This is a genomic window from Microbispora sp. NPDC049633 (assembly GCF_040675265.1).
Classification (GTDB): domain Bacteria; phylum Actinomycetota; class Actinomycetes; order Streptosporangiales; family Streptosporangiaceae; genus Microbispora; species Microbispora maris.
Map to the genome: position 1 here is coordinate 1 of NZ_JBFAOO010000007.1, position 55,704 is coordinate 55,704.

Here is a 55,704-nt window from a genome sequence, read left to right on the forward strand (position 1 = left end):
TGCTGGTCGCCGGCGCTCTCGGCGTACTCGGCGCGGTCACCGCGCTGGCGGCGACCACGCCCGCGGGCGCCGCCGCCGGCACGCTGGGCGCGGCCGCCGCCCAAAGCGGCCGTTACTTCGGCACCGCGATCGCGGCCGGCCACATGAACGACTCGACCTACGTGGCCACCTGGGACCGGGAGTTCAACTCGGTCACCGCGGAAAACGAAATGAAATGGGGCCCGATCGAGCCCTCCCGCGGCTCGTTCAACTGGGGACCCGCCGACCAGATCGTCAACCACGCCCTCAGCAAGGGCATGAAGGTCCGCGGCCACACCCTCGTCTGGCACGCCCAGCTGCCCGGCTACGTCAACTCCAACATGTCGGCCAGCGACCTGCGCTCGGCCATGACCAGCCACATCACCCAGGTCATGAACCACTACAAGGGCAAGGTCTACGCCTGGGACGTGGTCAACGAGGCCTTCGCCGACGGCGGCGCCGTCGGCAGCCTGCGCAGCTCGATCTTCACCCAGAAACTCGGCAACGGCTTCATCGAGGAGGCCTTCCGCGCCGCCCGGGCCGCCGACCCCAACGTCAAGCTCTGCTACAACGACTACAACATCGACGACGCCAACGCCAACAAGACCCGCGGCGTCTACAACATGGTCAAGGACTTCAAGGCCCGCGGCGTGCCCATCGACTGCGTCGGCCTGCAGTCGCACTTCGGCAACCCGCCCTCCAACTACCAGCAGAACATCGCCCAGTTCGCCGCCCTCGGCGTCGACGTCCAGATCACCGAGCTCGACGTCGGCGGCTCCGGCTCCACCCAGGCCGACGCCTACCGCCGCGTCACCCAGGCCTGCCTGGCCGTGCCCCGCTGCACCGGCATCACCGTGTGGGGCATCACCGACAAATGGTCCTGGCGCAGCGGCGACACCCCGCTGCTGTTCGACGGCAACTTCAACAAGAAGCAGGCCTACACCTCCGTCCTCAACGCACTCAACGCCGCCACCCCGAACACCAGCCCGTCTCCGAACACCAGCCCGTCCCCGAACACGAGCCCGAACACCAGCCCGTCCCCGCGTACCAGCCCGTCCTCGACGCCGTCTCCGGTGACCGGGGCGTGTTCGGCGACGATCGAGACGACCAACAGCTGGCCGGGCGGGTTCCAGTCGACGGTGACCGTGCGGGCGGGCAGCGCGCCGGTGAACGGCTGGACCGTGAAGTGGACCTGGCCGGGCGGGCAGACCATCAGCAGCGTGTGGAACGGCGAGCAGAGCGGGTCCGGCTCCTCCGTGACGGTCCGCAACGCCCCCTACAACGGCTCCATCGCGGCCGGCTCGTCCACCACCTTCGGCTTCACCGCCAACGGCAGCGCGGCCACCCCGTCCGTCACCTGCACCAGCCCCTGACCCTCTTCCTGGCGAGGATCGCCTCCGGTGCGGGCGGGGACCAAGGGCGGCCCCCGCCCGCGCCGGAGGCTCCGACGGGCTACCGCTTCGGCGGCGCGGTGCTGCCGCGTACGACGAGAGCCGTGGCGAACTCCTGACGGTTGTGGGGGAGGGGTTCGCCTCTGGCGAGCGTCACCAGCATCCTGGCGGCCGCCGCGGCCATCTCGCTCAGCGGCTGGTGGATCGTGGTCAGCGGCGGGATGGCCCAGCGCACCGGGGGCATGTCGTCGAAACCGATGACGCTGAGGTCCTCCGGGATGCGCAGCCCCATCTGATGAGCCGCGTGGTAGACGCCGATGGCCTGGCCGTCGTTGGAGGCGAAGACGGCGGTGGGCGGGTTCGGCAGGCGCAGCAGGCGGTGCGTGTGCGTCAGGCCGTCCTCGATCTGGTAGTCACCCGGGCAGATGAGGTCCGGGTCGACGGGCACGCCGGCGGTGTCTAGCGCCGCGCGGTACCCGTCGAGACGGGCCCGGCTGGACAACGCGTGCGACGGCCCGGTGATGATGGCGATCCGCCGGTGGCCCAGCTCCAGCAGATGGCGGGTGGCGCTGAGCCCGCCGTTCCAGTTGCCCGCGCCCACGGAGGGGGTCCGGTGGCCGGGGTCGCCCGTCGGGTCCAGGAGGACGAGGGGGATCTTGCGGATGGCGAGCCGTTCCCGCTGCAGGCCGGTCAGGTCGGAGAAGACCGCGATGACGCCGGTGGGGCGGCGCATGAGCACGTCCTCCAGCCAGTCGCCGCCGGGGGTGTGGCTGCCCTGCAGCTCGGAGATCGCCACGGCCAGGTGGTGCTCGCGCGCGACCTGCCCGACGCCCCGGACGATCTCGGTCGGGTAGTCGCCCGCCAGTTCGTGGAAGACCAGCTCCAGCACGGCCGCGGGGCTGGAACGCCGTCGCTGCCTGCGGAAGCCGTGCTCCCGGATGAGGCCCTCGATCATCGCGCGGGTCTCCGGCGCCACCGCGGAGCGGCCGTTCACCACCTTGGAGACCGTCGCCTTGGACACTCCGGCGAGCTCGGCGAGCTGCGCGAGGGTCAGCGGTTCTGGTTCTGATGCGGACGGCTCGTCGACAACGGTCACAAGGCGCAGTCTAACGGCGAGTCGCGCATATGGCTCTAAATGTTTCGGTCCTCGCGACAACGAAATCGGCGAACTGCCCGGCTGGCGGTTGCTAGCGCGCCCGAAAACTTTCGGAGCTCCGGCGTGCCGGCGTCACCCGGCGAGTGACTGGGTGCCGAGCACGGTGAGCAGCGCGAGGCGCTCGGCGTCCTCGGTCCCGGGCTCCGCGGTGTAGACCATGATGCGCAGATCGCTGCCCGTCACCGTGAGCACGTCGCAGTCCAGGGTCAAGGGGCCGACGTCCGGATGGTCGATGGTCTTGCGCCCGGACTGGTGCCGGCCGACGGCGCCGGAGTCCCACAGCTCGGCGAACCTGTCGCTGTTAGCGCGCAGATCCGCGACCAGCCGCCGCAGCCGCTGGTCGGCCGGGTAGCGGTCGCGGGTCGCGCGCAGGTCGGCGACCAGGGCCGTCTCGAACGCCCGCAGCGACTCCGGGGTGTGCCGGGCCCGGCTGCCGGGCCCGAGGAAATGCCGCCACACCGCGTTGCGCTGGTCGCCGCGCCACCCGGACGGATCGCCCATCAGCGCGGCGTACGGCGGGTTCGCGATGAGCAGGGTCCAGCACGCGTCGTAGACCGCGACGGGTGTGCCGGCCAGCCGGTCGAGCATCCGCTGCACGCCGGGGGTGACGTACGCCGACACCGTCTCCGGGCCGGGCGGCGCCAGCCCGGCCAGCCGGAACAGGTGCGCGCGTTCGGTGCCGGACAACCGCAGAGCCCGCGCCAGGGCCTCGACGACCTGCGCGGACGGGTGGGACGCACGGCCCTGTTCGAGCCGCGTGACGTAGTCGACCGAGATCCCGGCCAGCATGGCCAGCTCCTCCCGGCGCAGTCCGGCCGCGCGCCGGTGCCCGCCGCCTGGCAGCCCGGCGGCCTCGGGCGAGGCGCGGTCGCGCCAGCGGCGCAGCGCTCCGCCGAACTCCGTCGTCGCCATGCACCCAAGTCTGCACCGCCGGGCGCGGTCCTTCCTGGTACCGGGAGTCCCAGGAAGCGGAGGGCGCTGGCCGGCCGTACGGCCGGGGCGGACCCTGGAGACATGACGACGACACTGATCACCGGAGCGAACAAGGGACTCGGCTTCGAGACGGCCCGCCGGCTCGTCGAGGCGGGTCACACCGTCTACGTCGGCAGCCGGGACGCCGGGCGCGGGCGCCGGGCCGCCGAACGGCTGGGCGCGCGCTGGGTCCTCCTCGACGTCACCGACGACGCGTCCGTGGCCGCCGCCGCGAAGACCGTCGAGGCGGACGGCGGACTGGACGTGCTGGTCAACAACGCCGGCATCGAGGAGCGCACCGAGACGAACGCGGTCACCGGCGCCGCGGGGACCACCGCCGACATGATGCGGCGCGTGTTCGAAACGAACGTCTTCGGCCTGGTGCGCGTCACCCACGCGTTCCTGCCGCTGCTCGAGCGGTCCGCCGCGCCGGTCGTGGTCAACGTCAGCAGCGGCCTGGCCTCGCTCTCCGGCGCCACGACCCCCGGCTCGCCGGCGTACGCGTACCCGGGAATCGCCTACCCCGCGTCGAAGAGCGCGGTCAACATGATCACGGTCCAGTACGCGAAGGCGTTCCCGAACATGCGGATCAACGCGGTGGAGCCCGGATACACCGCCACGGACCTGAACGGGCGCACGGGCACGCAGACCGTCGAGGAGGGCGCCGAGATCATCGTCCGCATGGCGCGGCTGGGCCCGGACGGCCCGACCGGGGGCTACTTCGACGCCCGGGGCCGCCTTCCCTGGTGACCCGCGTCGGCGCCGGCCCTGCCGGAATGCCGTTGCCGGAATACTGGCGTGCATGGCGTCGGAATCAAGACACATCAGCGAGCGGATCGACCGGCCGGCGGACGAGGTCTACGACTACGCGTCGGACCCGGCGAATCTCCCCGTCTGGGCGCCCGGGCTCGGCGAGGCGGTGGAGAACGCCGACGGGCAGTGGTTCGTGGAGACGCCGTCGGGACGGGTCGGCTTCGCCTTCGTGGAGCGCAACACCTACGGCGTCCTCGACCATGAGGTCACGCTGCCCTCGGGCGAGGTCGTCCACAACCCGATGCGGGTCATCCCCGACGGCGAGGGCTGCGAGGTGGTGTTCACCCTGCGCCGCCTTCCGGGCGTGAGCGACGAGGACTTCGCCCGCGACGCGGGCCTCGTGCAGGCCGACCTCACCAGGCTGAAGCGGGTGCTCGAAGCGCCGGGAGCCTGAAGGGGCTCGTCGTGGCACGGTAGCCGATCGTCGTCTTGCGGGTTCCGCTCGATCGGGATTCATTGCTTACCATGCGCAGTCGCTCGCGAAAGCTCATGGTTCCGGCTCGTTTCGCGGACGGTTCTCTGGCGCGCAATCGCGAATTCCGCATGCTGTGGCTCAGCTTCACGATGTCGGTGGCGGCCGACCAGATCTTCCCGGTCACGATCACCATCGCGGCCCTCGACGCGGGCGGCACGGCCTCGACCGTCGGCGTGATCTTCACCTGCCGGTGGATCGCGATCATCGTGTTCGCGTTGCTCGGCGGGCTGTGGGCGGATCGGCTGCCGCGCCGTACGGTGATGGTCGCCTCGCTGGGTTTCCAATGCTGTGTGGCCGCCGTCGGGTTGCCCGGCGGCACCTCCACCTGGCTCCTCGGGCTCCTGGTCTTCCTCGTCGGAGCGGCGGAGGCGTTCCACCGGCCCGCCTACCAGGCGTGCCTGTCATCCGTGCTCACCCCCGCCCAGCGTCCGGCCGGCGCGGCGCTGACCGCCGTCTCCTGGCGGCTCGGCGCCGTCATCGGGCCCGGTCTCGGCGCGTACGTCGTGACGGCGTGGTCCGCCCGAATCGGATTCCTCGCCGTGCTGACGGCCTACCTGCTCGGTCTCGTCCTTCTCCTGCCGCTGCGCGAACCCGTCGTCAGGCCGGGGCCGCGGGCGTCGGCCGTACGGGAGATCGGCGAGGGCCTCGCGGAGGTCTCACGGCGACGGTGGATCCTGGGGGTCATCATCGCCGTCGCGCTCCAGCAGATGCTCACGATCGCGCCGGCGCAGGTCTTGTTGCCCCTCGTCTCCCGTGAGGCCTTCGGCGGCGACGCCGTGTACGGAACCGCCCTCGCCCTGCTGTCGGTCGGGGGCCTGGCGGGCGGGCTGATCGGCATGAGGTGGAGACCCGCCCGGCCGGGACTGGCCGCGATCACCGGACTCGCCCTCTACGGCGTCGTGCCGCTCGCGCTCGCCTGGCCGGTGTCGCCGGAGTTCGTGTACGCGTGCTACATCGCCGCGGGTCTCGGGTTGGAGATCTTCGCCGTGCAGTGGGTGGTGAACCTCCAGAGGGAGATCCCGCCGGAGCGCCTCGCCCGGGTCACCTCCGTCGACTGGCTGGCCGCCTCGGTCGTGACGCCCCTCGGCCTGACACTGACCGGTCCGGCCGGCGCGGCGATCGGCCGCCCGACGCTGCTGCTGATCGGCGCGGTCGCCGGGTTCGCCGTGCCGATGGCGACCGTCTTCCTGCGCGGGATGTCCCGCTTTCAGAGCGACGTCGCCCCACTCCGCGGGGATCCCACCTCGGAGGCGGCCTCCCCGGTCAGAACGCCGTGAGCTGTCACGGCACGCCAGCCGAAGGCGACGGCGCCGGTCAGCAGCACCAGTCCGGACAGCACTCCGCTGACGAGCGGCACCCAGGTGACGGCGGCGGTCGAGGCCAGGACAAGACCGACGACGCCGAGCACGGACAGGAGCACACCGGGTGCGGCGATGGCCCACTCCTTCCAGATCGGGGCGAGTGCGATGAAGTGAACGCCGACCACCAACGCCACCCAGGCCACGTTGGTCTCCTCGGGACGCCCCAGCATCGCCAGAACCCGGATTCCGCCGATGAGCAGGACCACCTCGGCGGCGACGACGATCAGGTAGCCGCGGCCGAACATCGGCCGCCGCGGCCCCTCGGCCGGCCGTTCCCTCCGGGCGGCGACGAACCACATGGCCAGGACGCCCGCGGCCGCCAGGCAGGCGGCCGCTTTCAACAGGTTCACGGCCACGGGATGGAGCGGATCCTGCGCGTTGACGATCACGAATACCGCGCCGAACACCGCGCCGACCAGCAATCCAGTCATTCGTTGCATGTGATCCATTGAAGTCGACGCGACATCGCGGACGCATGGGGGCCAAGCCGAGAACGAGGTATGCCTGGCACTACCTCGCCGTGCCGCGCAGATAGGCGAGCACCGCCAGCACCCGCCGGTTGACGTCATCGGTCGCCGGCAGCTCGAGCTTGGCGAACACACTGGCGACGTGCTTGCCGACGGCGGCCTCCGTGATCGACAGCGCGCGGGCCACGGCGCTGTTGGAACGCCCTTCCGCGATCAGTTCGAGCACCTCGCGCTCGCGCGCGGTCAGTCGCTGCACCGGCTCGGTGACGTCCCTGGCCTTGTGCCACATGTGCTCGAACAGGTCGACGAGCATGGTGATCAAGGTCGGGTGCCTGATCAGAAGAGCGCCCGGCGAGTAGGCGACGGGAGTCGTCCGTACGAACGCCACGGCACGGTCGAAGACGAGCAGTTGCTGGATCGGCTCGTCGACCACACGGTGCAGATCGCCGGAGGAGTGCAGCTCCCTGATGCGCGCCGCCTTGCCGGGATCGTCCAGCACGCTCGCGTGGACGATGGTGCGCATCTCCATGCCACGCTGCAGGGCGTCGAGCACCCTGCGCCTGCTCCTCTGCTCCTGGCGCCCCTTGTCCGTCGAGCCCACCGGGTGCATGGCGCGCAGCTCGCGAGCGGTGTGCACCGCCTCCATGATCCGCTGCTGGACGAGCTCGTTGTCGTCCACGAGCTCGACGCCGACGGGGATGCCACGCAGCTTGTCCACGGCATGCTCCAGCTGAAGGGTCAGCTGGGCCAACTCCGCCGTGCTCGCGTCCACGCGCCTCCTGTCACCCGGAAGTGTGCTTCCCGGCAGTGCCAGGTTACCGATCTCGCCCTGCCCGGCCGGAAGCGCCCGGCGTCAGCCGTGTCTCAGGGAGGCGTCAGGAAGCCGAAGTGGTCCTTGCCCACGACGACCTGGTTGCGGAGCTCTCCGACCTCCTCGATCGACACGCTGATCAGGTCGCCCGCGTGCAACCGGAAGTCGAGTTCGGGCACGAGGCCGGTCCCGGTGGAGAGCACGACCCCGTGGGGATGGTTCTCGGAGTGGAACAGGTAGGCCGTCAGCTGGGTGAACGGGCGCCTGATCTGGCTGGTGGAGGTCGTGCCGTCCCAGACGACGGCGCCCTCGCGGGCGACCGTCATGCGGATGGCGAGGTCGGCGGGATCGACCTCCCATGCGGGCCTGATGCCGGAGGACAGGGCGCACGCGCCGGCGTACGTCTTGGCCTGCGGCAGGTAGAGCGGGTTCTCGCCCTCCACCGACCGTGAGCTCATGTCGTTGCAGACGACGTAGCCGACGATCTCCTCGAACCGGTTCACCACGAGCGCCAGCTCGGGCTCGGGCACGTTGAGCGCCGAATCGGAGCGGATGGCGACGGGTTCGCCGTCGACGACCACTCGCCAGGCGGGCGACTTGAAGAACAACTCGGGACGCTCGGCGTCATAGACCAGTTCGTAGACCGATTTGAGCGCGCTCTCCTCAACTCGGGCGTCCCGGGAGCGCAGGTAGGTGACGCCCGAGGCCCAGACCTCCGTGGCGCCGTCCACGGGGGCGAGTAGACGCACCTCGCTGAGCAGGCCGTCCGGGGTGGCGTCGGCGCACATCCGTTCGATCTCCTCCTTCCGGTGCTGGAGAAGCTCGAACATGCCGGCCACCGGCAGGGTGGACAGGACGCCGTCATCCACCACCGCGATGTGCGGGCGGGGGTCGGCATGCCGCCGATACCTAATGATGTGCACTCCGGGTTCCCTTCCGCAGGTGAAGCGCATGACCTCAGGCGCCCTGATGTGAGCTCTGGACAAAGTCATTGTGATCGGCGACGGTGACGTTGTAAACGTTACCGATTACGTTTGCAAGAACGGATTGGGGTGATCGGGTGACCACTGTGGAGTCCGGGGCGATTTACACCGATCGGGCCGCTCCCCTAGGGGAGCGTGTGGCGGATCTGCTCGCGCGGATGACCCGGGAGGAGAAGCTCGCGCAGCTGGGCAGCGTCTGGGCGTTCTCGGTGCTGGACGGCGGCCGGTATTCGGAGGAGCGGGCACGGACGGTCCTGCGGCACGGCTTGGGACACGTGACCCGGGTCGCCGGAGCCACCAATCTCAAGGCCGTACAGGTGGCGCGGGTGGCGAACGCGATCCAGCGGTTTCTGGTGACGCGGACCCGGCTGGGGATTCCGGCGATCGTGCACGAGGAAGTGTGCTCCGGCCTGATGGCGCGCGAGGCGACCATCTTCCCCCAGGCGATCGGGGTCGCGAGCACCTGGGAGCCGGAGCTCAACCGGCGGCTGGCGGACGCGGTCCGTGCGCAGATGCGCGCGATGGGAAGCCACCAGGGGCTCTCACCGGTGCTGGACGTGGTGCGGGACCCGCGGTGGGGCCGGACGGAGGAGACCTACGGCGAGGACCCGTATCTGGTGGCCCGCATGGGCGTGGCGTTCGTCCGGGGTCTGCAGGGCGACTCTCCGGCGGAGGGCGTCATCGCGACGGCCAAGCACTTCGTCGGCTACGGGGCGTCCGAGGGCGGGTTGAACTGGGCTCCGGCGCACCTGCCGCCTCGTCTGCTGCGGGAGGTGTATCTGTATCCGTTCGAGGCGGCGGTCCGCGAGGCGGGCCTTCAGTCGGTGATGGCCGGCTACCACGAACTGGACGGCATTCCCTGCCACGCCAACCATGAGCTTCTCACCGATGTCCTCCGCCGGGAGTGGGGCTTCACGGGCACCGTCGTGTCGGACTACTTCGCCGTCGACGATCTCCATTCGTATCACCACTTCGCCGAGGACAAGCGGCAGGCGGCGGCCACGGCGCTCGGCGCGGGCACCGACGTCGAGCTTCCGGCGACGGACGCGTACGCGGACGCGCTGGCACACGCCCTGGACGCCGGTCAGGTCAGCGAAGGGGAACTGAACGAAGCGGTCGCACGGGTTCTGCGGCACAAGTTCGAGCTGGGCCTGTTCGAGAACCCCTACGTCGACGAGAGCGCGGTCGCGGTGACGGTGGACGCCGAGCGGCATCGGGAGGTGGCGCTCGAGACGGCTCGCCGCAGCCTCGTCCTGCTCAAGAACGAGGGCGTCCTGCCGCTGCGGCCGGGCGCCGGAACGGTCGCCCTCATCGGGCCGAACGCCGACAGCGCGCGCCATCTGCTCGGTGACTACTCCTTCGCGGCGCACGTCGAGTCGCTGTTGGAGGCGCGCGAGCGGAAGGGACTGCTCGGCCAGACGATGACGGTCCCGGACGACCTCGAGATCGAGGAGAGCACGGACGGGGTGCCCACGGTGCGCGACGAGCTCACGGCTCGCCTGGGCGACAGGGTGCGCTACGCGCACGGGTGCGACGTGATCGACGCGTCGAGGGACGGGTTCGACGAGGCGGTCGCGGCCGCCGCGGCCGCCGACGTCGCGGTGCTGGTCCTGGGAGACCGTTCGGGGCTGACGACCCGGGCCACGACGGGAGAGTCGAGGGACCGGTCCAGCCTGGAACTGCCCGGTGTCCAGGAGGACCTGGTCCGTGCCGTCGTCGCCACCGGCACCCCCGTGGTGGCGGTGCTCGTCGCCGGCAGGCCGGTCGGCGGCGACTTCCTGCACGAGGAGTGCGCCGCGGTGCTCATGGCCTGGCTGCCCGGGCAGACCGGGGCACGGGCGATCGCCGAGGTTCTGCTCGGCGAGGTGAACCCGAGCGGGAAGCTGCCCATCTCCTACCCGCGCTCCGTGGGCCAGATACCCGTCTTCTACGGGCACAAGGTGTCCGGGGGACGGTCGCACTGGCACGGCGACTACGTCGACTCGCCCGTCAGTCCGCGGTACCCCTTCGGCCACGGGCTCGGGTACGCCCCGTTCGTCGTCGAGAACGTCACGCTGGACCGCGCCGAGGTGACCGCCGGGGACAGCGTCACCGTGGAGGTCACCGTGGCCAACACGGGCGACCGGGCAGGCGAGGAAGTGGTCCAGCTCTACATCCGGGATCCGCAGGCGACGGTCACCCGGCCCGTGCTCGAGTTGAAGAGCTTCGCCCGTGTATGCGCTGGTCCGGGGCGGCGGACGGCCGTACGGTTCCGCCTTCCGACGGGCCAGCTTGGTTTCTATGACCGCAACATGGACTACACAGTAGAAACCGGACATATTGAGGTGCATGTCGGTTTCTCCTCCGATGCTCTCGCTCTCGCGGGAACGTTCGCCATCACCGGCGACGCCGACCGCCCCGAGGTCCGAAAGGCCTACACGGGCACCGTCAGCGTCGTGGAAGTGCCGTCGGCGACCGCGCGGCCGAGATGACGGCGCGGCAGGTGGGGCGGGGGATCGGGGCGATCCGGGCATGTCCTTTTCGGACATCCGGTCCGCGTGTTACGAGTCCGAAATGGGTCTTGTCTTGGCTTTCGTTATCGCGTTAAATGTTGGAAACGTAACCGATAACGATTGCAATGTAGAGAGGGTGGCATGGCCGACGGCGATACGCCGGTGACGATGAGCGACGTGGCGCGTCTCGCGGGCGTCTCCACCGCGACGGTGTCGCGGGTGGTCAACGGGCGTTACGGCGTCAGCGCCAGCACCATCGCACAGGTCCGTTCGGCCATCGAACGGCTGGGGTACGAGTCGAGCCTCGTGGCGACCAGCCTGCGCCGCAGCCGTACCAACGTTCTGGGCCTGGTGACGCACAGCTTCCAGTCCTATACGGCCGAGGTGCTCAAGGGCGTGATGGAGGCCCTGAGCCAGTCCGGCTTCGACCTGATCATCTATGCCAACAGCGATCTCTACGGGACGTACTCCGAGGGCTGGGAGCAGCGGCACCTGACCCGCCTGTCGGGCACGCTCACGGACGGATGCATCGTGGTCACGCCCTGGGGTGAGGTGCGGAGCAGCACTCCGGTCGTGGTCATCGATCCGGTGAGGGACTCGACGGTGCCGTCCGTGACGGCCGACAACCTCGCGGGCGCCACCCAGGTGGTCGAGCATCTGCTCGGCCTGGGGCATCGGCGTATCGGATTCATCGCGGGCCGCTCCAGCCTCGCGGCGGCCTGGTCTCGTGAGGAGGGTTATCGAAGGGCGCTTGCCGAAGCGGGAGTTCCGGCCGATCCGACGTTGATCGGCAGGGGGGACTTCAATCCCGAGTCCGCGATCCCGCTGGCGCGCGCGTTGCTGGAGAGGCCGGACCGGCCGACGGCGATCTTCGCGGCGAGCGACGGGATGGCCCTGAAGGTCCTGGAGGTCGCGAAGGAACTGGGGCTCGACGTGCCCGGCGACCTGTCGGTGGTCGGATTCGACAACATTCCGGAGTCGGCGTTGGCCGAGCCGGCGCTCACCACGGTGGACCAGTCGATGTACCGCCTCGGATACGAGGCCGCCCACATGTTGAAGTCGCTGGTGACCGGCGACTGGGAGGGCCCCCGCCAGATACTGCTTCCGACCCGCCTGGTGGCCCGTGGCTCCACCGCGCCACCGAAGGTCACCGCAACATCGAAGATCGCCACAAGAGCCTGACGCCCGACCCCAGGTGCACGGATCAGGTGCACCTGGGCGTTCAGGAATACACGAAAACAGCGACAGACGGAGGTGCAGACACACACATAAACCGCGTCACACTCACCGAGAAACTAGGTCGGCTGAGCGGCCCCACCCGCTGCCGACCATCAAAGGAGTTTCGGTATGACGTTACTGTATCACGGCAGGATGCGTCCCTTGGGCGCACGCCGGCTCTCGGCGGCGCTCGTCGCCGGAGTCATGGCGCTCGCGGCGGTGTTACTCGCGCCGCGGCCGGCTGCGGCGGCCACGCCGTGGCTGACCGTCTCGGACGACGGCTACGTGTCGTTCAGCGTCCCGGCGGCGGATGTCCAGGCCGGCATGGGCCAGGTGTCCCAGGTCGTCATCGAGGGGAACTTCGGCCCCTCCTCCACCTGGGTGGAGTACGGCCTGACCCGCGGGGGCGCCGCCTGGACGGGAACCCTCGGCCCGCTCAAGCCGGGGCTGTACTACTACCAGGTCACGGGTGACGACACCAAGGTTCTCAAGGACCCGACGAACAGCACCACTGTGGCGTCCAAGCCCCTGTGGAGCACCTTCCTCGTCCGGGGCGACTCGGCGCGCCTGCTGGCGGACGCGCCCGAGGGGCAGGGCGGCAAGGTCGAGACCCTGACCTACCGGGTCAAGAAGGAGGAGCGGTCGGCTCTGGTCTGGACCCCGCCGGGGTACGCGGCCAAGGGCGGCAAGCCGTATCCGGTGTTGTACCTGCAGTCCGGCACGGACAGGAGCGCCACGGACTGGCTCGACCTCGGCCGGGCCAAGCAGATCCTCGACAACCTGTCGGTCCAGGGCTCCATGGAGCCGATGGTGGTCGTGATCACCGACGGTCGCGGACCGGACGACGACAAGGAGCTCAAGGACCTCCGCAAGGCGGTCGCAGACGCCTACCGCGTCCATCGCGACCGGGAGCACCAGGCGATCGCCGGCGTGTCGGAGGGCGGGTCGCAGGCGTTGCGCGCCGCCCTGACCGGTCCGGGCCAGTTCGCGTACGCCGGCTCGTTCTCGGGCCTGCTCACGGAGGTCGCCGCTGGTAAGCCCGGTCCCGGACCGCGCCCCGGTGGCAAGCTGCTGCGTCTGTACACCGGGAACGTGACCGATCCCGCGTACAACGCGACCGTCCGTCTGACGAAGGCGCTGGACCGCGCCCGGGTCAAGTACGAGTTCGACGGGGTCAACCCCGACGGCGGGGCGAACTGGACCGCCTGGCAGGAGAACCTGATCGACTTCGTGCCGCGGCTGTTCCGCGCGGTGCCGGATCACGGCCCGAGCGCCGGCCACGGGCCGCTGAAGGGCGAGTTCAACCCGCCGGCGCCCGGCACCACGCCGACGCCGTTCCTGAAGGACGGTTTCGTCACCTTCGAGACCACGACGGACTTCAAGGACGCCAAGCACGTCACGGTGTGGGCGAACATCGCTCCCGGCGGGAGCTGGTTGCGGGTCCCGCTGTCCCGTGAGGGTGACCGGTGGCGGGCGACCGTGGGTCCGCTGGAACCGTGGTTCTACTACTACCGGCTCATCGTGGACCGGGTCGCGGTCAAGGACGCGTCGAACCCGACGAAGGTGACCACCGAGCCCACCTGGAGCACCTTCCTCGTCCCGGGTGAGAGGGCACGCATGCTCACGGACGTTCCCGCCGGTCAGGGCGGGAAGGTCGAGAGCCTGACGTACCGGAGCAACGTGACGAACCAGGACCGGACCGCCTTGGTCTGGACCCCGCCCGGCTACGACCCGAACCGTGCCGAGCCGTACCCCGTCTTCTACCTGCAGCACGGTGGCGGCCAGAACCACACGGACTGGGTCGAGATGGGACGCGCCAAGCAGATCCTCGACAACCACTCCCTTGACGGCAACCTGGTGCCGATGGTGGTCGTGATGAGCAACGGCAACGTGCCCGACTTCAACAAGGAACTGTTGGAGAACATCGACCCGGCCGTCCGTGCCCGCTACCACGTCTCCGGCGATCCGTCGCGGCAGGCCCTCGCCGGCCTCTCGATGGGTGGCGGTCAGACGATGACGATGCTCAAGGCGCACCCGGGCCGGTTCGCCTACATCGCGGCGTTCTCGGCCGGGTTCGGCGGCGGGACCGGCGTCGACGTGGCGGCGATCAACAGCGGCACCAAGCTGCTGCGCGTGTACGTCGGCGACGTGACCGACTTCGTGTACCCGTCGTTCATGGCGGGACTGACCACGATGGACAACCTCGGCATCCACTACGAGTTCGACGGGGTCACCCCCGGGCCGCACGGCTGGGACGTGTGGCAGAAGAACCTCATCGACCTGGCACCGCGCTTGTTCAAGCGCTGATCAGGCCTGTTGGAGGGCGACACCACCGGCCCCGGTGACGCTCGCCACGCACGTGGGCGTGTGAGCGCTCACATTCGAGAGATCGGCACGAGGGACAGGGCGCGGATGTGGCATCCGTGCCCCGTCCCGGCCGATCCGGCCTCAGCGGCGGCGCATGGACCCTTGTGCGCTGTGACCCCGAAGGGGAGATCATGTCAATGAAGACGAAAAGATTACTTGTCACGGCGGCCATGCTCACCGCCGCGAGCGCGCTCGCCGCCTGCGCCCCCGACGCGGGAGGGGGCGCGAACACCGCGGGCGGAAGCGCCGCGCCCGCGGACAACGCGGGCGGGAACAACGCGAGCAACTGCACGAACACGATCAGCAAGAAGGACCTGCCGGTCGTGACCTTCTGGGGCTGGTACCCCAACATGCAGCTCGTCGTCGACAACTTCAACAAGCAGAACAACGAGGTGCAGGTCTGCTGGACCAACGTCGGTCAGGGCGGTGACGAGTACGACAAGTTCCAGACGGCCATCTCGGCGGGCACCGGCGCGCCCGACGTGATCATGATCGAGGCGGACCGGATCCCCACTTTCCAGATCCAGAAGGCGCTCGTCGACATCAAGCAGTACGGCTATGACGCCGTCAAGGACAACTACGGCCCGGGCGCGTGGAAGGACGTCTCGATCGGCGGCGCGGTCTACGGCGTGCCGGTCGACGGCGGCCCGATGGCGATGATCTACCGGAAGGACATCTTCGACAAGTACAAGATCACGCCGCCGAAGACGTGGGCCGAGTACGAGCAGGCGGCGCAGAAGGTGAAGGACGCGGGGGGCCCGCTGTTCGGCGACCTGGGCGCGAACGTGCCGGCCGTCCTGATGGCGCTGCAGATCCAGAAGGGCGCCAATCCGTTCACCTACGACCCGGCGAAGCCGGAGACGATCGGCGTCAAGCTGAACGACCAGGCGTCCAAGGACGTGCTCGACTACTGGGGGGGCCTCGCCAAGAAGGGCCTGGTCGGGACGCAGGACCAGTTCACGCCGGAGTACATCGCCGGTGTGGTCAACGGGAAGTACGCGACGTACATCTCGGCGGCGTGGGCGCCCGGATACCTCACCGGCGCCGGTGTCGGCAAGGGCGAGGACACCGGCAAGTGGGCGGTGGCGCCGCTCCCGCAGTGGGATCCCGCCAACCCGGTGCAGGTGAACTGGGGCGGGTCGGCCTTCTCGGTGACGAGCCAGGCGAAGAACCCCGAACTCGCGGCGAAGGTGGCGTACGGCCTCTACGCCGACGACGAGTCGCTCACCGACGGCTGGACCAACCAGATCATCTTCCCGCTGAACCTCAAGGCGCTCAACGATCCTGAGTTCGTGGACCTGAAGGTGGCGTTCTTCGACGGCCAGCAGGCGAACAAGGAGGTCTACGTCCCGGCGGCGAACGCCTACAAGGGCATGACCTACGCCCCGTTCGGCCAGTACTACTTCGACGCCATGACGAAGCAGGTCAGTGCCCTCATCGAGGGCTCCGTGACCGGTGCGCAGGCCGCTGACCGAGTTCAGGAGGACGTGGTGGGCTACGCCAAGGAGCAAGGGTTCACCGTCCAGTGACAGACGCGGGTGGGCCGGGCGTCCCGGCCCACCCGCGATCCCCCAGCATCAGATTCCCGGAGCCCACAATGACCCTCCTGATCGAGGAGAGCGCAGCGAGCACCCAGAAGAAGGCGCACAAGGTCCGCGGTAAGGTGCGCCTCCGTGAGCACCTGATGGGGTGGCTCTTCGTCGGGCCGTTCGGGCTCGTCTTCCTGGCGTTTCTCATCGCGCCGCTCGCGTACGCGCTGTATCTCAGCCTCTGGCAGAAGAAGCTGATCGGCGGCACCAGCTTCGTCTTCCTCGGCAACTACGTGAAGGCGTTCAGCGACCCGACCTTCCTGTCCGGGGCGTGGTTCGTCATCCGCTTCTCGCTCGTCGCCATCCCGCTGCAGATCGTCATCGCGCTCGCGATGGCACTCATCCTGGACGCCGTGACGTCGCTGTTCACCCGCTTCTCCCGCCTCATGATCTTCCTCCCCTACGCCATTCCCACGGTCATCGGGGCGGTCATGTGGGGATTCCTGTACAGCAAGAGCTTCGGGCCGCTCACCGACATCTTCGGGTTGTTCGGCGCAACCGCGCCCGACTTCTTCAGCAGCAATCTGATCTTCTACGGCCTGATCAACGTCGTCACCTGGCAGTGGGCCGGTTACTACATGATCATCCTGTACGCGGCGCTCCAGGGCATCGACCCGACGCTCTACGAGGCCGCCCGTATGGACGGCGCCGGGAAATGGCAGATCGCGCTTCGGATCAAAATCCCGCTGATCGCCCCCGCGCTGCTCCTGATCCTGGTCTTCTCGCTCATCGGCACCCTGCAGTTCTTCAACGAACCACAGATTCTGCGCTACCTCGCGGCCGGCACGATCGCGCCGGGATTCACTCCCAACATGTACGCCTATCAGCAGGCCTTCGGGCTCGCGAACTTCAACTACGGGTCGGCGATCTCCTTCGCCCTCGGCGGGATCGTGTTCGTCTGCGTCTACGCCTTCTTGTTCTTCACCCGCAAGCGGAGGAGCTTCTTCTGATGACCGGCAGCTCCCGCGCCGGCGCACGCCGCCGTCCCCAGCGCCACCTCCCCGTGCAGATCTTCCTGGGCTTCCTGGTCGTGTATTTCCTGGTGCCGTTCTGGTGGGTCATCGTCAACAGTTCCAAAGACGCCCCCGGCCTGTTCAGCGGCAGCAACACCCTGTGGTTCGCCGATTCGGTCGACTACTTCGGGAACCTCCAGCGACTGTTCACCTACGACGGCGGCATCTACGGCAGGTGGATCCTCAACTCCACGCTGTACGCGTTCGCGGGCGGGATCGGCGCCACGATCCTGGCCGTCATGGCGGGCTACGGATTCGCCAAATACCGGTTCGCCGGCAGGCGATTCAGCTTCTCGGTCCTGCTGGGCGCGTTGATGGTGCCCGCGACCGCCCTGGTGATCCCCACCTTCATGATGTTCTCCGGGCTCGGTCTGACGAACACGATCTGGGCGGTGATCCTCCCGTCGCTGCTCAATCCGTTCGGCGTCTATCTGATGCACGTGTACGCGCGCGACGCGGTGCCCGACGAGATCCTGGACGCGGCGCGGGTCGACGGCGCGGGTGAACTTCGGACGTTCATCCAGGTCGCCTTCCCGCTGATGCGGCCCGCGGTGGTCACGGTGCTGCTCCTGTCCGCCGTCGCGTCCTGGAACAACTACTTCCTGCCCCTCGCCATGCTCTCCGACAACCGGCTTTTCCCCGTCACCGTCGGGCTCGGCCTCTGGCAGGGAATCGCCTCGGCGAACAATTCGGGTAGTACCTCCCTTTGGAGCCTCATCATCCTGGGCGCGCTCGTCTCGGTGATCCCGCTCATCATCGCCTTCTTCACCCTCCAGCGGCACTGGCGCGGCGGACTGTCCGTCGGAGGCCTGAGATAGCCGCGGCCGGTGTCCGCAGACAATCGAAACGACAGGAAGGTGTGCCGATGTCGATGACGAATCGCCCGCTGCGCAGTCAGGAGTGGTTCGGCGCGGAGGGCCGCAACGGGTTCATCCATCGATCGTGGATGCGCAACCAGGGGTTCGCCGACGACGTCTTCGACGGCCGTCCGGTGATCGGCATCGCCAGCACGTGGTCGGAGCTGACGCCGTGCAACGCCCATCTGCGCGACCTGGCCGAGTCGGTGAAGCGCGGCGTGTGGGAGAGCGGCGGCCTGCCGCTGGAGTTTCCGGCGATGAGCCTGGGGGAGCCGCTGATGCGGCCGACGACCATGCTCTACCGCAATCTGCTGGCGATGGAGGCCGAGGAACTGATCCGGGCCAACCCGCTCGACGGCGTGGTGCTGCTGTCCGGCTGCGACAAGACCACGCCCGGGCTGCTGATGGGCGCGGCCAGTGTCGACCTGCCCACTTTGATGATCACCGGTGGTCCGATGCTGAACGGCAAGTTCCGCGGCCGGGACATCGGATCGGGCACCGACGTGTGGCGTTTCACCGAGGAGCAGCGCGCCGGCCGGATGACGGCGGCCGACTGCGCCGAGGCGGAGATCTGCATGTCCCGCAGCCGTGGGCACTGCATGACCATGGGGACCGCCTCCACGATGGCCTGCGTGACCGAGGCGCTCGGCGTCCAGCTGCCGGGGGCCGCCGCCGTACCGGCGGTCGACTCCCGCCGGTACGCGCTCGCGCACGCCGCCGGGCGCCGGATCGTGGCCATGGTCGAGGAGGACCAGCGGCTGTCCACCGTGCTCACCCGCGAGGCCTTCGAGAACGCCATCCGGGTCAACGCCGCGATCGGCGGCTCCACCAACGCCGTGGTGCACCTGCTCGCGATCGCCGGGCGCCTCGGCGTACCCCTGACGCTGGAGGACTTCGACACGCTCACCGCCGACGTGCCCATGCTGGTGAACCTGATGCCCTCCGGCACGCACCTGATGGAGGACTTCGCGTACGCGGGCGGGCTCCCGGCGGTGATGAAGGAGATCGCCCCCCTGCTGCACCTGGACCATGTCACAGTCAGCGGGAAGAGCGTGGCCGACAACGTCAGCGGCGCCCAGTGCTGGAACCGGGAGGTCATCGGCACGATGGAGGAGCCGTTCCAGCCCGCCGGGTCGGGGACGGTCGTGCTGCGCGGGTCGCTCGCGCCGTCCGGGGCCGTGCTGAAGGTCTCCGCCGCCTCGCCCGATCTGCTCCGGCACACCGGAACGGCGCTCGTGTTCGACCGGATCGAGGACTACATCGCCGTGGCCGACGACCCGGATCTGGACGTCACCGCCGACACGGTCATCGTGGTGCGGAACGCCGGACCACGCGGCTACCCGGGCTTCCCGGAGGTGGGCAACGTGCCCATGCCGCGGCGGCTGCTCACCGAGGGGGTCACCGACATGGTGCGGATCTCCGACGCCCGCATGAGCGGCACCGGCTACGGCACCTGCGTCCTGCACGTGGCCCCCGAGGCGTCGGTGGGCGGCCCTCTCGCCCTCGTGCGTACCGGCGACGTCATCCGGCTCGACGTCCCGACGCGGCGTCTGGACCTGCTGGTCGACGACGCGGAACTCGAGCGCCGTCGCGCCGCCTGGCAGCCCCCGCGGCCGGCCGCCGACCGGGGCTGGGTGCGTCTGTACAGCGAGCACGTCCTCCAGGCCGACAAGGGCGCGGACCTGGACTTCCTCACCGGCGGCAGCGGCAGCGCCCCGCCCCGCCACTCACACTGATCATCCTCGCGGACCGGCGCCGGCGTCGACCGGCACCCTGCGCGTCTCGATCAGCGACTTCAGCCGCATCAGGTCCTTGGAGAGCTTGCGTCCGGGATCGGCTCCGAAGATCTTCGCCACGGCGTGACCGACCGCGCCGAGAACCGGATTGTAGGTGAGCCGGACCTGGATGCGGCTTCGGCCCGCGTCCTCCGGCGTCACACTGAGCTCGCCGGAGTGGGCGACCAGCTGTCCTTCTGTGGTCTTCCAGGCGATCCTGCGGCCCTCCTCACGGGCGGTCTCCACGGCCTCGAACCGGATCGGCACTCCGACCGGTCCCGAGACCCGCCACTGGGACCGCCCGCCGTCGTCCGAGCGCCGCACGTCGAGGACGTCGGGCATCCACCGGGCGAAGAGGCTGTAGTCGCTCAGCACCGGCCAGACCTCCTCGGGCGGCGCGGCCACGGAGATGGAGTTCCGTACGTCGATCGCGCTGCGGCCCGCGCCGATGCCCGTGAGCCGCCGCAGCGGCAGGTTCGTCGCGGCACGCGCGGCCAGGACCGCGCAGCCGGCGCGCACCAGGTAGCCGAGCGGCCGCGGCAGGCGTCCGGACAGCGACCAGACGGCGGCGGCGGCCAGACCGGTGAGCGACCTGCCGGCCGGTGACCACCTCTGCCGGTAGAGGCCGAGCACCGCCTCCATCGGCCCGCCGTCTTCCCTCGACCGAGGCGCTCGCGTGGCGTCGTGGCGGGTGGTCCAGTTCGCGTCCACGCCCGTGACGCCGGGTATCCGGGTCACCGCCCGGTGCGCCCGCCGGCTCTCCCTGCCGAGCACGTCACCGGTGAGGGTGACGTGACCGCTCTCCACGTGGACGTCCACCTCACGTGGGTGGCGGACGTGTCGGCCCAGCTCGGCGCGTACCCGCTCGTGGAGGACGTCGTCGTCGGCCTCCCGTCCGGTGGTCCTATAGCGGGCCGCGCCGAGGATGCCCTGGCTTCGGTTGCGGACGTCGCGGACGACGGTTCTGGTTCCGTTTCTGACCCCGTGCGTCAGATGGACGCCTTTGTCCCGGAGTCGGGCGCGGCGACTCCGCCCCAGCTCGGGATCGAACAGATACTCGGTGACCATGCCCCCGACGGCGCCGAGCCCCGCCGCCGAGACCGTTCGGGACATCGATGGTGCCTGCCGTATCACGGTGATGTTCAAAGACCGTTCCGTTCCGGCACGAGTGCTGACGACCATGGCGACTCCCCCTTGTCCGCCCGTCGTTCGCGACCGCCTTACCCATTCGGCGGGAGGCGATGCCGGACCGGCGGGTCTCAGGCCACCAGACCCCTGCGGTAGGCGTAGACGACCGCCTGCACGCGGTCACGCAGGCCGAGTTTGGTGAGGATGCGCGAGACGTACGTCTTGACGGTCTCCTGGCTGATCACCAGCTCGGCGGCGATCTCGCTGTTGGACAGGCCGTCGGCGATGAGGCGCAGCACCTCCAGCTCGCGCGGGGTCAGCGCGACGTCGTCCGGCGTGCCCTCGGCGGGGCGGATCCGCGCCGCGTACCTGCCGACGAGCTGCCGCGTCACCTCGGGCGCCAGCAGCGCGGCGCCCGACGCGACGGTGCGGATGCCGTGCAGCAGCTGCGCCGGGGGAGCGTCCTTGAGCAGGAACCCGCTCGCCCCCGCGCGCAGCGCCTCGTACACGTACTCGTCCAGGTTGAACGTCGTCACCACGAGCACCTTGACCGGATTCTCCACCCCGGCGCCGGCCAGCAGACGGGTCGCCTCGATGCCGTCGAGCACCGGCATGCGTACGTCCATCACCACGATGTCCGGGTTCAGCCGGCGGGCGAGGTCGACCGCGGCGCGGCCGTCCCCGCACTCGCCCACCACCTCCAGGTCGGGCTGCGCGTCGATGATCGTCGCGAACCCGGTGCGGATCAGCGCCTGGTCGTCGCAGACCAGGACCCGGACCGGCGTGCTCACGACGGGCTTCCCGCGGGGATGCGCGCCCGTACGACGAAGCCGCCGTCGGCCCGCCGGCCGGCGTCGAACTCGCCGCCCAGGGCGTCCACGCGGTCGCGGAGCCCGGCAAGCCCACGGCCGCTCCCGCCGGGCGAGCCGGCCCGCGAGCCGGAGCCGTCGGTGCTGACCTCCACGATGATCTCCTTGCCATAGCGCACGCGGACCGCGGTGGCGCTGCCGTGTGCGTACTTGAGAGCGTTCGTCAGGGATTCCTGCACGACCCTATAGGCCACCAATTCGGCGCTGCCGCCCGATTCGGGCGGCGTGCCCTCCTCGGCGAACTCCACCGGCTGCCCGGCCTGGCGGGTCTGCTCCACGAGTGTCTGCAGTTCAGCGACGGACGGCATTTTCACGTCGGTGTGGTGGTCCGGGTTGAGCAGGTCGAGCAGGTGCCGCAGGTCGGCGATCGCTCGCCGGCCGGTGTCGGTGACGGCGCTCAGGGCCGCGTCGAGGCGATCGGGCGCGGCGGTCAGGTAGCGTGCCGCCTCGGCCTGTACGACCATGGCCGTCACGTGGTGGGTCACGACATCGTGGAGTTCGCGGGCGATGCGGGTGCGTTCGGCGGCGCGGGTGGCCTCGGCGATGTGGCGGCGGCGCTCGGTCTCGGCGGCCCGGGTGGAGCGCATCCAGGCCCCGATGCCCCACGCGAGGACCAGAGTCAGGTAGAACACCACGTACCCTTCCACCTTCTCCGTCGCGCCGAGCCGGTCGAGCGCGACCGCCAGCGGCACGTACGCCATGGAGAGGAGGATCACGGTGGCACGCCGGTAGCGCTCCAGATGTGCGCCCGTGCTGATCAGCGCGACGGTCATCGCGTTGCTCGCGAAAACGTGGTAGGCGCGGATCTGGTCGAGGACGAAGCCGAGCGTCACCAGAGCCAGACACACGGCCGGCCACCGGCGGCGCACGGCGAGCGGAAGGCACTCCAGAGCGATCACCACGAGCGCCAGTGCGTCGAGGGGACGGACCGGCAGGTCCCCGACCTGCGTCCCCTTGCCGTAGAGCGCCGGTATCAGGGACACGACGGCCAGCAGCAGCCCGAACGGCGCGTCCCGGACCACGACGTCGCACCGCCGCCACAGGTCCGGGACCCGCCGGAAGTCGATCACTGGGTGAGCGTAGCGGTCGCGTCCGCCCGGGCGCCGCGCCGCATGGGGACCAGGTTGCCGCGCCGGCGGGCCAGCCACAGGAACACGACCGTCAGCGCCAGGCCGAACACCACCGAGTACGGGCTCGCCTCGGGACCGAAGTCACCGCCGGTGAGCAGGGCCGGGCCCGACGTCACGCTGTGCAGCAGCCCTTGGCTCGCGCCGTTGCCGGAGACCTCGGTGCTGAAGATGCCGGCCGCGGCGAAGTTCCAGCCGAAGTGCAGGCCGATCGGCAGCCACAGGGTGCGGGTGGCGGCGTAGGCGGCGGCGAGCATGCCGCCGGCCTCGATCGCGATGGCGATCGCGCCCCACAGGTTGGCGTGCTCGTTGCTCAGGTGCATCAGGCCGAACACCAGGCCGGTCAGGGCCAGCGCGATCCACGTGCCGGCCCATCCCTCGATGATCCGGAACAGCACGCCGCGGAACAGTAACTCCTCGGTCACCGCGGCGGCGGCCATGAAGCCGATCAGCCCGGCCGCGCCCGTCACCGAGCCGAGGCCGTCGACCCGGTAGTACCCCAGGAAGGCGAGGTTCACGATGACGGCCGCGAACATCCCGACTCCGATCAACAGCCCCCGGCCGACGGCGGGGACGGCGCCTTTCCCGGCCACCTCCACCGGCGCGCGGCGCTCGGACCATCGCACCGCCCAGCCGTACACGAACACCGCGAGGACGGCTGTCGCGACACCGAGGATGAGGGTGAGGAACGCGTTCCCCTGCACCGCAGCCACGGCCGCACCGCCGGCGAAGGTGACCAGCGCGACAGGCACGAGTTGCTTCAACAGCCGCATGACGACTCCTTGGGACGATTCCGCGACCGGAGCGCCGCGGCTACGCGGAGAAACGCTAGGGATTCGGCGGCCGGGAATCGTCACCGCGCGGTGGACATTCGTGGGTAGCTCTCACGGGGGACACGAGGACAAGCCGGTGAAACCGCCAGCTCAGGGGTGAAACCGGCGTGAAGCCGCGATGAATCCGGGCGGCCGGAGGCTCTTCTCGTACGCCGGGAGGTACCCGGCGGAGAGAGGAGACGCGTCATGGCGGACCTCAGTGCCGTCCGGGCGGACGGCCTGGTCAAGACCTTCGGCGACTTCCGGGCCGTGGACGGAATCGACCTCCACGTACGGCAGGGCGAGATCTTCGGTGTCCTCGGCCCCAACGGGGCGGGCAAGACCACCACCCTCCGGATGCTCGCCACCCTGCTCCCCATCGACGGCGGCCATGCGGAGATCTTCGGCGTCGACGTCCGGCGGGAGCCGCACCGCATCCGGCAGCTGGTGGGCGTGACGGGCCAGTACGCCTCGGTGGACGAGGACCTCACCGCGCGGGAGAACCTGTGGCTGTTCGGCCGGCTGCAGGGCCTGACGAGCACCCGGGCCAAGGGCATCGCCGGTGACCTGCTCGCCCGTTTCGACCTTCAGGAGGCGGCCGACCGTCCCCTGTCCCAATTCAGCGGCGGCATGCGCCGCCGCCTCGACCTGGCGTCGAGCCTGATCACCCGCCCGCCTCTGATCTTCCTGGACGAGCCCACGACCGGCCTCGACCCGAGAACCCGGGGCCAGATGTGGGACACCATCCGCGAGCTGGTCACCGACGGTTCCACGATCCTCCTGACCACGCAGTACCTGGACGAGGCCGATCAGCTGGCCGACCGCATAGCCGTGATCGACCGGGGCCGGAAGGTCGCCGAGGACACTCCCGACGCGCTGAAGACCCAGGTCGGCGAGTCGACCCTGCAGCTCAGCCTGGCGGAGGGCGCCGACATCTCCCTGGGCGCGGACGTCGTCCGCCGGCTGCTGGGCGAGGACCCGGTCCTGACCCCGGAATCGGGACGCATGAACATCCCCCTCCCCGACCCCGACCGGGCCGCGGACGTCCTGATCGGCCTGCGGGAGGCGGGCCTCGGCATCTCCTCGGTGAGCGTCGCCAAGCCGACGCTGGACGAGGTCTTCCTGGCGCTGACCGGCCACGGCGCCGACGACGAATCCCAGATGAAGCCCCAGATGGAGGCGGCCCGATGACCACGACCACCGTTACCCCGACCCCGCTCGACCCCCGGCGCGTCGACCCGTCCGTCGTGGTCGCCCGCACGACCTCCCACAGTTCGCTGCAGGAGACCTGGGTCCAGACCCTGTCCATGGCGTGGCGTGCCCTGAAGAAGATGCGCCGCAAGCCCGAGCAGTTCTTCGACGTCCTCATCCAGCCTCTGCTGTTCACCGCGATGTTCGCGTTCATCTTCGGCGGCGCGATCTCCGGCAGCGTGTCGAACTACCTCCCGGTGCTGATCCCCGGCATCCTCGCCCAGACGGCCCTGACCGTCTGCATGGCGACGGGCGTGCAACTGCGTGAAGACATGGACAAGGGGGTGTTCGACCGCTTCAAGTCCCTGCCGATCGCGAGGATCGCCCCCCTGGCCGGTCCGATGATCGCCGACCTGATCCGCTACGGCATCGCGTCGGTGCTGACGGTCGTCACCGGCCTGATCATCGGTTACCGCCCCGGCGGCGGCGCGCTCGGCGTCATCGGCGGCGTCGCGCTCACCGTGATCGCGGGCTGGTCGCTGGCGTGGATCTTCACCTGGCTGGGCACGATGGCGCGTTCCGCGCAGAGTGTCCAGGGGATCTCCATGATGATCATGTTCCCGCTCACCTTCCTGTCCAACGCGTTCGTCCCCGCCGAGACGCTGCCCGGCTGGCTGGAGGCGTTCGTGAAGGTCAACCCGGTGTCACACGTCGTCTCCGCGGTGCGCGACCTGTTCAACGACGGGGCCGTGACGGCCGAGGTCGGCTGGGCGGTCATCGGCTGCGCGGTCGTCGTCGCGGTCTTCGCCCCACTGGCGGTCCGCTCGTACTCCCGCAAGATGTAGCCGGTGCCAGATCAGCGGTGTCAGAACAGCCGTTCCAGGACGGCACGCGCCTCGGCCAGCAGGTCGGGGCCGCGTTGTTCGCCGTACTCGTCCTCGATCCGGGACATGACGCCGGGGGCGATCCGCTCGGCGTGCCCGGACAGGACCGACCACTGCAGCGTCGGGACGAACCGGTTGTAGGCGAACCTGTCGGCGAGCACGAGCAGCCGAACCGCCTCCTCGGCGGGCAGCGCCCCCTTACGCAGGCCCCAGATGCCCAGCCCGGCGAGCACCATCCCCATCACGGGGTAGTCCGTGTGGTCCGGCGTGAAGGCGGTCCGGACCTCGGCCCGCAACGACTCGAAGAGGTCCGCGCCGTCGTCGCCCTCGCCGTACAGAGCGAACGCCGAGAGCGCGACGACCTCGCCAAGGAAGCCCCACGGTGTGATGCCGTCCCCCGCGCCCGGGACGCGCAGGTTCCGCAGCGCCTCGGCGGTCTCGCGATGCCGCCGCAGTCCCTCGGCGATGTCGCCGTCGGCGAGGGTCAGCTGGGCCCTGGCGGCCGCGACCGACAGGACCTCCGCGTAGGTGCCCTGGGTGGCGAGCGCCTCCAGGTCGTCGACCATACGCGCGGCCTCGTCGCGGCGGCCCTCGGCGAGCGCCGCCATGGCGAGGGAGGCGCGGATCTGGACGGCGTCGTCCACCGCCCCGAGGCGTTCGAGCACCGGGAGCGCCTCGACGGCATGCCTGGAGGCCGAGGCGGTGTCACCGAGATGCGCGTACAGGCCGGCCAGGTGCGTGTGCAGCACCGCCCGGTGCCAAGGGCCGCCGTCATCGCCGACGAGGTCGAGGGCGGCACGGGCCGCTTCGATCGCGCCGACCGGGTCGCCGACGTTCTCCCGGCCGTGGCTCAGCCAGTGCAGCGCGATCCGGCGGATCACAGGGTCGGGGTCGGCGGTCAGCTTGTCCATGCCGCGCTCGGGATCCGACGCCGCTGTGAGCAGGGCGGTCACCGCCGCCCGGAGGGCGGGGTTCGCCGAGTCGGCGCCCAGCTCGGACAGCAGCCGCACCAGCGTCCCGGACTCCTCCAAAGGGACGATCATGGTGTTGAACAGCGCGATGCTCAGGGCCGCCCGGGTCCGGTCGAGGAGCCGGGGCGGCGGTGTCCAGTCGCTCAGGGCGGCCGCGACGGCGGGGGTGAGAACGATGCTGCGCGGATGGTCTCCGCAGATCGACCAGAAGCCGCCCAGCGCCGAGAACAGCAGCACGACCGCCTCCGGGTCGGGGTCGGCGAGGGCCTCGCGCAGGATGTCGGAGAGGTTCGTCTCCTCCGCACGCAGCCGGTCCATCGCGTCGACCTGCTCCGGCGAGTACAGCCGGCCGCCGTGCCGGTCGGCGTGACCGAGGGCCCACGCGCGTACGGCGGCCCGCGCCTCGTCGGTCTCGCCGGCCGAGTCCAGCCGCATCCGGCCGAACTCCCGCACCGTCTCGAGCATGCGGTACCGGACGCCCTCGGCCGTCTCCACGACGGTGAGCAGGGACTGCTCCACGAGCTCCTCGACGTCGCCGAGAGCGCCGTCGCCGAGCACCTCCTCCGCGGCGTCGAGGGCGAAGCCGTCCGGGAAGGCCGAGAGGCGGCGCAGGGCCCGGCGCTCCCGCTCGCCCAGAAGGTTCCAGGACCAGTCGATCACCGCAAGCAGCGTCTGATGCCGGGAGGGCGCGCTCCGGTCGCCGCCGCGCAGCAGTGAGAACCTGTCCTCCAGCCGCCGGGCGATCTCGGCCGGTGACATCACCCGCACCTTCGCCGCGGCCAGTTCGATGGCGAGCGGCAGGCCGTCCAGGCGGGTCACGACGGCGCGCACGTCATCCTCGTCGAGGTGCACACCGGGCCGGGCCGCGGTCGCGCGGTCGCGGAACAGCTCGATCGCGTCGCCGGTTCCCAGCTGGGGCAGCGGATAGACGCGTTCGGCGGCGATCGCCAGCGGCGAGCGCGTCGTGGTGAGGACGCGCAGCTCCCGTGTGGTCGCGGCCAGATAGGCGACCAGGTCGGCGACCGCCTCCACCAGATGCTCGCAGTTGTCGAGCACCAGCAGCGTCGGGGCCGGATCGAGCTGCTGGGCGATCCGGGCCCGGACGTCGGCGCGCTGCCGCGGGGTGAGCGTGCGGCGTCCGGTCACCGAGTCGCGGACGCCGAGCACCGACCCGACCTCGCCGACCAGGTCCTCGGGCGCGGTCACGCCGGCCAGCTCGACGAAGTGCACCACCGGCTGCGGGGCCTCGCGGGCGACGGCATGGGCGAGCCGGGTCTTGCCGAGCCCGCCCGGACCGAGGATCGAGACCACCCGGGAGGTGGCGAGCAGGGCCCGCACCCGCCGGAGGTCGTCGTCGCGGCCGAGCAGCGGAGTCGTGTCGAAACGCACGCCGGCGCGTACGGGATTGTCGAGGGCCAGCAGCTCACGATGGACCCGCCGCAGCTCCGGGCCGACGTCGGAGCCGACCCGGTCGCGCAGGTCCGACCGGTAACGCTCGAACCGGTCGAGCGCGGCGCCCGTTCCGCGCACCGCCGCCTCGCTGTGCAGGAGATCGGCGAGCAGTCCCTCGTCCTCGGGGTGGACGCGTACGGCCTCCTCGAGCTCGGGCAGGGCGATGTCGTGGTCACCGCTGCGGCTCCGGGCGCGGGCGAGCACCACCCGCGCGGCGGCCAGGTCGCGTGCCGCGCGCCGGCGCACCCCGGCCAGCGGGCCGCCGCCCTCCGGCGGCAGCGCTCCGATGCCCAGCGCGAGCGCCTCCCCGGCCGTGGCGGCCGCGGCGGCCGGGTCCTCGGTGAGCAGCGCCCGCGCCCGGTCCGTCAGACGACGCAGCAGACCGGCGTCGACCCGGTCGGGCGGGACGTCGAGCCGGTAGCCGCCCCCCTCCGTGACCAGCGTCTCCGGCCCCACGACCGACCTGGTCCGGGACACCAGGACCTGCAGCGCCTTCGCCGGATTGGCCGGTTCGTCGTCCCCCCACACCTCCACGACGAGGCGGTCCGCGCTCACGGTCCGGGGCGCGGACGCGAGGGCCGCGAGCAGTGCCTGAGCCCTCTCGCCGACCACCGGCTGCCCCCGCCACCGCACCCCGGCGAGCAGGCTCAGGTCGATCGGCATGGCGCCAGTCTAGGCTTCGCCGGGGCGTCCACCCGTTCTCATTTTCGACCGCGCACCCGGCCGCCGCGAGGCCGAGCCAGGTCAGGCCAGCGCCAGGCACACCACGAACGGGACGGGGATGAGCGCGGCCGCGCCGAGCCATGCCGCCGGCTTTCGCCCGCGCCCGAGCGGGAGCATCACGTCGATCACGACCACCAACGCCACGGTGAGGACGCCGGTCACCGCCAGGAGCAGCATGACGGGGTACGCGTGATCGAGGGTCGTGTAGTTGCAGTTGGTGAGCCCCGGCTTGACAAGGTCCTCGGAAGTTTTGCAGTCCATCGGCACGTACTCGGTCAGCAGCCACCACGCCAGAGAGAACGGCACGATCGCGGGCACGCCGAGTCCGAGGTTCACCAGAACGGGCCCCCAGAGCCCACCCCTTCTTCCTCCCGTACGCCGGGCGTGTACATCAGGCCTGTGTCCGGTCATCGCCCCGATCTTTCTCGTACTCCTGTGGGCCGGCGGATCATGTCTGTCATGTGGGCTTCGCTCCGATTCTGGGGGACGGCGCTGCTGGGGCTGGCCGCCCTCCCCGTCATCGTCACGCTGATCGCCGATGCTCCCGTCGCCCGTACCGGCACCGTAGCGGAGGCCCTCCGAGCGGGCGTGATGCTGCTGGCGGGAGTGTGGGCGGGCGGCCGGGCCCAAAGCCGGAGTATCGGGCGGATCCTCCTGTTCGGCGGGCTGTTGGGCGTGGCAGGGCTGGCGTGCGAGCTGCCGGGCCTCGTCATCGCGTCCGACGGATCGGCGGCGAGCTGGAATTCGTGGCTGCACTACTGGATCTAGGTGCCGCAGGTCATGACACCGCTGCTGCTCGCGACCGCGATCTTTCCGGACGGGCGCCCCGCGCTGCCGATCGCCGCGAAGCTCTCGGTGTTCGCCATCGCGGTGGCGTCGTTCACCGTCGCGACCTCCAACTGGCCGCGCAGCGACGGCGGTGCCGGCGGCAACCCGGCGGCGTTGCCCCCGCTCCCCAGTAACTCGCTGATGGTCGTCACACTCGCCGCCGTCCTCCTGGCGATCGTCCTCGTGCTCGCCTCCCTGGTCGTCCGGTGGAAGAGGAGTGCGGCGGCTGTCCGGTGGTCCCTGCTCTATCCGCTCGCCGCGCTGCTCCTCGGCGTCGCGTACGAGTTGCTGCGTCCCGTGTTACCCGAGTCGCGCGGCGACACGTGGGAGATCTTCCTCCCGATCTACTGCGCCGTCCTGGCCCTCGCCGCACGCCCTCCTGGGCATCGGCGGCGGCTACTTCCGCGGCAGGATGACCGATAGCCGGGGGACAGGCCGGGCCGAAGCTGACGGCATCGGCATGCCCGGCACGATGCTCGCTGTCGATCCGGCCGTCCGCCGTTCGTGTAGAGGGTGAACCCGGGGGCGTTCCCGGCGAATCCGACCACGGAGGAGAAACGGCATGGGCAAGGTCGTCGCGATCGAGCATCTGACACTCGACGGCGTCATGCAGGCACCAGGATGCCGGGCTCGGGGCGGCGGCTGTTCGAGGGGACCATGCCGGAGTCCTTCGAGCTCGTCGACTCCACGACGACCAGGACCGGCGTCGTCATCGCCACGTACCGACCCGGCGCGGGGTGAGAGAAATCAGGTCCGGCTGGGGACCGGCTGGGGGACGTTTCCTCCGACAGCTCGCACGATGTGGTCTCGTACGCCGCGGGGCCCGGCCGGCAGGAGGGTGGTCAGATCGGTGTCGTGGGCCTCAAGGCATCCGGCGCCGATGTTGGAGAAGATCGAGAGCGTGTGGGTGATCTGGTAAGGGTCCTGGCCGCTGCCGGCCAGTGCCCCGCGCGCGGTGGACAGAGAGATCGGCTGGTAATGCACTGGCCGGTTCAGTGTGTCGCTCAGCACCTCGGCGATGTCCTGGCCGCCGATCGCCTCGACGCCCTCCAGTTCGTAGGTCTTGCCCGCGTGCCGGCTGCGGCGGCCCGCGGCGAGGTCACGCTGGATCTCCGCGGCGACCCGGACGGCGACCTCGGCCAGGTCCTCCTTCGCCACGACGGACATCCGCCCGGCGCCGATAGCGGCGGCGAAGACGCCGGTCTCGGCCGCCGACGCGGCGGCGGCCGTGGCGAGCCCGGCCGCGACCTCGGCGTACAGGCCGTTGCGCAGGATCGTCACATCGAACGGGGCCGCGGCGAGGCGCGCTTCGGTCCAGCGGTGCGGCAGCGCGATCGTCAACAGGTCGCCCGACCTCGCCAGGCTGGTGTAGACGACATGCCGGACGCCCGTCGCCTCGGCCGCGTCCACCACCGCGCCATGGCGAGCCAGCACCACGTCGTCCTCGGCGTATCCGGCCGAGACGAACACCAGGACGTCGACGCCTCGGAATCCCTCGGCGAGCGAGGCCGGGTCGTCGAAGTCGATCCGGCGTGCGGTCGCCCCGTCGCCCGAGCGAGTGCCGCCGGTCACGTCAAGGCCGTCCTCGGCGGACAGACCACGGAAGATCAGGCCGCCGAGCCCTCCGGAGATGCCGGTGACGAGAATCATTCGAAGCTCCTCGATGTTGGTGCAGGCTGGAACAGCACCCGATCATCCGCGCCGCACCGCGGCATCGTAAGGAGGCACTTTCGTGTCAGTCACGAACACGGCGGTAATCCCACAGGTCAGCGGCCCTGTTCCCGCCGGGCCGTGTGGTGATGACGACTGTGGGATCCGCGATGTGCTCGACCGGCTCGGTGATCGATGGACCGTGCTGGTCCTGGTCGAGCTGTCCAAGGGAACCCGCCGCTTCCGGGAACTGGAGCGGGCGATTCCCGGTATCTCGCAGCGGATGCTCACACTGACGACCAAACGGCTGTGCCGGGATGGGCTGGTCGAACGGACCGTCTATCCGACCATCCCGCCGCAGACCGACTATCGGCTTACCTCGATGGGCAAGAGCCTGGCGGACATGGTGTTCGCCCTGGCCGACTGGTCCCGCGATCACAAGGACGCCGTCGCCGCGGCCCGCAGCCGCTGGGATCAGGAGCACCTGTGAGTCTCCTGGCGCGACGCCGTCCTGAGCCGGACCGATGAACTCCGTGCCGGGCCCATTTCCCGCACCCGGGTGCCGGCATCGGCCGGCCCGTCGAACTCGTGCGATCTTCATGCTCATGTGCCTCGGTCCGCTCGCGCTGGCGGGCTGCACCCGATCGGACGAGCCGCCGTCGCTGCCGCCCGCCGGCGTCTACGAGCATGAGACGGCGGGTGAGAACTCGCGGGCCGAGCCGACCCCGGCCGACGGTACGGCGGGGGCTGTCACCCGGCCGTTGCGGGAGGCCGGCTGGTTCTGCGCGCAGGTCCGAGCCAACGCGGACGGCCGTGCCGTATGGTGCCGGGCCGGTCGTCGCGACGAGGCGGAGACGGTCTATCCGCAGGTGGCGCAGCTCCTGCTCGACCGCGACGACCGGCTCGCCTGGGCATGGTTCCCGTCCACCGAGGCGAACCATGAGGAGGACCACGTTGCCGCGGCCGCGGCACCGGCGCTGACCGCGATCTGGCCCGACGCCGGTGATCGCGTGCGGCAGGAGATCGACGACTTCGACCGCGATCTCGAGACACGTGCGACGCGACGAAGTGGCGACATTCCCCGGACGGGCTGGCGGGACACGCACGCCGACTACAGCTACGACAGGAACACCGGGCTGATCGTCACCGCCCGGGACGCCTCCGTGCGACGCTGGCCGTTCGGCTCGGAGCACTACGCGACCACGATGAGCTCAGCCGTCGATGATCTCGTGGCCGGCGGATACGACTGCTTCTATCCACCCCAGCAGAGCTGCAACCGCACCCAGTCGAACGGCTACTTCCAGGTCGCCCTCCGTGGTGATCAAATCGTCTCGGCCCAGTTCGGCATCGGCAGCCTGATCGAGTCGGGCCGGCAACGACACCTGCTCAGCGAGGAGTTCCCGCACGGCCTCACCTTCCTCACCGAGGCCGTCCGCCGTCCGGTCACCGAGCGCATCGAACAGTCCCGGCGATCCGGCACCGGCTTCGCCGGCATCGTGGCCGGAACGGTCGTGATCATCGACGCGCGCCGGGGCGCTGCCAAGGGAGAGGATCTGGTGGCCTACTTCGACATCCAGATCGGCGCACCACTGGCCGCGACCTGATCGCGCAGGCCGGAGCAGGACATCGGCGGTGACGGCGACGGGGCGGGGCTGCGGGGCCGGTCACGGCGCGTTCGAACGCCGGCGGCTCGGGCCGGTCGGTCTCGCCGCGACGCGTCGGGGGCGTTCCGTTGCGCGAGCGATGACGCTGTGCCGGATCGGGCTCGAACCGTAGCCGCGCACTACTGGTCCTGGTTCTTCTCCGCCTGACGCTGCTGCTCGCGGTAGGCGCGGCGCTGCTCCTCGGCCCGCTCCCAGCAGAGCCGGAGGAACTCCTCGTCGTCGTCAGGGTTGGAGGGGACGAACCGGCCCGGCCGGTCGTACTCGGGGAAGTGCCCGGCGTTGCCCTTGTAGGGCAGCCCGCCGGGCCGCGTCACGCTCTGCGGCCGGCCCAACAGCAGCCACAGGATCGATCCGACCTCGGGGAGGAACAGGACAATCATGATCCACAACCCCTTGGGCAGGTTGCGGCAGTCCTCCTCCGCCGTGACGATCACGTCGAGCAGGCAGAAGATCCATAAGGCGAGCAGAACCAGACCGAACCCGCCGTAGATGAGGGGCATCCCGAATCCTCCCGGTGTCAGACGCGCAGAGCGTAGTGGATCCGATCTTCGTCCGACGCGGCTTTCCCGGTACCGGATCTTTTCCGATGCGGCCCCGCGATTCTCCGTTGATCGCCGTCCGTTCCCGCATCCATCTGGCACGGACGCCGCGAACTCTCGGCATGATCGCGACGAGAATGTCTGGTTCTCCGATGGCCTGGTCCTGTTGGACTCCGAGGGCGAGCATTGTCCCAGCGATTGGGGTGATGAGCATGGGACTGACGACGCCCTCAGCACCGTCTGATATGGCGGCCATTTTTCCTGAGCCGGAAGGCCGGCGCAGGACGACCGTACGGCTGCATCCGCGCCGCGGTGCGCCGGCCATCACGGATAGTTCTATGGGCGGGCCATTGTTGTGGCCTGCCGATGAACCCTGGCCCATCTGCCCAGCGCTCGCGCGCGCTTACGCCTGCCTGATCACCCCGCCGGGGGCTCGGTTTTGAATCGATCCTTCACGCTCGCCGCTCTGAGCCGGGCGCGGGGCTCAAGGACCTCATGGCCGGATGGGTCACGACAACGTCCGAGCCGCGCTGATCTACCAGCACGCAGTACGCAGTGACACGCGAGCGATCAGCGTGGTGCCGGAGCGCACCCCCGCCGGAGGCAGCGAGTTCGCTCATCGCCCGTCGCATGCCCCTTGACCGCCAGGCGGTCACCATCTGTTGTGTAAGGACCGTCCACTACCTGCTGAGCTGGCCGGGTGGAACAGTGAGCAGTATGAACGCCGTCCTGAATGTCATCTGGCTGATCTTCGCTGGCCTGTGGCTCGCATTGGGTTACGTCGTGGCGGGGATCATCTGCTGCATCCTCATCGTCACCATCCCGTTCGGCATCGCGTCGTTCCGGATCGCGGGCTACGCGCTGTGGCCGTTCGGCCGGACCGTCGCCGACAAGCCGTCCTCTGGCGCGTGGTCGGTGCTCGGCAACGTCATCTGGCTGCTCGTCGCCGGGATCTGGTTGGCGATCGGGCACATCGCCACCGCGATCCCGCTCTTCATCTCGATCATCGGCATCCCGCTGGGGATCGCGAACCTCAAAATGATCCCGATCTCGCTGATGCCGCTGGGTAAGGACATCGTTCCCGTGAGCCGCGGATGAGTGATCGGCGACGACAAGCCGGTCTTCTCGGGGATCAAGCGCGTCCCGTGCGCGGGAACGACCGGCCTGCCGAATAGCCGAAATAGGCTACTGATCTTGTCGTGCTGAGCTGGGAAACCAGGGGTACAGGTCAAGGCCGGTTGAGTGGCCGTTAGTCCCCGTGATCCACCGCCGATCGCCGCCTGTTCTAGCACGCATCTGGCACGTGATCAGGGTCGTGGCCTGGCCGCTTCGCTATCTGGGCTCGCATTGGTCATTCAAGTCGAGCAGGGAGACAATTCCTGACGTGTACTCCATTTACCAGGACGGGAGCGACGCCGGGCGGTTCGCCGCCCAGATCTACCGGGGGCTGCGTGAGGGCGACCTTGGCGCCGAGCCGATTGTCGAGCTTGCATGCCTTATGGAGGAAGCCGATTTACGCTGCCCTCCTGTGAGAGAGATCCTGGAACGCCCGGCGGCGGAGTTGACATCTAAGGAAGTGGCCCGGATCGGGCGGGACCTGCTTACGGCGACAGGATTCGATCAACTGTGGGCCACGCTGGAGACAGCAGTGAAGGTCGTGGAAGGCGATGTCCGCGCCGCAGGTATCGATGTGGTGCTGGGGATCACGTTCCCGAACTGGGATGACAGCGGCTGCGCGCGGGTGGCGTGCTGCGGTGGTTATGGCGGTCCTGCCATTTGGCCGAGCAGCGGTAGAGACGCTGGCGCCGCGCTTGTCGAGATCGCGGACGCGGTTCAGGACGTCGTCATGGAACACATCTGGGAAGTGTGGCCTATCTGTCCCGAACAGTAGGTGGAGCGGGTGACGGGAATCGAACCCGCGCCAACGACAAGTTCTGGGTGAATATCAAGTAGAAACGCCGGCCGCCGGCGCGGCGAAAGCCGTACCGGCGGCCTCTGCCCGATTCGCGAGGAGAAAAAGTGAGAGATGAGGAGCGGCTGTGGCATCTCATCCGGTCCTACGGCATGGGCCAGGAATTCCTGGGCCTATGGGTGGAGAACTGGGGATTGCATGACACGGCGCGGCTCATGGGCGCGGATCTCGGGAGCGAAGTTCAGCTGAGCTGGGCTGAACTGGGGAAGCGCAACTTCTCCGACGACGAGGGGGCGGTGTGGATCGGCCGGTTGAATGACCGATGGACACAGGTGGTGCAGTACCACGGCGTTCAGGCCATCGACGCTCTCGACAAGCTGTCAACGGGCGGCCGGGCGCTTGGGCTGAGCTGGCATGTGAACGATCCCGGCACCCTCCTATACGCGGCCAACGGCAGCTATCTGACCGAGATGAGTATCACCCGGCCCAGGGCCCGTCGCGGCGGCGACCCGTACGCGCTCGACGCCTACGCGGAGGGGCTGCGGTTCGACTGGGCGGACACGAACTGGCGAACCGATCCCGACCTGCTGCCCGGCTGGCTCGGCTACGAGGAGTGGTCGGAGACCCATGGGGAGGAGGACGAGGAGGACATGCCCGCCGAGTGGGAGGACTTCACCCAGCTGTCTCTGGAGGGTTACAGCCCACCCCTCGCGGAGTGCGTCACCTCCGCCTTCGTGCTCATCGGCCGCGTCACCGGCACGGAGTTCGGACATGACTGGATGCGAGGCACCCATTTCTGCTACCTGATCGACAACTAAGGCCTGTCCTGTGAATCATGAGAGCCGGCCCATGGTGGCGACCAGCAGGATTTGCCTGCGGTAGATGACCGCGCGTTTGGCATAGCGAGAGGCCGGCGCGCGGTAGCGCTTGAGCCGCGCGATCGCGCGTTCCACGACGTTGCGTCGCTTGTAGATCTCCGGATCGAGAGCGTACGGCCGGCCGTCCCGCGAGCCCCGGCTTCTGCGGTGGGCCAGCTGGTCCTTCTTTTCGAGGATCGTGGCGGCCGCCTTGGACCCGACCGAGGCGACGGCGCCGGCTATCCAACTCGGCAAGCTCTCGACCGCGATGATTCGGCAGTGGCGGGCCGACCTGCTCGGCAACGGCGTCTCGGTGTCCGTAGCGGCCAAGGCATACCGGCTGCTGCGTGCCGTGCTGATGACGGCGGCCGAAGAGGACCGCATCATCCCGCGCAACCCGTGCCGGATCCGCGGGGCCGGCGACGAGCACGCGCAAGAGCGTCCGGTCCTCACTGTCACTCAGGTCTTTGACCTGGCGGACCGGGTTGGCCGTCGTCCTGTCGGCAACGTTCGCAAGCTCAAGAACGGGGCGTACCGGCTCCGATTCCAGCGGCACGGCGAGATGCGCACCCACCCCGAGGTCTTCACAACTCGCTCAGAAGCCGAACGGGCGCTCTGGTCGATGGGCATGGACAGCCGGGCCGACTGTACCCAGGACCGGCGCTTCCGCGCCCTGGTGCTGCTCGCCACCTTCGCCATTTTGCGATGGGGTGAGGTGAGCGCCCTTCGTCGCAGTGACCTCGACCTGGATGCCGGGGCCGGGCGTGTTCGGGCGGCCTTCGTCGAGCGCTCCACGGGTGAACTGGTTCTCGGACCTCCCAAGTCCAAGGCCGGGCGGCGGACCGTGGGCATTCCGCAAGCGATCGTCCCCGCGCTGCGTGAGCACCTGGCGACCTACGTGCAGGACGAGCCGGGCGCGCTGCTCTTCCCCGGTGCCAAGGGCGGCCCGCTGCGGCGCAGCGGCTTCAACACCCGTACGCGCTGGGTGGACGTGGTCAAGGAGATGGGTCTCCCCGGTCTCCACTTCCATGATCTCCGTCACACCGGCAACATGCTCGCCGCCGAGTCCGGCGCGGGGCTCAAGGACCTCATGGCCCGGATGGGGCACGACAACGTCCGAGCCGCGATGATCTACCAGCACGCCGTACGCGGTGCCGACAAGACGATCACGGATGCGATCGACCGGCACATCAGCGGGGTCGGTGACGAGGACGAGGGCGGGTCGGCGGCCGTCCTGATCCCCGTGGGCTAATTGCACGCTAATTGCACGGAAGATCGAACAGGTGTCAGAAATGATCAAGGCCCGGGTCGGAATGGTGTCCCTGACCTGGGCCTTCGCATCGAGAGCGGGTGACGGGAATCGAACCCGCGCTGTCAGCTTGGGAATAGGCTACTGATCTTGCGGTGCTGAGCTGGGAAAACAGGGGTGCAGGTCAGGGCTCGCCGAGTGACCGTGAGTGCCCGCGACTCACCACTGATCGCCGTCCGTTCTGGCACGCATCTGGCACGGACGCCGGCTCTCCCTTGTCGGTGTCACAGCAGGCTCGTATGGGCTTGACGTCCTCACGCCGGCTCCCGGCATGATCGTCAGGTGTTCGACTTCGGGATTCGCGGATACAGCCCCGTATGGATGAGCGGGAGTGCAGCGCTCGCCGCCGCACATGGTCGGAGACTGGCCATGCTGGAAGGGCGGAGGCTGACGCGCGCTCTGCTGGTGTGGGACCTCGACGATGATGTCTGGTTCCCCGATGGCCTGGTCCTGTTGGACTTCGAGGGCGAGCAGATCGAGATCGTCCATCAGAAGTTCGATGAAATCTCCATCACGTGGAACACGGTCGATCCGGCTCGGCCGCTGGATTGGGCGGGGGAGGGATTCCGGCTGGCATGGCGAGAGGGTGTGCCAGACGAACTGGCGCGATTGTAGAGGCAAAGGCTGCAGGCGGTGGAGCTTCTGACGTGGATAGGGGAGGACATGGCGCAAGGGATGGTGGCCGTCGGATTCCTCTTCCCGCACGGCCGAGTGACGATTTACAACGCTCTCGATGAGAACGGCATGGAGTTCAGAGACCCTGACCAGCGGTATGCGCGCCAGAGGTGCAGTCTGTAGTGCTCATGATCAACTGGCGAGGCTTATCACCCCTGGAGATTGGAGCGGGTGACGGGAATCGAACCCGCGCTGTCAGCTTGGGAATTGCATGGATCACGGCCCGTACGGGCGCTGACCTGGACGTGGAGCCGGTCATGAGTGACCGTGGTTGCCCCCTCGTTCCCCTGGCTAATTGCACGCTAATTGCACGACGATCAAGTGCATCAATCCGTCGCTGTTCGATCAGCTAGGGAAGTTGCTCTCGGAGCGTCAGCCACTGGTCAAGCCTTCTCGCCGTCGGCGTCGTCGACAAATAGTCCCGGATGTACTGGGCTGGCCCCAGCAGGTTCTTGCACCGGCGGAGGGCCAGGATCTCTGTCCGGGGCCGCTGTTGCCAGTTGGTGGCCCACTCTGTGGCTTGCTCCAGTTGCAGAGGGAGGGCCGCCAGGATGTCCGTGGCGAGTGCGTCGGGGTTCCACAGGGATAAGCCCATGGGGCCGAGGTCGCTGATCAGGCCTGCGCGCAGGTAGAAGCGGCTTACATTGGCGCTGGTCGTATCTAGACCTGCGGCCTCGGCTCTGCCAAGCGCATACATGGCCGTCTCTGCCCACACTCGCTGTCCTTCGCCCCGCTCCGGTTGACGGGCGTAGAAGCTGTTCAGCTCCCAGACACTGAGCCAGTAGTTGATGAGAGTGGAAGGATCGTCGACCACGAGGTCACTTTCTCATGCGCGGCGCGCAAGCCTCCGCCTGCCTGATCACCCCGTGTGCCGTCGACCCGCCCGAAGGGGAAGCGGGCCAAGGCCGCCGGGCCCAGGTGGAGCGCCCAACTGGACGAACGACCTGGACCCGGCGGCCTTGGTCTGCTCGGCTTGTCCCGGGTCGATGGCAGGCGGGGTGATCAGGCTCCTACCTCAGCCATCTACGGCCGGCCACGATGCGCGAGCCTTGGTGATCACCCCGGAGCCGGAGCCCCCCGCCGGAGGCGTTGCTTGTTTCGCTGGGGCATGTGGAGGGACGGGGCATGGGGTGCGATCATCATGGCTATGACGTCGATCAGAAAGGGCTATGCCTCGTAGGCGCCCCTCTCGAGTTCCTGCACGTGGGTCGGTGTGCGGAACTCATAGAGCCTCGATCCATCAGGTCCCTGGTCTCGGCCGTCGTCCCATGGCCGCGGTGATCAGGCTTGAACACACCAGAATGCGGCCGGGCGAGATAGCGGAGGCGTTGCTCGCATGGACACAGGCAGTGGTTCCCGGAACCGTCGATCGGATCGCACCCACATGTATGTGCCCTGAATGCTGCGGTGTGGACCCACGCTGGAGGCTGGAACAGGCGCTCATGGCTTTGCCGCGATGGGCTAGGCCCTACCTGTACTCCTTGGTTCTCCCGCTGGACAGACGGTTTCTTGCCCGGACGTCGCTGGATCCGCATGCGTCGCCTGAGTGGCCTTGGTGGCAGCGGAGGCGCTGACTTCCGCGCGGCACCCTGCCTCGTGCGGAGCTGCGGCAGATCATCGCGGCCACGTATCACCAAGTGTGGTGGCCCTCGACTGATGACGTGCGGTTCGAGGGTGACCACCTGCCGGTCTGGGAGGACGGGGCCGGCTACCTCGACCCGACCACGGGGGAAGTCCTGCCGACCTGGGAACAGGCCCTCGACGCTCTCGACCAGGACGACGAGGCCGAACCCCTGCACGTCCTCCGCTTCGGCGACCAGCTCGACATACAAAGCGTGCTCGCCGGAACCCCGGACGCCGACCAGCTCATCCAATACCTGTCCAAGTACCTGACCAAGTCCCTCGGCGACGCCCTCGGCACCGACGACCCACGCCGGAAGGCTCATGCCGAACGGCTGCTCGACGCTCTGCGGTTCGAACCGTGCTCACCGACCTGTCCGAACTGGTTGCGGTACGGGGTGCAGCCGAAGGGCGCCAAGCCGGGGATGGCCCCTGGGCGGTGCAAGGGCAAGGCGCACAAGCCCGATCACCTCGGCTACGCGGGGCGGCGCGTGCTCGTGTCGCGGAAGTGGTCGAACAAGACCCTCACGGAGCACAAGCAGGACCGCCGCACCTGGGTCCTGGAAGCCCTCGGCCTGCCTGACGAGCCGGTCGACCCCCACCGCTACATCTGGCGACCGGTCAAGCCCGGCGATCCCGACCTGGCCCCGATCGGCGTCCGGCTGCTCCGCTCGGTCCACGAACGCCAGCGCTGGCGCAACCACATGAACCAGCTCCAGGCCCAAGCCGAGGGTCGAGATTTTTCGGCAATTCAGTCCGCCGCGTGAAAGGAGGAACACCTTGGATCAACTGCTCACTGTCCAGCAAGCGGCGGCCCGCCTGAACACCTCGGTTCGCTTCGTCCGTCGCCTGGTGGCTGAACGGCGCATCGAGTTCGTGAAGGTCGGTCGCCACGTCCGCATCTCCGAGTCCGCACTGACCGCCTTCGTCGTCGCGGGCACGGTCGCGCCCCTGACGGCCCATGACATCACCGGGAGGGCGGCCTGATGGCCAAAGGCAACAAGCCGAACCATCGCCGTTTCGGCAACATCCGTCAGCTCCCGTCCGGCCGTTACCAGGTGAGCTACCTGGGGCCGGACGGGCGGCGGCGTACGGGCTCCGAGACGTACGAGCGCAAGGGCGATGCCGAACGGGCGCTCACGCTGATCGAGGCCAAGATGATCTCGGGGGAGTGGACTGACCCCGATCGCGGCAAGGTCAAGCTCAAGGACTACGCCGAGATGTGGATCTCCCAGCGTCCGGGCCTTCGTCCGCGCACTGTCGATCTCTATACGTGGCTGCTAAAGAAGCACATCACGCCGTACCTCGGCGGGGTCCAGCTCGGCAAGCTCTCTACGGCGATGATTCGGCAGTGGCGGGCCGACCTGCTCGGCAACGGCGTCTCGGTGTCCGTCGCGGCCAAGGCGTACCGCCTCCTGCGGGCCGTGCTGATGACGGCGGCCGAAGAGGACCACATCATCCCGCGCAACCCATGCCGTATCCGCGGGGCCGGCGACGAGCACGCACAAGAGCGGCCGGTCCTCACCGTGGCCCAGGTCTTCGAGCTGGCCGACCTCGTGGGCCGTCGCCCGGTCGGCAACGTCCGCAAGCTCAAGGACAACGCCTATCGGCTGCGCTTCCAACGGCACGGCGAGATGCGCACCCATCCCGAGGTCTTCCGGACTCGCGCGGACGCCGAACGAGCGCTGTGGGCGATGGGCATGGACGGGCGGGCCGACTGCACCCAGGACAGACGCTTCCGCGCCCTGGTGCTGCTCGCCACCTTCGCGAGTCTGCGATGGGGTGAGGTGAGCGCGCTCCGGCGTAGTGACCTCGACCTGGACGCCGGGACCGTGCGCGTCCGGGCCGCCTTCGTCGAGCGCTCCACCGGGGAGCTGGTTCTCGGGGTGCCCAAGTCCAAGGCAGGTCGGCGTGTGGTCGGCATCCCCCAAGGCATCGCTCCGGCCCTGCGTGAGCACCTGGCGACGTACGTGCAGGACGATCCGGGCGCGCTGCTCTTCCCCGGTGCCAAGGGCGGCCCGTTGCGGCGGAGCGGCTTCAACACCCGTACGCGCTGGGTGGACGTGGTCAAGGAGATGGGCCTCCCCGGTCTCCACTTCCATGATCTCCGTCACACCGGAAACATGCTCGCCGCCGAGTCCGGCGCGGGGCTCAAGGACCTCATGGCCCGGATGGGGCACGACAACGTCCGAGCCGCGATGATCTACCAGCACGCCGTACGCGGTGCCGACAAGACGATCACGGATGCGATCGACCGGCACATCAGCGGGGTCGGTGACGAGGACGAGGGCGGGTCGGCGGCCGTCCTGATCCCCGTGGGCTAATTGCACGCTAATTGCACGGAAGATCGAACAGGTGTCAGAAATGATCAAGGCCCGGGTGGGGATCTATTCCCTGACCTGGGCCTTCGTACGTGGAGCGGGTGACGGGAATCGAACCCGCGCTGTCAGCTTGGGAAGCTGATGTTCTGCCATTGAACTACACCCGCGTGACCGGCTGTGGAGCCTGTCGCTGCCCCTACTGTAGCGGATACGGGGCGTGCTCCTGCAGTCCCGACGCGAAGATCCGCGACACCTGCCGCTGAAATGGCCTACTAGCCTTGCACCCGTGCTGCTTTCCGATCGTGACCTTCGTGCCGAGATCGAGTCGGGCAGGGTGAAGCTCGACCCGTACGACCCGGCGATGATCCAGCCGTCCAGCGTCGACGTGCGACTGGACCGCTACTTCCGGGTGTTCGAGAACCATCGTTACCCGCACATCGACCCCGCGATCGAGCAGCCCGATCTCACCCGGCAGGTGGAACCGGACGGCGACGAGCCGTTCATCCTGCATCCGGGCGAGTTCGTGCTCGCCAGCACTTACGAGGTGATCAGCCTGCCCGACGACATCGCCTCGCGGCTGGAGGGCAAGTCGAGCCTGGGCCGGCTGGGCCTGCTGACGCACTCGACGGCCGGCTTCATCGACCCCGGTTTCGAGGGACATGTCACGCTCGAACTGTCCAACGTCGCCACGCTGCCGATCAAGCTGTGGCCCGGGATGAAGATCGGGCAGCTCTGCATGTTCCGGCTCAGCTCGCCCGCCGAGTTCCCGTACGGCTCGGACCGGTACGGCTCGCGCTACCAGGGGCAGCGGGGGCCGACGCCGAGCAGATCGTTCCTGAACTTCCACCGCACCAAGATCTGAAGCGTCTGAGGCAACAAGTGTGTCACGGGAGCCGTTCTGGGCAGCGGGAAGGGGAAGAGTAGGTTACAAGCGGGCTTGTATGGCCTGAACTTCGCATTTCCACTGGTAACCCGTACCCTTCTCTGCGGACCGTCCCCGCACATCTGGAGAAACGACGTGCGCCTGCGTCTCACGCCCCGTGAGGACAGCTACTACGACTTGTTCGCCGACTCGGCGAACAACCTCGTCACCGCATCGCGTCTGCTGGTCGAGATCATCAGCGACGGTTCGGACCGGGAGGCTCTGGCCGAGAAGATGCGCGCCTGCGAACACGCGGGCGACGAGCGCACTCACGCGATCATGAACCGGTTGAACGAGAGCTTCATCACGCCCTTCGACCGTGAGGACATCTACCGCCTCGCGTCGAATCTCGACGACGTGATGGACTACATGGAGGCCGCGGCCGACCTGATCGTCCTGTATCAGATCGACCACCTGCCCAAAGAGGTCGTACGCCAGGTGGAGGTCCTCGAACGGGCCGCTGAGCTCACGGCGGACGCGATGCCGCGCCTGCGCGGGATGCAGCACCTCAACGAGTACTGGATCGAGATCAACCGGCTCGAGAACCAGGCCGACCAGGTCTACCGCAGGCTGCTGGCGAAGCTGTTCAGCGGCGAGTACGACGCGCTGACCGTGATGAAGATGCGCGAGGTCATCGAGCAGCTCGAGCTCGCGGCCGACGCCTTCGAGCACGTCGCGAACACGATCGAGTCGATCGCGGTCAAGGAAAGCTAAGTGGAGCTCGCGCTTGTCATCGGCGTGGTCGTCATCGCGCTGGTGTTCGACTACACCAACGGTTTCCACGACGCCGCCAACGCCATCGCCACCTCCGTCTCGACCCGCGCCCTCACACCCCGGCTGGCGCTGCTCATGGCCGCGGTCATGAACTTCATCGGCGCGCATCTGGGCACGTCGGTCGCCTCGACCGTGGGCAAGGGGATCATCGCTCCACCGGACGGCAGGCACGGCCTGATCATCGTCGGCGCCGCACTGATCGGGGCCATCGTCTGGAACCTCATCACCTGGTACTTCGGCCTGCCCTCGTCCTCCAGTCACGCTCTCATCGGCGGCCTGATCGGCTCGGCCCTGGCCGCGACCGAGGCCGTGAAATGGGGCGGGGTGGTCGAGAAGGTCGTCATCCCGATGGTGCTGTCCCCGGTCGTGGGCTTCTTCCTGGGCGCGCTCATCATGATCGCGATCTTGTGGATCTTTCGCAAGGCCAATCCCCACAAGGCGGGCAAGGGGTTCCGGTACGCCCAGACGGTGTCCGCGGCCGGGATGGCCCTCGGCCACGGCCTGCAGGACGCGCAGAAGACGATGGGTGTGATCTTCCTCGCGCTGGTCGTCGGAGGGTATGTCCCCCAGAACTCGGACATCCCCGAGTGGGTCATCACGGCGTCGGCGCTGGCGATCTCCCTCGGCACCTACGCCGGCGGCTGGCGCATCATGCGCACACTGGGCCGCAGAATCATCCATCTCGACCCGCCGCAGGGCTTCGCGGCCGAGGCGGCGGCGGCCGGCGTCCTCTACACGGCGGCGATCGGGTTCGGCGCGCCGATCTCGACCACGCACACGATCACCAGCGCCATCATGGGCGTCGGCGCCACCAAGCGGCTGTCGGCCGTGCGGTGGGGCATCGCCGGCAACATCGTGACCGCGTGGGTCCTGACGATCCCGGCGGCGGCCGTCGTCGCCGCGATCGGTTACTTCATCCTCAATCTCATCCTGGGATAGAGGACACTTCTCCACAGACGGGCCGGCCCTCGGAAGGGGACCGGCCCGTCGGCGTTCACCGCCGATACATCACGTCGGTCTTCCACCGGGTGAAGCCGAGCGACTCGTAAAGCCGGACCGCCGCGGCGTTCTCCTCGTCCACGTAGAGGATGACGTGACCGAGGCCGAGCGCGCGCAGGTGGGCGAGCCCGGCGAGGGTCAGCGCCCGGCCGAGGCCCGTGCCGCGCTCGCCGGGCGCGACCCCCACCACGTAGACCTCACCGATCGGCTCGTCGCCGTCGTGCACCTTGGTCCAGTGGAAGCCCGCCAGCGCGTCTCCCCGTACGGCGAGGAAGAAGCCGGCGGGGTCGAACCACGCCTCCCGCTCCCGCAGTTCGAGGTCGTCGAGCGTCCACGAGCCCTGCTCGGGGTGGGTGGCGAAGGCCAGGGCGTTGAGCGCGAGCCACGCCTTCTCGTCGCGCCCGGGCTCGAACGCGCGCAGCCGTACGCCCTCAGGAAGGACGGCGGCGGGCAGGGGCTCCGACAGCGGGCGGCGCATCTGCCACAGCGACCGCACCCGGGCCAGGCCCGCGCTCGCGGCGAGACGGGCGGCGCCGGGCAGGTCGCCGTGCGCCCACAGGCGCAGCCGGCCCCCGCTCGCCTCCAGCGCGGCGCCGAGCAGTCGCCGGCCCAGGCCGCGCCGGCGGAAGGCGGGATGCACCACGAGTTCGCCGCCGGGCCCCTCCTCGGGGTCCGCCGGATCGAGGTGGGCGAAGCCCGCGACGTTCCCGTCCGCGTACAGCAGCACGGCTCTCGCGCCCGGCTCGGAGCCGTGGCGCACCTGGAGCATCACGTGCTCGTTGAGCGGACCGACACCATCGGCCTCGGCGGCCGCCTCCACCAGGGCGAGCACCGCCGCCACCTGCTCGTCATCGAGCCGTTCCGTGATCTCCACGCGTACGTCCATGTCTGGCACGATAGGTGAAGGTCAGGCGATTCCCGTACCGGGCTTCGGCAATAGACGCCATGCGTTCCCTCCCTGAATCGTTATCTCTGCGCAATTTCCCGCTCAGGTCCCCGCTCTACTGTCGGAGGTCATGACCCGAGCATCCCTGACGCGACTGGCCGTCGCCGGCGCCGCCGTGGTGGGCGTCGCGGCCCTCACGATGGGCACGGCCGCCGCATCTCCCTCTCCCCAGGCCGGCAAGCACGACAAGAAGCCCGGCCCCTCCGTCCCCGTCCGGTTGCTGACCATCAACGACCTCCACGGCAACCTCGAGCCCCCGACCGGGTCCAGCTCCCGGATCCTCGACCCGAACGGGCCGCTCACCGACGACGCCAAGGGCACGCAGACCGGTCTTCCCAACGGGAAGTACTCGATCGCGGGCGGCGCCTCCTATCTGGCCGCGCACCTCAAGCAGCTGCGCGACCCCAACACCCTCCTGGTCGGCGCGGGCGACCTCATCGGCGCATCGCCGCTGCTGTCCGCCGCCTACCACGACGAGCCGACCGTCGCCCTGCTCGACACGCTCGGCCTGACCGCCTCCTCGGCCGGCAACCACGAGTTCGACGAGGGCATCGACGAGCTCAACCGCATCATGAACGGCGGCTGCCACCCCGTCGACGGTTGCTCTCCCGCCGGTGAGTGGAAGGGCACGAGCTTCGACTACCTCGGGGCGAACGTGATCAAGGAGGGCAAGGGCGACTACGCCCTGCCGCCCTTCTACGTCAAGAAGATCAACGGCGTGAAGATCGCGTTCATCGGCCTGGTGACCCAGACCACCCCGAACATCGTCACCGCCGCCGGCATCAAGGGCCTGCAGTTCACCGAGGAGGTCGCGGCGGCCAACAAGGTGTCGAAGGAGCTCGCCAAGCACGGCGTCAAGGCACAGGTCGTGCTGGTCCACGAGGGCGACAACATCACCCCGAACCAGGACCCCAGCTCGTGCCCGGTCGTCCCCGGCAACGGCTCGCGGATCGCCAAGGGCCTCGACCCGCAGATCGACCTGGTCATCAGCGGCCACAGCCACCAGGCGTACGTCTGCAAGGTGAAGGACCCGGCAGGCCAGGACCGCGTCTACACCCAGGGCTCGTCGTTCGGCCGCGCGATCACGCAGATCGACTTCCGGGTCGACCGTAAGACGAAGGACATCGTCCGCTCCAGCGTCGTCGCGAAGAACAACGTGGTGACGCGCACCGTCACCCCGGACGCCGGCACCGAGGCGTACATCAAGACCTGGCAGGAGCGGGTCTCCACCGTCGCGAACAAGCCGATCGGCCAGATCACGGCCAACATCGGGCGCGGCAGCAACGTGGGGGAGACCCCGCTCGGCGACCTCATCGCCGACGCGCAGCTGGAGGCGACGAAGGACGGCGGCAACGCGGAGATCGCCCTGATGAACCCGGGCGGCGTGCGGACCGACCTGACCTACGCGCAGAGCGGCTCCGAGGGCGACGGCGTCGTGACGTACGGCGAGGCCTTCCAGGTGCAGCCGTTCAACAACCTCATGCAGGTCGTCACGCTCACCGGGGCCCAGCTGAAGGCGCTGCTGGAGCAGCAGATCTGGACGGTCGACCCGGTGACCGGCGGCATCACGCAGCGGATCCTCCAGCCGTCCGCGTCGCTGACCTACACCTTCGACACGACGAAGCCGGTGGGCTCGCGGGTCTCCGACATCAAGATCAACGGAACCGCGGTGACCGACGCCCAGCAGATCCGGGTGGCCGCCAACAACTTCCTCGTCGGCGGCGGTGACGGCTTCACCGTCTTCACCCAGGGCACCGACCTGTGGAGCGGGCCGCTGGACATCGACGCGTTCGTCGCCTACATGGGCGCGCACTCGCCGATCGCCCCGCCGGCGACCGGCCGTATCAACCTCGTCAGGTAACCGGCGAAACGCGGTGGCCCGCCCCGTCGGGGCGGGCCATCAGCGTCGAGCGGGTTCGGCCTCGTTCTGCTGCTCGCCGCCGCGGTCGGGGACGAAGCGGTAGCCGACGTTGCGGACCGTTCCGATGAGCGCCTCGTACTCGGCGCCCAGCTTGGCCCGCAGGCGCCGTACGTGCACGTCCACGGTCCGGGTGCCGCCGAAGTAGTCGTAGCCCCAGACCTCCTGCAGCAGCTGGGCCCGGGTGAAGACCCGGCCCGGGTGCTGCGCGAGGTACTTCAGCAGCTCGAACTCCTTGAACGTGAGGTCCAGCGCGCGCCCGCGCAGCCGGGCCGTGTAGGTCGCCTCGTCGATCGTCAGGTCGCCGCTGCGGATCTCGTCGGGGACCTCCTCGGCGGCGGCCAGCGCCAGCCGTCCCACCGCCATGCGCAGCCGGGCCTCGACCTCCGCCGGTCCCGCGGTGTCGAGGAGCACGTCGTCGACACCCCATTCCGCCGACATCGCCGCCAGACCGCCCTCGGTCACGATCGCCATCAGCGGGGAGGTGACGCCGGTCGTCCGCAGCAGCCGGCACAGGCTCTTGGCCTGCACGAGCTCGCGGCGCGCGTCCACCAGGATGGCGTCGGCCGGGGGCGTGTCGATCAGCGCGGAGGCCTCGGCGGGCGCGACCCGCACCGAGTGAAGCAGCAGTCCGAGGGCCGGGAGCACCTCCGCCGACGGCTCCAGAGCGTTGGTCAGCAGGAGCAGATTGCTCACATGAGCCTCCTCGCACCATGTCGGCTCGGCGCCGTTTGCAGCACTGGAAACCGCGACAGCCGTACAAACACGTAAGGACCCGGGGGCCACATCGCCCGAGTCCATAATTCGTAGGGTAGCCCACACGAAGTTTGCGTCCAATGAGCGTCACCCGTGTGAACAACACGTCACGTGCTTTACGGCCGTAACGTGACGGTGACGGAGAGCTACCGGCGGGTGGCCGGGAATCGAGGGGAGCGGCGCGTCATGGCCAGGGGAACGATCCGCTACTGGGCGGCGGCGAAGGATGCCGTGGGCGTGCCTGAGGAGGCGTTCGACGCCGAGACACTGGGGGACCTGCTCGCGCAGGTCTCACGCGACCCGGCCGTCGAGCGCGTGCTGCGCCGGTGCTCCTTCCTCGTCGACGGCGCTCCGGCGGGTACGCGCGATCCGGCGGCGATCGACCTGCCCGAGGGTGCCGTGGTCGAGGTTTTACCCCCCTTCGCCGGGGGATGAGGCACTACTCTGATCACAAAGGCGCCTTCGGAGGAGTCGGATGCGCAAGTTGGTCGTGGCCGTGACCCTGCTGGCCATCCTGCTCGTCGTGCTCGACCGGGTCGCCGTGGTCGGGGTGCAGCGTGAGATCGCCCGGCAGGTCGAAGCGAAGTACGACCTGGCACAGACGCCGTCGGTGCAGGTGAAGGGCATACCGTTCCTCACCCAGGCCCTCTCGGGCCGGTACGAGGAGATCGCCATCGGCATCGGCGAGGTGGAGCGGGAGGGCATCCGGCTCGAGCGCATCGACGCCACCTTGTACGGCGTCACCGCCCCGCTCTCCGATCTGATCCAGAACGCCGCCACCACCGAGATCCGGGCCGAGCGCGTGACGGGGACCGTGGTGATCTCCCGGGAGACCCTGTCGGCCCGCGCCCCCCGCGGCATCAAGGTCGAGGGCACCGGCGACGACGCGCTCCGCGTCTCGGGCAACGTGAGCGTGCTCGGCAACCAAGTGCCGGTCACCGCCGACCTGAAGATCCAGGTCGTGCAGGGCGCGATACGGCTCACGCCCACCAACGTGAAGATCGCCGGCGGTATCCCCGTGCCGAACCCCGAGCGGCTCATCTCGTTCACGGTGCCGGTGAAGGACCTGCCGCTCAACCTCAGGATCACCCGGGTGAAGTCCACGAGCGAAGGGCTCGCGGTGCAGGGCACCGCGTCCGATGTCCCCCTCCGCTGAGGGCCCGCGTGACGATCGTCACACCGCTGAACCGCCGGGTCCCGGCGTACGTGATGAGGATGTGAGTCCAGCCGGAACCGCCGACGAGGAGCTCATACGCGCACTTTGGGAGGATCACGGAGGGCCGCTGTACGGCTACGTGCTGCGGTTGACCGGTGATCCGGGCAGGGCGGAGGACGTGGTGCAGGAGACGTTGCTTCGGGCCTGGCGGCATCCCTCCGGGCTCCAGGGACGCCCGGTTCGCGCGTGGCTGTTCACCGTCGCCCGCAACCTCGTCGTCGACCAGCACCGGGCCCGCAAGTCCAGGCCGCAGGAGACGGGGGACGAGGCGCTCGCCGTGCTGCCCGCCGACGACGAGCTCGAACGGGCCGTCGAGTCGTGGGGGGTGGCCGAGGCACTGGCCTCGCTCAGGGCGGAGCACCGCGAGGTGCTCCTGGAGACGTACTACCGGGGGAGATCGGTGAAGGAGGCGTCGGAGATCCTCGGCATCCCGCCGGGCACGGTGAAGTCGCGGACCTACTACGCCCTCCGGGCGCTGAAACTCGCCCTGGAGGAACGGGGGCTGGCGCCATGACCTGCGAGGAGGTGCGGATCTCACTCGGCGTGTACGTGCTGGGGGCGCTCGACGCCGAGGAGACCGCCGAGGTCGAGGCCCACCTGGAGACCTGCGCGGCGTGCCGGGCGGAGCTGGCCGAGCTGTCCGGCCTGCCGCCGCTGCTGGCCCGTGTGTCGGCCGAGGACATCGAGCGCGCCGCCGCGCCGCCGCGCGCCGTGCTCGACGGCGTCGTCGCGGGTGTCGTCGCGGGTGTCGTCTCGGGTGTCTCGAAGAGTGTTCCGGAGAGCGTTCCCGAGGTCGCGGCGGCGTCGTTCCCGCCCGCCGGCCGCAAGCGCCCGTCCCGCGTGCTGCTGGCGCTCGCCGCGTCCGTCGTCGTCGCGGCGGTGGGCGGCACGGCGTGGCTGTCGGCGGCGCAGGACGTCTCGGACGACGCCGCGTCGGTCGCCGCGGCGCCGGCCACGCAGAGCGCCGTGGACGGGGCCGCCGACTCGGCGGCCGCCGGCCAGGCGCCCGCGGCGCAGCAGGACGTGCCGGAGCAGCGGCTTTTCGACCTGCGGGAGCCGGCCGCGTCGTCGCCGGGACCCGAGCGGTCGCCGGGCGCCGTGGCGAAGAAGGTGGAGGACCCGCCCGCGGAGGCCACCGTCACGGCGCCGCCCGCGGAGGCCACCGTCACGGCGCCGCCCGAGGCGCGCGGGCGCAGCGGCGACGCGCGCATCGCCGTACGGCTCGTCCCGCAGGACGGCGGGACGCAGGTCGTCGCCAGGGTCGCGGGAGTTCCCGCGGGCACGGTCTGCACCTTGCGCGCGGTCGCGAAGGACGGCACGGTCTCGGCCCTCGGCAGCTGGACCGTGGGAGCGGGGGAATACCGCGGGCAGAAGATGGTCCTCGAAGGCTCGACGGCGTTGCGGCCGGGCCAGATCGACCGGATCGAGCTCGCCGACTCGGGCGGCCGCGTCCTGGTGACCGCCACGCTGTGACCTTCCCGTGATCTGGTACGGGAATCAGCCTTACCGGGCGTACGGTTGCACACCGTGATGGCAGGTGTCTCGACCCTCGTGGCCACGCTCGTCCTGGGCGTGGTCGTCGGACTGGTCCTGAGACGGCGTGACGGGAGGATGCGGGCCGTGGAACACGCCCCGGTGACGAGCGCGGATCTCGGCGCCGACCTCGGCGAGCGCGCCACGCTGGTGCAGTTCTCGACCGCGTTCTGCCAGCCGTGCCGGGCCACCCGCCGGATCCTGGGCGAGGTGGCCGCCCTGGTGCCCGGCGTCCGGCACGTGGAGATCGACGCGGAGTCGCGCCTCGACCTGGTCAGGCGCTTCGAGGTGCTGCGCACCCCCACCGTGCTCGTCCTGGACGAATCGGGCAACGTCGTGAAGAGGGCGGCGGGCCAGCCGCGCAAGGCCGACGTGATCGCGGCCCTCGGCGCGGCCGTGGACGGCGCGTCTCATGGGCCGTCTCATCCATCGGACAAGGTGTGACAGATGCCGAGACGGAAGGTACTGTCATGACCATGACTCCCACGACAGAGCTGCTCACGAAGCGGCGCGCGGTGGACTTCTGCCGCGTCGCGACCTCGCTCTGTCGCATGGCCTGAGGGTGATTCCTGCGGCTTCGTGCCGCGTTCCAAGAATCCTTCAGGAGCATCCCCACGATGCAGATCGACCCTCGTGGCCCGCGTTTCGGCGCGGCCGTGACCAGCCTGGTCCTCGCGGCCGTACTGGTCACGCAGAATCCCTGGCTCCTCGCCGCGCAGGCGCTCGTCTTCGCGCTCGGCGCCGCTGACGCGTCGCCGTACGGGCTGGTCTTCCGCCGGTTCGTACGTCCGAGGCTGGGGCCGCCGGCCGAGACGGAGGACGCGGCGCCGCCGCGGTTCGCGCAGGCCGTCGGACTGGGGTTCGCGATGGTGGGACTGATCGGATTCGCGGTGGGGATCACCGCACTGGCCTTGGGTGCGACAGCAGCGGCACTGCTGGCCGCCTTCCTCAACGCAGCGTTCGGCTTCTGCCTGGGCTGCGAAACGTACCTGCTCATTCGCCGTCTACAACCTGGGAGAATCCAATGAGCCGCTCCGCCGTTCTGGTGGACGCCGACTGGGTCGAGGCCAACCTCGACACGCCGGGTGTCGTGCTCGTCGAGGTCGACGAGGACACCAGCGCCTACGACAAGGGTCACATCCGCGGTGCCGTGAAGATCGACTGGAGGACGGACCTGCAGGACCCGGTCCGCCGCGACTTCGTCGACAAGGCCGGTTTCGAGGCCCTGCTGTCCGCCAAGGGCATCGCCAACGACGACACCGTCGTCCTGTACGGCGGCAACAACAACTGGTTCGCCTCCTACGCCTACTGGTACTTCAAGGTCTACGGCCACGCGAACGTCAAGCTGCTCGACGGCGGGCGGAAGAAGTGGGAGCTGGAGTCCCGCGAGCTGGTCGAGGACGTCGTGGAGCGCCCGGCCACCCAGTACGTGGCCCAGGAGCCGAACAACGACATCCGCGCCTTCCGCGACGACGTCGTCGCCGCGATCGGCAAGCAGAACCTGGTCGACGTGCGCTCGCCCGACGAGTTCACCGGCAAGCTGCTCGCCCCGGCCCACCTGCCGCAGGAGCAGGCGCAGCGCGGTGGCCACGTGCCCACCGCCCGCAACATCCCGTGGTCGAAGGCGGCCAACGACGACGGCACCTTCCGCTCCGACGACGAGCTCCGCGAGCTCTACTCCGGCGCCGGCGTGGACCTCGCCAAGGACACCATCGCCTACTGCCGCATCGGCGAGCGCTCCGCGCACACCTGGTTCGTGCTGCACGAGCTGCTCGACCAGCCCAACGTCAAGAACTACGACGGTTCGTGGACCGAGTACGGCTCGCTCGTGGGCGTGCCGATCGAGTTGGGGGAGGCCCGCTGATGACCACCCAGGGTTGCGCTGCTCCTGAGCAGACCGTCGCGCTGCCGGCCGGCATCGACCTGTCCAACCAGGCCGTGATCCAGGGCGTCGTGTCCGGCGCCGGCACGGCGTACGCTCGCCTGCTGGACCACAGCGGCGAGTTCACCGGCGAGGTCGTCGTCTCCGACGAGGGCATCTTCCGCTTCTTCGCGGCTCCCGGTCAGTGGACCGTCCGCATCATCGCCGGCGGCGGCGTCACCAAGGACGTCCCCGTCGAGGCCAAGCTCGGCGAGGTCGCCCAGCTCTCGGTCGCCGTCTGATCCACCGCTTCACAGAAGGCCGGTGCGTTCCCGCGAACGCACCGGCCTTCTGCGTTTTCCTGTGGAGAGTTAGTATTACGTGCTACATGTAATACGTGACGGGGACGAGCGCGATGCGACTGAACAGCAAGGGACAGGTAACCATTCCCGCCGAGATCCGCGAGAAGTACGGCCTGCACCCCGGCGACGAGGTCGACGTGATCGAAGTGGGCAACACCTTGCGGATCGTGCGCCGGGAGAGCAGCAGCACGCGGGGGCAGCGGGCCGCGCAGCGACTCCGGGGCAGTGCCACGACGTCCATGACCACCGACGAGATCATGGGACTGCTGCGTGACGAGTAACACCCTGCGTGTCGTCCGCGAGCAGGTCACTCTCGTGGATTCCTGCGTTCTGCTGGACGTCGCCACCGATGATCCCAAATGGGGTGCCTGGTCCGCCGAGGCCCTGTCGCGGGTGCTGGACGAAGGACGGCTGATCGTCAATCCGGTCGTGTACTCCGAGGTGTCGGTCGGCTACGAGAGCATCGAGAGTCTTGACGAGGCGTTGCCGCCCGAGGACTACGAACGTGAGGACGTTCCCTTCGAGGCGGCTTTCCTGGCGGGCAAGGCCTTTCTCGCCTATCGCAGGCGCGGAGGCGGGAAAAGGTCGCCGCTGCCCGACTTCTTCATCGGCGCGCACGCTGCCGTGCGGAAATACCGGCTGCTCACCCGAGATACCGCCCGGTATCGGACCTACTTCCCCACAGTCGAGCTCATCGCACCGTAGGGAGGGGTGGGAGCCGATAGCATGCGGCAGGTGTCCGGAACGTCCGCACTTGCCGCCCCTCGCCAGGATGCCGCGCCGCGCCGGGCCTCCTGGGCGCTGTCGCCGTACGCGCTGCCGCTGAACGCCCTGCGGATCCTCGCGAAGTGCGCCCTCCCGCTGATCCTCTGGTTCTCGGCCGGACGGCTCGTGCGGTGGGCGCTGCTCCTGCTGGCCGCCACCATCTCGCACGGCTCGTGGTACCAGGCCCGCCTCGTGGTGGTGATGTTCCTCTTCACGCTGGTCGTGATGACGTCGCTCGCGACGACCGTCGGCATGCTGTACGTCATCCGCGAGGCGCTGCTGGAGACGCAGGCCCGGCGCGCGGGCGGCGAGGCCAAGGAGAGCCTGCTCAACGCCCTCAACCGCACCGCGCTCGTCTTCGCCGGCATCTACACGACCTGGGGGTTCGTCGCCGAGGACGCTCGCGAGTTCTCGGGCATCGACATGATGCGGCAGCCGGACCGGTACGTGGTCGACGCGTTCAGCGGCGACGACAGCGGGGTCGCGCGCGGGCTGGTCAACCTCGACCCGAAGGTCTCCCTGGCGGCGATGGCGGTCGCCTACGTGCTGAAGTGGTACTTCGGCCGCCGCCACGAGGCGAAGGAGGGCCGCTTCTCCGGCATGCTGGCCACGTTCGGGGAGCTCGCGTTCGCGTTCTACGGGATCAACGCGGTCGCCGCCGCCGTGGGGGCGCGCTCCGACTGGATCGGGCAGCGGTCGGCTGTAGCCGCCTGGCACGACTTCGCGGCCAAGGCCGAGGAGAGCATCCCGGGGTGGAAGCCGGTCTCGGAGTGGCTGGCCGGCGTCTGGCCGTACGTCATCGACGCCCTCGCCATTCCGCTCGCGTGGCTGACCGTCGGCATCCTCGTCTACGGCGCCTACGCGGAGGACACCCGGACCACGATCAGGGGAACCCGCCTGGAGCAGGCGGCGGTCCACCTGGAGCGCACCCACAACTGGACGCGTCTCGCCCTCGTCAAGCTGAGCGCCGGCTGGACCGGCCGCTGGATCCCGCTGCTCAACTCCCTGCGCCTGACGGTGCGTGGGGGCGCCCCGCTGTTCGGGCTGTTCGCCCTCTGTTACGTCGGCCTGCACATCGGCGGCGACTTTCTCCTCAGGGCGGGTCGCTATCTCACGGCGAGCGAGGAGCCGTACCTGTGGTTCGCGACCGGTGTGCCGGTCGTCTACGTGGCGGACCTGATCGTGACCCTGGTGACGATGTGCCTGATCGCCGCCACGTTCGACCTCGCCGCGACCCGCAGCAGGCTCACCGGCGGAACCGGAGAACCCGATCGTCTCTCTCCGTCGACGTGAACGCCGCCTTCACGAAATCTTCGGCCGACTGCTCGGGCACGTCCCGGTAGCTGCTCGGCCGCAGGGCGA

Annotated in this window: 59 protein-coding genes and 1 tRNA gene (1 of these 60 only partly in view); 41 read left to right on the forward strand and 19 right to left on the reverse strand. The window is 69.3% G+C overall.

Features of this window, described 5'->3' with window-relative positions; translation table 11 throughout:
- Positions 1-1,391, forward strand: a 1,391-nt coding sequence (locus AB0J39_RS03395) for an endo-1,4-beta-xylanase (RefSeq protein ID WP_363461347.1), incomplete at its 5' end; no start/stop codon positions are given.
- Between the two features lie 79 nt (positions 1,392-1,470).
- Here AB0J39_RS03395 and AB0J39_RS03400 read toward each other — a convergent pair.
- Together AB0J39_RS03400 and AB0J39_RS03405 are read right to left on the reverse strand one after the other, a co-directional pair.
- Complete coding sequence (locus AB0J39_RS03400; RefSeq protein ID WP_363461349.1) at positions 1,471-2,505, reverse strand: LacI family DNA-binding transcriptional regulator; 1,035 nt, start codon at positions 2,503-2,505, stop codon at positions 1,471-1,473.
- A gap of 132 nt (positions 2,506-2,637) precedes the next feature.
- The gene (locus AB0J39_RS03405; protein WP_363461351.1) at positions 2,638-3,477 is read right to left on the reverse strand and encodes a helix-turn-helix transcriptional regulator; all 840 of its coding nucleotides are present in this window, start codon (positions 3,475-3,477) and stop codon (positions 2,638-2,640) included.
- Positions 3,478-3,579: 102 nt separating this feature from the next.
- Between AB0J39_RS03405 and AB0J39_RS03410 the strand changes: the two genes are divergently transcribed.
- The 3 genes from AB0J39_RS03410 to AB0J39_RS03420 all read left to right on the forward strand — a co-directional run bounded on the left by AB0J39_RS03410 (position 3,580) and on the right by AB0J39_RS03420 (position 6,102).
- A complete protein-coding gene (locus AB0J39_RS03410; protein ID WP_363461353.1) occupies positions 3,580-4,287 on the forward strand; it encodes an SDR family NAD(P)-dependent oxidoreductase in 708 nt (235 codons plus the stop codon).
- 52 nt (positions 4,288-4,339) lie between these two features.
- Positions 4,340-4,744: an SRPBCC family protein gene (locus tag AB0J39_RS03415; protein ID WP_363461355.1), complete on the forward strand. Its 405-nt coding sequence runs from the start codon at positions 4,340-4,342 to the stop codon at positions 4,742-4,744.
- 95 nt (positions 4,745-4,839) lie between these two features.
- The gene (locus AB0J39_RS03420; RefSeq protein ID WP_363461357.1) at positions 4,840-6,102 is read left to right on the forward strand and encodes an MFS transporter; all 1,263 of its coding nucleotides are present in this window, start codon (positions 4,840-4,842) and stop codon (positions 6,100-6,102) included.
- On the opposite strand, the gene AB0J39_RS03425 is transcribed toward AB0J39_RS03420, so the two are convergent.
- From AB0J39_RS03425 to AB0J39_RS03435, 3 genes are all read right to left on the reverse strand, one after another.
- The gene (locus AB0J39_RS03425; protein WP_363461359.1) at positions 6,033-6,617 is read right to left on the reverse strand and encodes a hypothetical protein; all 585 of its coding nucleotides are present in this window, start codon (positions 6,615-6,617) and stop codon (positions 6,033-6,035) included. The two genes, AB0J39_RS03420 and AB0J39_RS03425, sit on opposite strands and share 70 nt — an antisense overlap.
- Positions 6,618-6,696: 79 nt before the next feature.
- On the reverse strand, positions 6,697-7,425 hold the full coding sequence (locus AB0J39_RS03430) for a LuxR C-terminal-related transcriptional regulator (protein ID WP_363461361.1): 729 nt from the start codon (positions 7,423-7,425) through the stop codon (positions 6,697-6,699).
- A gap of 92 nt (positions 7,426-7,517) precedes the next feature.
- The gene (locus AB0J39_RS03435) at positions 7,518-8,387 is read right to left on the reverse strand and encodes a fumarylacetoacetate hydrolase family protein (protein WP_363461363.1); all 870 of its coding nucleotides are present in this window, start codon (positions 8,385-8,387) and stop codon (positions 7,518-7,520) included.
- 197 nt (positions 8,388-8,584) lie between these two features.
- Between AB0J39_RS03435 and AB0J39_RS03440 the strand changes: the two genes are divergently transcribed.
- The 7 genes from AB0J39_RS03440 (at position 8,585) to AB0J39_RS03470 (ending at position 19,719) form a co-directional block, all read left to right on the forward strand.
- Positions 8,585-10,918 (forward strand): glycoside hydrolase family 3 N-terminal domain-containing protein, encoded by a 2,334-nt coding sequence (locus tag AB0J39_RS03440; protein ID WP_363461365.1) that lies wholly within the window; start codon positions 8,585-8,587, stop codon positions 10,916-10,918.
- 162 nt (positions 10,919-11,080) lie between these two features.
- Positions 11,081-12,121 carry a LacI family DNA-binding transcriptional regulator gene (locus AB0J39_RS03445; RefSeq protein WP_363461367.1) on the forward strand — a complete coding sequence of 347 codons (1,041 nt, stop codon included), beginning with the start codon at positions 11,081-11,083 and terminating at the stop codon, positions 12,119-12,121.
- 165 nt (positions 12,122-12,286) lie between these two features.
- A complete protein-coding gene (locus tag AB0J39_RS03450; protein ID WP_363461369.1) occupies positions 12,287-14,464 on the forward strand; it encodes an alpha/beta hydrolase-fold protein in 2,178 nt (725 codons plus the stop codon).
- Between the two features lie 191 nt (positions 14,465-14,655).
- Complete coding sequence (locus tag AB0J39_RS03455; protein WP_363461371.1) at positions 14,656-16,053, forward strand: extracellular solute-binding protein; 1,398 nt, start codon at positions 14,656-14,658, stop codon at positions 16,051-16,053.
- A gap of 68 nt (positions 16,054-16,121) precedes the next feature.
- Positions 16,122-17,063, forward strand: a complete 942-nt coding sequence (locus AB0J39_RS03460; protein ID WP_363461373.1) for a sugar ABC transporter permease — start codon at positions 16,122-16,124, stop codon at positions 17,061-17,063.
- Positions 17,063-17,944: a carbohydrate ABC transporter permease gene (locus tag AB0J39_RS03465; protein WP_363461375.1), complete on the forward strand. Its 882-nt coding sequence runs from the start codon at positions 17,063-17,065 to the stop codon at positions 17,942-17,944. The genes AB0J39_RS03460 and AB0J39_RS03465 overlap by 1 nt, the downstream gene beginning before the upstream one ends.
- A 47-nt stretch (positions 17,945-17,991) precedes the next feature.
- Positions 17,992-19,719, forward strand: a complete 1,728-nt coding sequence (locus AB0J39_RS03470; RefSeq protein WP_363461377.1) for an IlvD/Edd family dehydratase — start codon at positions 17,992-17,994, stop codon at positions 19,717-19,719.
- Here the strand turns inward: AB0J39_RS03470 and AB0J39_RS03475 are convergent, their stop codons facing one another.
- From AB0J39_RS03475 to AB0J39_RS03490, 4 genes are all read right to left on the reverse strand, one after another.
- Positions 19,720-20,871: an SRPBCC family protein gene (locus AB0J39_RS03475; RefSeq protein WP_363461379.1), complete on the reverse strand. Its 1,152-nt coding sequence runs from the start codon at positions 20,869-20,871 to the stop codon at positions 19,720-19,722. It lies immediately after the preceding gene.
- Between the two features lie 146 nt (positions 20,872-21,017).
- Positions 21,018-21,677, reverse strand: coding sequence for a response regulator transcription factor (locus tag AB0J39_RS03480; protein ID WP_363461382.1), 660 nt, complete (start codon positions 21,675-21,677; stop codon positions 21,018-21,020).
- Positions 21,674-22,825 carry a histidine kinase gene (locus tag AB0J39_RS03485; RefSeq protein ID WP_363461384.1) on the reverse strand — a complete coding sequence of 384 codons (1,152 nt, stop codon included), beginning with the start codon at positions 22,823-22,825 and terminating at the stop codon, positions 21,674-21,676. Before AB0J39_RS03485 ends, AB0J39_RS03480 begins: the two co-directional genes overlap by 4 nt.
- Positions 22,822-23,655: a type II CAAX endopeptidase family protein gene (locus AB0J39_RS03490; RefSeq protein WP_363461386.1), complete on the reverse strand. Its 834-nt coding sequence runs from the start codon at positions 23,653-23,655 to the stop codon at positions 22,822-22,824. Before AB0J39_RS03490 ends, AB0J39_RS03485 begins: the two co-directional genes overlap by 4 nt.
- A 246-nt stretch (positions 23,656-23,901) precedes the next feature.
- Here AB0J39_RS03490 and AB0J39_RS03495 point away from each other — a divergent pair, with 246 nt between their 5' ends.
- Entirely contained in the window at positions 23,902-24,885 is a 984-nt protein-coding gene (locus AB0J39_RS03495; protein ID WP_363461388.1) for an ATP-binding cassette domain-containing protein, read from the forward strand.
- Positions 24,882-25,730 carry an ABC transporter permease gene (locus AB0J39_RS03500; protein WP_363461390.1) on the forward strand — a complete coding sequence of 283 codons (849 nt, stop codon included), beginning with the start codon at positions 24,882-24,884 and terminating at the stop codon, positions 25,728-25,730. Before AB0J39_RS03495 ends, AB0J39_RS03500 begins: the two co-directional genes overlap by 4 nt.
- Positions 25,731-25,750: 20 nt before the next feature.
- Here AB0J39_RS03500 and AB0J39_RS03505 read toward each other — a convergent pair whose 3' ends face one another.
- Both AB0J39_RS03505 and AB0J39_RS03510 read right to left on the reverse strand, forming a co-directional pair.
- Complete coding sequence (locus tag AB0J39_RS03505) at positions 25,751-28,855, reverse strand: BTAD domain-containing putative transcriptional regulator (RefSeq protein WP_363461392.1); 3,105 nt, start codon at positions 28,853-28,855, stop codon at positions 25,751-25,753.
- Positions 28,856-28,936: 81 nt separating this feature from the next.
- On the reverse strand, positions 28,937-29,251 hold the full coding sequence (locus tag AB0J39_RS03510) for a hypothetical protein (RefSeq protein ID WP_363461394.1): 315 nt from the start codon (positions 29,249-29,251) through the stop codon (positions 28,937-28,939).
- 123 nt (positions 29,252-29,374) lie between these two features.
- On the opposite strand from AB0J39_RS03510, the gene AB0J39_RS03515 reads away from it, so the two are divergent.
- Both AB0J39_RS03515 and AB0J39_RS03520 read left to right on the forward strand, forming a co-directional pair.
- Positions 29,375-29,683 (forward strand): hypothetical protein, encoded by a 309-nt coding sequence (locus AB0J39_RS03515; protein ID WP_363461396.1) that lies wholly within the window; start codon positions 29,375-29,377, stop codon positions 29,681-29,683.
- A 12-nt stretch (positions 29,684-29,695) separates the two neighbouring features.
- A complete protein-coding gene (locus AB0J39_RS03520) occupies positions 29,696-30,166 on the forward strand; it encodes a hypothetical protein (RefSeq protein ID WP_363461398.1) in 471 nt (156 codons plus the stop codon).
- 324 nt (positions 30,167-30,490) lie between these two features.
- Here the strand turns inward: AB0J39_RS03520 and AB0J39_RS03525 are convergent, their stop codons facing one another.
- Positions 30,491-31,393: an NmrA family NAD(P)-binding protein gene (locus AB0J39_RS03525; RefSeq protein WP_363461400.1), complete on the reverse strand. Its 903-nt coding sequence runs from the start codon at positions 31,391-31,393 to the stop codon at positions 30,491-30,493.
- Positions 31,394-31,565: 172 nt separating this feature from the next.
- Here AB0J39_RS03525 and AB0J39_RS03530 point away from each other — a divergent pair, with 172 nt between their 5' ends.
- Positions 31,566-31,883, forward strand: a complete 318-nt coding sequence (locus tag AB0J39_RS03530; protein WP_363461402.1) for a helix-turn-helix domain-containing protein — start codon at positions 31,566-31,568, stop codon at positions 31,881-31,883.
- Positions 31,884-31,998: 115 nt separating this feature from the next.
- On the forward strand, positions 31,999-32,997 hold the full coding sequence (locus AB0J39_RS03535; RefSeq protein WP_363461404.1) for a hypothetical protein: 999 nt from the start codon (positions 31,999-32,001) through the stop codon (positions 32,995-32,997).
- Positions 32,998-33,176: 179 nt separating this feature from the next.
- Here the strand turns inward: AB0J39_RS03535 and AB0J39_RS03540 are convergent, their stop codons facing one another.
- Complete coding sequence (locus tag AB0J39_RS03540) at positions 33,177-33,557, reverse strand: PLDc N-terminal domain-containing protein (RefSeq protein ID WP_363461406.1); 381 nt, start codon at positions 33,555-33,557, stop codon at positions 33,177-33,179.
- Positions 33,558-34,313: 756 nt separating this feature from the next.
- On the opposite strand from AB0J39_RS03540, the gene AB0J39_RS03545 reads away from it, so the two are divergent.
- From AB0J39_RS03545 to AB0J39_RS03555, 3 genes are all read left to right on the forward strand, one after another.
- Positions 34,314-34,694, forward strand: a complete 381-nt coding sequence (locus AB0J39_RS03545) for a YccF domain-containing protein (protein ID WP_363461409.1) — start codon at positions 34,314-34,316, stop codon at positions 34,692-34,694.
- 286 nt (positions 34,695-34,980) lie between these two features.
- On the forward strand, positions 34,981-35,487 hold the full coding sequence (locus AB0J39_RS03550; RefSeq protein ID WP_363461411.1) for a hypothetical protein: 507 nt from the start codon (positions 34,981-34,983) through the stop codon (positions 35,485-35,487).
- A gap of 128 nt (positions 35,488-35,615) precedes the next feature.
- Positions 35,616-36,326, forward strand: coding sequence for a hypothetical protein (locus AB0J39_RS03555; protein WP_363461413.1), 711 nt, complete (start codon positions 35,616-35,618; stop codon positions 36,324-36,326).
- Positions 36,327-36,341: 15 nt separating this feature from the next.
- Here the strand turns inward: AB0J39_RS03555 and AB0J39_RS03560 are convergent, their stop codons facing one another.
- Positions 36,342-36,620, reverse strand: a complete 279-nt coding sequence (locus AB0J39_RS03560) for a transposase (RefSeq protein ID WP_363461415.1) — start codon at positions 36,618-36,620, stop codon at positions 36,342-36,344.
- A 13-nt stretch (positions 36,621-36,633) separates the two neighbouring features.
- On the opposite strand from AB0J39_RS03560, the gene AB0J39_RS03565 reads away from it, so the two are divergent.
- The gene (locus tag AB0J39_RS03565) at positions 36,634-37,617 is read left to right on the forward strand and encodes a site-specific integrase (RefSeq protein ID WP_363461417.1); all 984 of its coding nucleotides are present in this window, start codon (positions 36,634-36,636) and stop codon (positions 37,615-37,617) included.
- A gap of 339 nt (positions 37,618-37,956) precedes the next feature.
- Positions 37,957-38,289 (forward strand): hypothetical protein, encoded by a 333-nt coding sequence (locus tag AB0J39_RS03570; RefSeq protein ID WP_363461419.1) that lies wholly within the window; start codon positions 37,957-37,959, stop codon positions 38,287-38,289.
- A 409-nt stretch (positions 38,290-38,698) separates the two neighbouring features.
- Here AB0J39_RS03570 and AB0J39_RS03575 read toward each other — a convergent pair whose 3' ends face one another.
- Complete coding sequence (locus AB0J39_RS03575; protein WP_363461421.1) at positions 38,699-39,163, reverse strand: hypothetical protein; 465 nt, start codon at positions 39,161-39,163, stop codon at positions 38,699-38,701.
- Between the two features lie 802 nt (positions 39,164-39,965).
- Between AB0J39_RS03575 and AB0J39_RS03580 the strand changes: the two genes are divergently transcribed.
- From AB0J39_RS03580 to AB0J39_RS03590, 3 genes are read left to right on the forward strand one after another with little or no spacing between them, the layout of a single operon-like run.
- Positions 39,966-40,736 (forward strand): replication initiator, encoded by a 771-nt coding sequence (locus AB0J39_RS03580; protein WP_363461505.1) that lies wholly within the window; start codon positions 39,966-39,968, stop codon positions 40,734-40,736.
- A gap of 13 nt (positions 40,737-40,749) precedes the next feature.
- Positions 40,750-40,956 (forward strand): helix-turn-helix domain-containing protein, encoded by a 207-nt coding sequence (locus tag AB0J39_RS03585; RefSeq protein ID WP_363461423.1) that lies wholly within the window; start codon positions 40,750-40,752, stop codon positions 40,954-40,956.
- Entirely contained in the window at positions 40,956-42,293 is a 1,338-nt protein-coding gene (locus AB0J39_RS03590) for a site-specific integrase (RefSeq protein ID WP_363461425.1), read from the forward strand. The genes AB0J39_RS03585 and AB0J39_RS03590 overlap by 1 nt, the downstream gene beginning before the upstream one ends.
- Positions 42,294-42,383: 90 nt before the next feature.
- Here AB0J39_RS03590 and AB0J39_RS03595 read toward each other — a convergent pair.
- Positions 42,384-42,457: transfer RNA gene (locus AB0J39_RS03595), tRNA-Gly, on the reverse strand.
- Positions 42,458-42,576: 119 nt separating this feature from the next.
- Here AB0J39_RS03595 and dcd point away from each other — a divergent pair.
- The 3 genes from dcd (at position 42,577) to AB0J39_RS03610 (ending at position 44,925) form a co-directional block, all read left to right on the forward strand.
- On the forward strand, positions 42,577-43,152 hold the full coding sequence (gene dcd, locus AB0J39_RS03600; protein WP_346227414.1) for a dCTP deaminase: 576 nt from the start codon (positions 42,577-42,579) through the stop codon (positions 43,150-43,152).
- Between the two features lie 156 nt (positions 43,153-43,308).
- The gene (locus tag AB0J39_RS03605; RefSeq protein ID WP_169987386.1) at positions 43,309-43,926 is read left to right on the forward strand and encodes a DUF47 family protein; all 618 of its coding nucleotides are present in this window, start codon (positions 43,309-43,311) and stop codon (positions 43,924-43,926) included.
- Entirely contained in the window at positions 43,927-44,925 is a 999-nt protein-coding gene (locus AB0J39_RS03610; protein ID WP_363461428.1) for an inorganic phosphate transporter, read from the forward strand.
- A 55-nt stretch (positions 44,926-44,980) separates the two neighbouring features.
- Here the strand turns inward: AB0J39_RS03610 and mshD are convergent, their stop codons facing one another.
- The gene (gene mshD, locus AB0J39_RS03615) at positions 44,981-45,871 is read right to left on the reverse strand and encodes a mycothiol synthase (RefSeq protein WP_363461430.1); all 891 of its coding nucleotides are present in this window, start codon (positions 45,869-45,871) and stop codon (positions 44,981-44,983) included.
- 130 nt (positions 45,872-46,001) lie between these two features.
- On the opposite strand from mshD, the gene AB0J39_RS03620 reads away from it, so the two are divergent.
- Positions 46,002-47,792 (forward strand): bifunctional metallophosphatase/5'-nucleotidase, encoded by a 1,791-nt coding sequence (locus tag AB0J39_RS03620; RefSeq protein ID WP_363461432.1) that lies wholly within the window; start codon positions 46,002-46,004, stop codon positions 47,790-47,792.
- Between the two features lie 39 nt (positions 47,793-47,831).
- On the opposite strand, the gene AB0J39_RS03625 is transcribed toward AB0J39_RS03620, so the two are convergent.
- Positions 47,832-48,545: a response regulator transcription factor gene (locus tag AB0J39_RS03625; RefSeq protein ID WP_346227418.1), complete on the reverse strand. Its 714-nt coding sequence runs from the start codon at positions 48,543-48,545 to the stop codon at positions 47,832-47,834.
- A 246-nt stretch (positions 48,546-48,791) separates the two neighbouring features.
- On the opposite strand from AB0J39_RS03625, the gene AB0J39_RS03630 reads away from it, so the two are divergent.
- From AB0J39_RS03630 to AB0J39_RS03685, 12 genes are all read left to right on the forward strand, one after another.
- Positions 48,792-49,040: a MoaD/ThiS family protein gene (locus AB0J39_RS03630; RefSeq protein ID WP_363461507.1), complete on the forward strand. Its 249-nt coding sequence runs from the start codon at positions 48,792-48,794 to the stop codon at positions 49,038-49,040.
- Positions 49,041-49,080: 40 nt separating this feature from the next.
- Positions 49,081-49,761, forward strand: coding sequence for a DUF2993 domain-containing protein (locus AB0J39_RS03635; protein ID WP_363461434.1), 681 nt, complete (start codon positions 49,081-49,083; stop codon positions 49,759-49,761).
- Between the two features lie 61 nt (positions 49,762-49,822).
- Positions 49,823-50,335: a sigma-70 family RNA polymerase sigma factor gene (locus AB0J39_RS03640; protein WP_256862628.1), complete on the forward strand. Its 513-nt coding sequence runs from the start codon at positions 49,823-49,825 to the stop codon at positions 50,333-50,335.
- On the forward strand, positions 50,332-51,294 hold the full coding sequence (locus tag AB0J39_RS03645; RefSeq protein WP_363461436.1) for a zf-HC2 domain-containing protein: 963 nt from the start codon (positions 50,332-50,334) through the stop codon (positions 51,292-51,294). Before AB0J39_RS03640 ends, AB0J39_RS03645 begins: the two co-directional genes overlap by 4 nt.
- Positions 51,295-51,432: 138 nt before the next feature.
- Positions 51,433-51,798 (forward strand): thioredoxin family protein, encoded by a 366-nt coding sequence (locus AB0J39_RS03650; protein ID WP_363461509.1) that lies wholly within the window; start codon positions 51,433-51,435, stop codon positions 51,796-51,798.
- Between the two features lie 26 nt (positions 51,799-51,824).
- Positions 51,825-51,914 carry a putative leader peptide gene (locus tag AB0J39_RS03655; RefSeq protein ID WP_310742276.1) on the forward strand — a complete coding sequence of 30 codons (90 nt, stop codon included), beginning with the start codon at positions 51,825-51,827 and terminating at the stop codon, positions 51,912-51,914.
- Between the two features lie 57 nt (positions 51,915-51,971).
- Positions 51,972-52,382 (forward strand): DUF4395 domain-containing protein, encoded by a 411-nt coding sequence (locus AB0J39_RS03660; protein WP_363461438.1) that lies wholly within the window; start codon positions 51,972-51,974, stop codon positions 52,380-52,382.
- Entirely contained in the window at positions 52,379-53,218 is an 840-nt protein-coding gene (locus tag AB0J39_RS03665) for a sulfurtransferase (RefSeq protein WP_363461440.1), read from the forward strand. Before AB0J39_RS03660 ends, AB0J39_RS03665 begins: the two co-directional genes overlap by 4 nt.
- Complete coding sequence (locus AB0J39_RS03670) at positions 53,218-53,517, forward strand: DUF1416 domain-containing protein (protein WP_030510411.1); 300 nt, start codon at positions 53,218-53,220, stop codon at positions 53,515-53,517. Before AB0J39_RS03665 ends, AB0J39_RS03670 begins: the two co-directional genes overlap by 1 nt.
- A 113-nt stretch (positions 53,518-53,630) precedes the next feature.
- Entirely contained in the window at positions 53,631-53,858 is a 228-nt protein-coding gene (locus tag AB0J39_RS03675) for an AbrB/MazE/SpoVT family DNA-binding domain-containing protein (RefSeq protein WP_169987366.1), read from the forward strand.
- Positions 53,848-54,282 (forward strand): type II toxin-antitoxin system VapC family toxin, encoded by a 435-nt coding sequence (locus AB0J39_RS03680; protein ID WP_363461442.1) that lies wholly within the window; start codon positions 53,848-53,850, stop codon positions 54,280-54,282. Before AB0J39_RS03675 ends, AB0J39_RS03680 begins: the two co-directional genes overlap by 11 nt.
- A 30-nt stretch (positions 54,283-54,312) precedes the next feature.
- The gene (locus AB0J39_RS03685; RefSeq protein WP_363461444.1) at positions 54,313-55,635 is read left to right on the forward strand and encodes a hypothetical protein; all 1,323 of its coding nucleotides are present in this window, start codon (positions 54,313-54,315) and stop codon (positions 55,633-55,635) included.
- On the opposite strand, the gene AB0J39_RS03690 is transcribed toward AB0J39_RS03685, so the two are convergent.
- Positions 55,589-55,704 carry the end of a hypothetical protein gene (locus AB0J39_RS03690; RefSeq protein ID WP_363461446.1) on the reverse strand. The gene runs 835 nt beyond the window's last position, so only the last 116 of its 951 coding nucleotides appear in the window; the start codon falls outside the window, past its right edge; it ends in the stop codon at positions 55,589-55,591. The two genes, AB0J39_RS03685 and AB0J39_RS03690, sit on opposite strands and share 47 nt — an antisense overlap.

Coding starts and splice junctions, on each gene's coding strand:
- AB0J39_RS03405 (WP_363461351.1), bottom strand. CDS start 3,477: ATGGCGACGACGGAGTTCGGCGGAGCGCTGCGCCGCTGGCGCGACCGC.
- AB0J39_RS03410 (WP_363461353.1), top strand. CDS start 3,580: ATGACGACGACACTGATCACCGGAGCGAACAAGGGACTCGGCTTCGAG.
- AB0J39_RS03415 (WP_363461355.1), top strand. CDS start 4,340: ATGGCGTCGGAATCAAGACACATCAGCGAGCGGATCGACCGGCCGGCG.
- AB0J39_RS03420 (WP_363461357.1), top strand. CDS start 4,840: ATGGTTCCGGCTCGTTTCGCGGACGGTTCTCTGGCGCGCAATCGCGAA.
- AB0J39_RS03425 (WP_363461359.1), bottom strand. CDS start 6,617: ATGACTGGATTGCTGGTCGGCGCGGTGTTCGGCGCGGTATTCGTGATC.
- AB0J39_RS03445 (WP_363461367.1), top strand. CDS start 11,081: ATGGCCGACGGCGATACGCCGGTGACGATGAGCGACGTGGCGCGTCTC.
- AB0J39_RS03450 (WP_363461369.1), top strand. CDS start 12,287: ATGACGTTACTGTATCACGGCAGGATGCGTCCCTTGGGCGCACGCCGG.
- AB0J39_RS03455 (WP_363461371.1), top strand. CDS start 14,656: ATGTCAATGAAGACGAAAAGATTACTTGTCACGGCGGCCATGCTCACC.
- AB0J39_RS03460 (WP_363461373.1), top strand. CDS start 16,122: ATGACCCTCCTGATCGAGGAGAGCGCAGCGAGCACCCAGAAGAAGGCG.
- AB0J39_RS03465 (WP_363461375.1), top strand. CDS start 17,063: ATGACCGGCAGCTCCCGCGCCGGCGCACGCCGCCGTCCCCAGCGCCAC.
- AB0J39_RS03470 (WP_363461377.1), top strand. CDS start 17,992: ATGTCGATGACGAATCGCCCGCTGCGCAGTCAGGAGTGGTTCGGCGCG.
- AB0J39_RS03475 (WP_363461379.1), bottom strand. CDS start 20,871: ATGTCCCGAACGGTCTCGGCGGCGGGGCTCGGCGCCGTCGGGGGCATG.
- AB0J39_RS03490 (WP_363461386.1), bottom strand. CDS start 23,655: ATGCGGCTGTTGAAGCAACTCGTGCCTGTCGCGCTGGTCACCTTCGCC.
- AB0J39_RS03495 (WP_363461388.1), top strand. CDS start 23,902: ATGGCGGACCTCAGTGCCGTCCGGGCGGACGGCCTGGTCAAGACCTTC.
- AB0J39_RS03500 (WP_363461390.1), top strand. CDS start 24,882: ATGACCACGACCACCGTTACCCCGACCCCGCTCGACCCCCGGCGCGTC.
- AB0J39_RS03505 (WP_363461392.1), bottom strand. CDS start 28,855: ATGCCGATCGACCTGAGCCTGCTCGCCGGGGTGCGGTGGCGGGGGCAG.
- AB0J39_RS03515 (WP_363461396.1), top strand. CDS start 29,375: ATGTGGGCTTCGCTCCGATTCTGGGGGACGGCGCTGCTGGGGCTGGCC.
- AB0J39_RS03520 (WP_363461398.1), top strand. CDS start 29,696: ATGACACCGCTGCTGCTCGCGACCGCGATCTTTCCGGACGGGCGCCCC.
- AB0J39_RS03525 (WP_363461400.1), bottom strand. CDS start 31,393: ATGATTCTCGTCACCGGCATCTCCGGAGGGCTCGGCGGCCTGATCTTC.
- AB0J39_RS03535 (WP_363461404.1), top strand. CDS start 31,999: ATGTGCCTCGGTCCGCTCGCGCTGGCGGGCTGCACCCGATCGGACGAG.
- AB0J39_RS03540 (WP_363461406.1), bottom strand. CDS start 33,557: ATGCCCCTCATCTACGGCGGGTTCGGTCTGGTTCTGCTCGCCTTATGG.
- AB0J39_RS03545 (WP_363461409.1), top strand. CDS start 34,314: ATGAACGCCGTCCTGAATGTCATCTGGCTGATCTTCGCTGGCCTGTGG.
- AB0J39_RS03565 (WP_363461417.1), top strand. CDS start 36,634: ATGATTCGGCAGTGGCGGGCCGACCTGCTCGGCAACGGCGTCTCGGTG.
- AB0J39_RS03590 (WP_363461425.1), top strand. CDS start 40,956: ATGGCCAAAGGCAACAAGCCGAACCATCGCCGTTTCGGCAACATCCGT.
- mshD (WP_363461430.1), bottom strand. CDS start 45,871: ATGGACGTACGCGTGGAGATCACGGAACGGCTCGATGACGAGCAGGTG.
- AB0J39_RS03620 (WP_363461432.1), top strand. CDS start 46,002: ATGACCCGAGCATCCCTGACGCGACTGGCCGTCGCCGGCGCCGCCGTG.
- AB0J39_RS03630 (WP_363461507.1), top strand. CDS start 48,792: ATGGCCAGGGGAACGATCCGCTACTGGGCGGCGGCGAAGGATGCCGTG.
- AB0J39_RS03635 (WP_363461434.1), top strand. CDS start 49,081: ATGCGCAAGTTGGTCGTGGCCGTGACCCTGCTGGCCATCCTGCTCGTC.
- AB0J39_RS03645 (WP_363461436.1), top strand. CDS start 50,332: ATGACCTGCGAGGAGGTGCGGATCTCACTCGGCGTGTACGTGCTGGGG.
- AB0J39_RS03650 (WP_363461509.1), top strand. CDS start 51,433: ATGCGGGCCGTGGAACACGCCCCGGTGACGAGCGCGGATCTCGGCGCC.
- AB0J39_RS03655 (WP_310742276.1), top strand. CDS start 51,825: ATGACCATGACTCCCACGACAGAGCTGCTCACGAAGCGGCGCGCGGTG.
- AB0J39_RS03660 (WP_363461438.1), top strand. CDS start 51,972: ATGCAGATCGACCCTCGTGGCCCGCGTTTCGGCGCGGCCGTGACCAGC.
- AB0J39_RS03665 (WP_363461440.1), top strand. CDS start 52,379: ATGAGCCGCTCCGCCGTTCTGGTGGACGCCGACTGGGTCGAGGCCAAC.
- AB0J39_RS03670 (WP_030510411.1), top strand. CDS start 53,218: ATGACCACCCAGGGTTGCGCTGCTCCTGAGCAGACCGTCGCGCTGCCG.
- AB0J39_RS03675 (WP_169987366.1), top strand. CDS start 53,631: ATGCGACTGAACAGCAAGGGACAGGTAACCATTCCCGCCGAGATCCGC.